We start from the raw sequence: 56,975 nt of genomic DNA, 5'->3' as shown, positions 1-56,975 counted from the left end.
GGACCTCGTTGGTTCTGCCCGAGGCGCGCTTGGTTGATATCCTGCCGGACACGCCGGGGGGCGGCATCGCGGCCCTGCCCGATTATGCGCAGCTTGTGCCCGGTGTTGTGCCGACGCGGTATCCGCCCCGTTTTGCCCATCGGCCTCTTGCGCCCGGAACCGGGCCGGAATTTGCCGGCGCCTCGAATGCTTGGGCCGCTGCGCCCGACCGGTCAGCCGCCCGGGGCACGTTGTTGGCAAACGACCCGCATCTGGGGTTCACCGCGCCGTCCATCTGGTATCTCGCCCGGTTGGAGCTTGCCAGTGGCGGCGTGATCGGTGCCTCGGTCCCCGGAACGCCGGTGATCCTTTTGGGCCGGTCCGAAAAGCTGGCATGGGGCCTGACCGCCTCGTACCTGGATGACGCCGATGTGCACATCGAACAGTTGAACCCCGACAATCCCGAAGAGTACCTGACCCCAGACGGCTATAAGAGTTTCGAGACGCGCCGCGTTATCATCAACGTCAAGGATGCCCAGCCGGTCACGATCACCCTGCGAAACACAGAGAACGGTCCGGTGATGCCCGGAACGCATCACGATCTGGCGGCCATCACCCCGCGCGGTCACGTGGCATCAATCAACTGGACGGCACTGTCTGACCAAGACACCACCACAACCGCCGCCATACGCCTGATGCAGGCCCAGTCCGTGGCCCAAGCGCGTGCCAACCTGCCCCTTTGGGTCGCCCCGGCGATCAACCTGACGCTGATCGATCAGGAAAGTATTGCGCTGCAACTGGTTGGCCATATGCCCCGCCGTTATGCCAACCACCAATCGCGCGGTCGAATGCCCAGCCAAGGGTGGGTCACGCAGAACCGGTGGCAGGGAATGCTGCCCTTTTCGGCCAACCCGAATTTCGTTGCGCCCGAGGGCGGCCTGGTAGGCAACACGAACAACAAGATTGTCGACCGCCCTTTTCCCCTTCATGTCAGCCATGAATGGGGGGACACGCAGCGTATCCAGCGCTGGCGCCGCCTGATGCAGGCCCGTCAGGTCCATACCCGCGAAAGCTTTATCGAGGCGCAGCTGGACAGTGTCAGCCCCACCGCCCGCGCCCTGCTGCCACTTGTGGCGCGCGATCTGTGGTTCACCGGGCAGGCCGCCCCCGATGGCTCGACCGAGCGGCGACGGCAACAGGCGCTAGAGCTGTTGGCCAACTGGAACGGCGAGATGAACGAGCATCTGCCCGAGCCGCTGATCTATGCCGCCTGGATGCGCCACCTGCAAGACCGGCTGATCCGCGACGATCTGGGCCCGCTGGCCGAGGCCTTCACCCATGTGAACCCGCTGTTTATCGAGCGTGTTTTTCGCGACACCGATGGCGCCTCGGCCTGGTGCGACGTTATACAATCCACCATCACCGAGACCTGCACGGATGTTGCCCGCATCGCGCTGGACGAAGCATTGATCTGGATCGCCGAGAACCACGGCGGCACACTGGAAAGCTTGCGCTGGGGGGATGCGCATGTGGCGCGCCACGATCACCCGGTGCTGGGCGACATTCCGGTGATCAAATGGCTGGTCAACATCCGCCAGTCAACCTCGGGCGGCGACAACACGCTGAACCGCGGCAAAACCGCGGGCGCGGGCGACGCGCCTTTTGCCAATGTGCATGGCGCGGGTTATCGCGGGGTTTATGATTTCGCCGACCCCGACAGCTCGGTCTTTGTCACTTCGACCGGGCAGTCGGGCCACCCGTTCTCGCGCCATTACGACGATCTGGGCGAGCTGTGGCGGCGCGGCGAATACATCCCCATGTCACTGGACCCCGACCTGGCGCGCGCGGGCGCAGTGGGGATCACGCAGCTTTCGCCCGGTGGCTAGCGCGGGGTCAGGTTCAGGTGGATGCCGTCGCGGGCCCGCACGGTCAGATGCGCCACCGGAACCGGTTTTTGGTTCGACTGGGCCGCCAATCGCCATTTCCGCGCGATCAGTGCCAGCAGAAGCGGTCCTTCGACCATGGCAAACCCCGCGCCGGTGCAGACCCGTGCACCGGCGGAAAACGGGATGAACGCGTCGCGCAGGCAGGCCTTGCCTTCGTCGGTCGCATAGCGGTCGGGGTCAAACCCGTCGGGGTTATCCCAATAGAGCTGATGCCGGTGCAGATGCCAGGGCGACAGGACAATCTGCGCGCCTTTGCGCAGGGTGCGGTTGCGGAACGCCTCGGGCCGCGTTGCCTCGCGCACCATCATCGGCACCGGCGGGTAAAGCCGCAGCGCCTCACGGAACACGTCGCGGGTAAAGCGCAGTTTGGACAGATCGGCGAAACCCGGCGCGTCGCCAAATTGCGCCGCTTCCTCGGCCACGCGGGCCTGCGCATCCGGGTGCGTGGCCAGCAGGTAAAGTGCCCAGGCCAGGGCCGAGGCCGAGGTCTCGTGACCCGCCAGAAAAAAGATCGCCACCTGGTCCACCATCTCGTCCACATCAAAGGTCTGCCCGGTTTCGGGGTCTTTGGTGGTCATGATCTTGGTGGCCAGATCGTCGGGCGCCGTGCCCGCACCGATCGCCTGCATGCGTTCGGCCGTCAGCCGGGTGATCAGCGCGCGAATGTCCCGCGCCGCCGCCTTGGTGCGGCGCGAATGGCCACGTGGCACCCAGCGGGGCAGCGGCAGAAAGGCGGCGATGTTCAGGATCGGCTGGCTGCGCTGATAATCACGAAACCTTTCAAACACCTGCCGGGCGATATCGTGGTCGATGGGGATCGAAAAAAGCGTGCGAAAGATCACGTCGGCGGCGGCATGGCTGGTCTGGGCCTCGATCTCGACCGGGCCTTCGCTCAGACGGTCCGCCGCCGCCTTCCCCGCCGCCAGCATTGCCGGGAACGTGTCGCGCAGCCGCCCGCCTTCAAACGCCGGGTCGATAATGCGCCGCTGGCGCTGCCATTCCGCCCCATTGGTCAAAAAAACCGAATTTCCCAACAAGGGCCGCAGCCCTTCGGCAATCCGGTTGGATTTCGGGAACTCAAGGGGCCGCGCCTTCAGCACCTCGGCCACCAGATCGGGCTGGTTCACCAGATACGACCGGAAAAACGGCGTGCGAAACTCGGCCATTTTTGCGCGGTAAAGCCGCGCCGGTTGCGCCGACAAGATGTCCTGACGAAAAAGCCGCACATAGCGCCACAGCGACACCTTGTCGGGCCTTGCGGCCGGTTTCGGCGGGGTGCTCATGCGGCGGTCGAGGTATAATGCGATTGCGGCGCCTCGATCCGGCTTTTGGACGGTTCGCGGCCCGCGAACCGCTCGCCCAGCGTATGCGGGCCGGCGGTGATGGCGAAATACTCATAATCGCCGGGCCGGTCAAAGGCGCAGAGATACTGAAAATGCAGCCGGAAGAACCGCCAACGCAGCTTCTTCCACGTCTCGGGTGCCAGCGTCTGCGTGAACGCGGCTGACAGCACCAGCGGCCAGCGTTTGCCCTCGGTCGCCACGCCGCTGACCGACACCGGATCACACAGCGCAAAGGCGCAGCCATCGCCGGGCGCGGTCACATCCACCCAGCTCAGCCGGTCGCTGACCGACAAGAACTGCAGGTCGCGGCGCAGCACATCAGCCTTGGGCAGGAAAGACATCATCGGCACCACCTGCCCCAAGGACAGGAAGGACAATGCCGGACCGTTGGCCGGCACCTCACCCGCGCGGATCAGATCCGCCAGAACCGACACCGCCAGATGCGCGCCCGAGGAATGGCCCACCACCAACACCTCGTCAATATCGCTGGCCATGGCGGCGGCGATGCGGGTGCGAAACTCGGCCATGCGCGCCTCCAGTTCGGGTGGGTTGGCGCCGTTATGGCGGGCCGAAAAGGCATAATCATGGGTCAGGTAATAGGCAAACAGATTGCCATCGAGTTTACGGAACCACCAAAGGCTGTAATAGCTGACCGCCAGCCCGGCCCAGCCGATCCCCGGCACCTCCGTCAGCGACAGGATTGCCCCGGCAAGACGCCCGATCAGCAAGGCCAACACCAGCTGCCCGATCAGCATCACGATGGGGTAAAGCGCGGCAATCACCGGCCCTTTGCGCAGCCGCGCCAGCCGGAAAAACGCGCCCGAGGCCAGATAGGTCCAGCACAGCCGGATCATCGCCAGGTAAGTGGCCAAAACACCGCTGCGCATGGAACTGCGCACGATGTCGGACCAGACCAGCACCTCGATCCGCGCCTGAACGTCGCCCCCCCCCATCGTTGCGGTGACGTCCCAGCCAAATGGCCCGCCGTCAGACTTGCGCGGCTTTTGCGCGATTTCGTAGCCCGATACCGCCGCCTGCGCCTTGCTTTCTTTACGATAAAGCTCGCGATAGCGACGCGGGGGAAACGGGTCATAGCCGGGAATATAGAATACCCGGCGTTTGCGCACTGTGGCCTTGGTTTCACTCATGATCTGCTCACTTTTTTTGTTACGTGGCAGGTTAGGCGAAAACTTCGGCGAAATTAAGGATTATCCAAGGGCGGCCAGTGCCGGGAAGGTTTCCAACAGCCAGAATGAGAATTGCGAGAACCCACCGGTCAGCATCAGCAACCCGATGGTCCACAACAGCAGCCCCATGATCCGCTCGATCTTTTCCATGTGGCGCTTCATCCACGCCATCACCCCGCCCATACGCTCGAAATACGCGGCGACCAGCAGGAACGGCAGACCCAGACCCAACGCATATACCGCCAGCAACATCGTGCCGCGCGCCACATTGGCCTCGGACGCGGCCAGCGACAGGATCGCGCCCAGCTGCGGGCCGATGCAAGGCGTCCAGCCAAAGGCAAAGGCCAGGCCCAGCACATAGGCCCCCACGGCCGAACCACCACGGTCGCCCGCATCCAGCCGCGCCTCGCGGTCCATGAAGGCAAAGCGGTAGATACCAAGAAAATGCAGGCCAAACACCATCACGATGACGCCCGCGATCGTGTTGAAATAGCCTTGGTTGGTCAGAAAGAACGCCCCGAAGGCCGAGGCGGTAAACCCAAGGAACAGGAATACCGTCGACAGTCCCAAAACGAAAAAAGTGGCCGGCAACAGTGTTTTACGGCGCGTATTTGCAGTGCCGTCGGCCATATCCGAAACCGAGATGCCGCTCATGTAAGCCAGATAAGGCGGCACAATGGGCAAAACGCAAGGCGACAGAAAACTGATTGCCCCTGCAACCAGCGCCACCAGCATCGCCGGAAGAAGCGCGGCGTCTATGATCTCGATTCCAAACATGCCTGTCCTCTTTGCCTGCCTCCTGCATACCGTGACAGGGCCCAAGGTACACCCGACATGTGGTCACATTCCCGTGGCAAAAATGAAATGATGACCGGAAAACCAAAGGCCCACCCCGCAACAGGGTGGGCCCCAAGGTCTGATATGAACCCTGATCAGCTTTGCAGCGACCACCAGCCGCGGCGCTTAACCTTCGGCTTTTCGGGTTCTTTGGGTTCTTCGGCCACCGGCTCGGGTTCAGGCTCGGGTGCAGCTTCTGCTACGGGTTCCGGCTCGGGCTCGGGTTCGGGGTCCGGTGCAGCGTCCACCGCGACGGACTCCTCCTCGGCGGCGGCTTCCTCGGGCGCAGGGTCTTCAACCGGCGTGTCCTCGGGCGCAACCTCTTCTACCGGAGCGTCCTCAACCGCAGCGTCACCCGCCGGTTCTTCGACGGCAACGTCCGGGGCTTTTTCTTCAGGCGCCGTGTCTTCGGCAACCGGTTCTGCAGGTGCGTCTTCCTTGGCCTCCGGTGTCGCCTCGGTCGTGGCTTCCGGCGCGGCTTCGGATGCTGCGTCAGTGTCTTCCGCCTTGCCCTCTTCAGCCTGTTCGCCATTGCCCCCGGTTGACCCGTTTTCGCCATTGCTGCCGGACTTTTTCCGGCGGCGGCGACGGCGGCGCTTTTTGGGTGCAGGCGCGTCTTCGTTTGTCTCGGCGGCAGGGGCCTCCTCCGCCTCTTCCACTACTTCGGGAAGATCGCTCATATCCAGCGACACCACCGGCGTCGACGGCTCGGGCACGTTGCGTGTGGCGGTCTTGAACCGTTCGATGGAGTAATCGGGGCTGACCAGGTGCGGATCGGCCTCGACCCGGACCGAAATGCCATAGCGCGCCTCGATCTGTGCCAGATGCTCGCGCTTTTGGTTGATCAGGTAGTTGGCCACAGCCACCGGCGCCTTCAGCAACACCTCTTTCGAGCGGCCGCGCACACCTTCCTCTTCCAGCTGGCGCAGGATGGTCAGCGACAGGTTGTCGTCGGACCGGATCAGCCCGGTGCCGTGGCAATGCGGGCACGGCTGGGTGGTTGCCTCGATCATGCCGGGGCGCAGACGCTGGCGCGACATTTCCATCAGGCCAAAGCCCGAGATGCGGCCCACCTGAATGCGGGCGCGGTCGGTCTTCAGCTTGTCTTTCATCCGCTTTTCAACGGCGGTGTTGTTGCGCTTCTCCTCCATGTCAATGAAGTCGATCACGATCAGACCGGCAAGGTCGCGCAGGCGCAATTGGCGGGCCACCTCGTCGGCGGCCTCCAGATTGGTTTTCAGCGCCGTTTCCTCGATCGAGCCTTCCTTGGTGGCGCGGCCCGAGTTCACGTCGATCGCCACCAGCGCCTCGGTCACGCCGATCACGATATAGCCGCCCGATTTCAGCTGCACCGTTGGGTTGAACATCTGACCCAGATAGCTTTCGACCTGATAACGCGCGAACAGGGGCAGCGGATCAGTATAGTGCTTCACGTTCTTGGCGTGGGACGGCATGATCATTTTCATGAAGTCCTTGGCCACGCGATATCCGGCTTCGCCTTCCACCAGAACCTCGTCGATATCGCGATTATACAGGTCGCGGATCGAGCGTTTGATCAGGTTGCCCTCTTCGTAAATCGGGGCGGGTGCGATGGATTTCAGCGTCAGCTCGCGCACCTGTTCCCACAGGCGCTGCAGGTATTCATAGTCGCGCTTGATCTCGGACTTGGTGCGTTTGGCGCCCGCGGTGCGGATGATCAGGCCGGCGCCTTGCGGCACCTCGATCTCGCCCGCGATTTCCTTCAGCTTCTTGCGATCCGTGGCGTTGGTGATTTTGCGGCTGATGCCGCCGCCGCGCGCGGTGTTGGGCATCAGAACGCAATAGCGGCCGGCCAGCGACAGATAGGTTGTCAGCGCCGCGCCCTTGTTGCCGCGTTCTTCCTTGACCACCTGCACCAGAAGGATCTGGCGCACCTTGATGACTTCCTGGATCTTATAGCGCTTGGGGCGCGGTTTGCGCGGCTGGCGAATTTCCTCGGTTACATCTTCATCCGCGACGGATTCGATATCCGAGTCCTTTTCGGACGCGTCCAGCGGGGTGTCATCCTCGCCGCTTTCCTCACCGTTGTCTTCTTCAACGGCATCGTCGTCATCCGAAGAGGTCTTGGCCTCTACCTCGGCAGGTTCTTCACCCTCTTGTGCAGCTTCCTCGACGGTGTCTTCGGCCGCCGGGGTCTCTACTGTGGGTTCTGCCGGGGCTTCCGTCACGTCCTCAGCGACGTCTTCAGTCACGTCTTCGGCGGGCGCTTCATGCACCTCTTCTGCGGTGTCCTCGGCATCCGGCGTCGCCTCAGCAGCTTCGGCTACGGGTTCCGGCGCATCTTCGCCATCCGCTTCGGCGGTTTCTTCTTCCGCTTCGGGTTCGTCCACGTCGCCCGAGGTAACCGCGTCTTCATCGCTTTCAATTGCGGCGGCAATGGTTTCCGGCGGCGTGTCGTCATCGGGCGTTTCATCGCCCAGATCAACCACATCCATGCTGCTGGGTGCCTCGACCGTTGCAGGTGCTTCCACGGCCTCTTCCGCCTTCACCTCTTCGGTCTGAACCTCTTCGGCCTTGGTTTCGTCGGCTTTCACCTCGTCGGTTTTGGCCTGTTCCGCTTTCGCAGCATCTGCCTTCGCCTTCGACGCATCGGTCTTGGATTTGGACCGCGAACGCGACCGTGACCGCGAGCGACGCGATTTGGTCGGTTTTTCGTCTTCTTCCGCCTGCGCCTTGGCATAGGCCAGTTCCTCAGCGATCAGCGCTTCGCGATCGGCAACGGGGATCTGGTAATAATCGGGATGAATCTCGGAAAACGCCAGAAAACCATGCCGGTTTCCGCCGTAATCCACAAAAGCCGCCTGCAGCGACGGCTCAACCCGTGTTACTTTTGCAAGGTAGATATTGCCAGCAAGCTGGCGTTTGTTGACGCTTTCGAAATCGAACTCATCAACCTTGTTTCCGTCGACGACCACAACGCGGCATTCCTCCGCGTGGGTGGCATCGATAAGCATTTTCTTAGCCATTTTAACTCTTTGCACCGTCGATCTGGCCGCTCCCTGTCAGGTGAGCGGCTGCGTGCGAGGTGTCTTGTTTGGGCTTGGGGTCGGGCGCATGCAACGGACCGGGCGGCGACATGCCTGCCTTCGGGTTGCCTGTTTTTGCGCACGCGTTCCATCGCGGTTTGTCTCCGACGCCTGAAGGCGTCCATTATTTGCGCCCACCTGTTCGCAGGTTGGGCAGAAAGGGTTCGTATCGAACCGTTCAATCTGTTGTCAGCGCCGTGCCGGGGCGTCTTTGCCCGCAACGGCACCGGAAACAGTGAATTCGTTTTGCAGAAATGTCATAACACTGACACATACCTGCCGGTTGACCTTACCGGCAGTTCGGGGGGGAATACAAACAGATTTTTCCGGGCGACCGCGTTCAGAGGTATTCAGACCGTGACAGCCCGTATTTCGCCATCTTCTCGTTAAGCGTGCGTCGAGGCAGGCAAAGCTCTTCCATAACGCTTGCGATCGACCCTTTGTGGCGGCGCATCGTGTTATCGATCAACATGCGCTCGAAGGCTTCGACATATTCCTTCAACGGTTTGCCGTCGGTGGTCACCACGGTCTGCGGCTGGTCCTGTTCGGCCATCAGCAACGCGGTGATCGAACCGCTGCCCCGCCGGTTCTGCAACGTTGCCCGCTCGGCCAAGTTGATCAGCTGGCGCACATTGCCCGGCCATGGGGCCTGCAACAGCTGCGCCGCCTCTTGCGCGGACACTTCGATGACATCGCCGCCATATTCCTCGGCAAACTGTTCGGCCATCCGCGAAAACAGTACCAGAACATCCTCGCCCCGGCTGCGCAGCGGTGGCAGCGTGATCTTCAGCCCGGCAAGGCGATAGAACAGGTCTGGGCGCAGCTTGTCCTCGCAGGTTTTGCCCGGTTCCTGCAGGTTCGACACCGCGACGATCCGCGTTTCGGGCGGGGTGCCCTGATCGTTGATAAAGGTCAAAAGGCGGGCCTGCACGGCCTCGGGCACGGCCTCGATATCTTCCAGACACAACGTGCCACCGCGCGCTTCCTCGACCAGAGGGATCGCCCCGCCCTCTTCCAACGGGCCAAACAGTTTGGTCATCAGCGCGTCTTCGTCATGGGCGGCACACGACACCTGCACAAACTTGCGCCCGGCCCGTGGGCCAACGGCGTGCAGTGCATGGGCCACCAACGTTTTGCCGGTGCCGGTCTCGCCGTCAACCAACACATGGCCATCGGCCTGGCCCAGATCCAGAATATCCTCACGCAGCCGCTCCATCACCGGGCTGGAGCCGATCAGCTTTTTCATCAGAACGGTGCCGTCGCTGAGTTCACGCCGCAGCGCGCGGTTGTCCAGCATCAGCTTGCGTGCCTGTATGGCGCGACGGGCCAGTTCGGTCATCCGGTCGGGGTTGAACGGCTTTTCAAGGAAATCATACGCCCCGATTCGCATCGCCTCGACCGCCATGGGGACGTCGCCGTGACCGGTGATCATGATCACGGGCAGGCCGCTGTCGATACTCATCAGGCGTTTCAGCAGGGCCATGCCATCCATGCCCGGCATCCGGATGTCCGACACGACAATACCGGGATAGTCCGGGCCGATGGATTTCAACGCGTCTTCGGCCGAGGCGAAGGTCTCCGTCTCAAACCCGCTCAGCGACAGCCACTGGCTGATCGACTGGCGCATGTCCTTTTCATCGTCGATGATCGCGATCCTGGTGCCCTGGGCCATGGGACTGCCTCCTGCTTATTCCGCCGCGGCCATGTCGTCGGACATGATCGGCAGTTGTACCTCGAACACGGCGCCACCTTCGTTGCCTTCATGGGCGGTCAACCGTCCCCCAAGGTCGTTCACGATCCCCGAGGAAATGGCAAGCCCCAGCCCCACACCGTCGCCCGGCGCCTTGGTGGTGTAAAACGGTTCGAACAGCGCATCGAGGTCTTCGATCCCGTGTCCATTGTCGCGCACCGTCAGCTTAGCTGTATCGCCAGCCGACAGGATCAGATCCACCTGCGCGTCCTCGGTCTGCTTGGTGGCGTCCAGCGCGTTGCGCAAGAGGTTCACGATGACCTGTTCCAGCCGGATACGATCCGCCATGACCATCACCGGTTCGGGCGGCAACGTGCGGGTGATCGTCACCTTGCGCTGCTTCAGCTGCGGCTCCATCATTGACAGCGAGGAACTGACGCAAGCCCTGTAATCCAAGGGCTCAAACGCCTCTTCCCCCTTGCGGGCATAACTTTTCAACTGCTTGGTAATCGCCCCCATCCGTTCGATCAGATCGTCGATCCGCAGGAACGAGGACAGCGCCTCGTCAGGGCGTCGCCGCTGCAACAACAAACGTGCCCCGGCCAGATAAGTTTTCATCGCCGCCAAGGGTTGGTTCAGCTCGTGACTGACTGCCGCCGACATCTCGCCCAGCACCGCCAGTTTCGAGCTTTGCGCCAGCGTCTGTTCGGCCACTTGCAGGTGCTGTTCGGCCTTTTCACGCTCGGCGATTTCCCGCTGTAGACGTGCATTCAATGCGCGAAGCTCCGCCGATTCGCGCTGAAAAAAGATCGACCGCGACCGGGCGCGGCGCGACACCGCGTAGAACCCGGCGGCCAGAAGCAGGGCAAATGCCATGATCTCAAGCGCCAGAACCGCGTTCACCCGTTCGCGCACCGAGTTGTACGAGGTGAACGACACCAACCGCCACCCCTGGAACGGAATGCGCGCCTCGTTGCGCATCACCGCCTCGCCCAGCGTAAACGCATCCGGCGGCAGCGCCGCCCAATCCGCGGTAGCCTTGATCGCCCGCCGGATCGCCGATGACGCAGACCGGGTTTCCAGCGCCTCGTCCACCGACAACCCGTGCCACCTCGGCTCGGTCGACAGCATGATGCGCCCCTCGCTGTCGGTGACCAACACCGCGTCCGAGATACCCGCCCAGCTGTCTTCGAACTTGGCCAGATCCACCGCCACCACGATCACGCCAACATTCTCGCGATCCGAAATCATGCGGCGCGAATAGGTAAAGTTGGTGGCACCTGTTTCAGCCTCGGTCACGCTGAAAACGGTATCCTTGGACCGAAGCGCATCGACAAACGGGGCAAATTGCCTGAGCTGCGCACCGATCTGCGACCGGTCCGTGGCCGCAACCACCCGACCGTCGCTGTCCAGCATCGTCAAGGAGGCCGCGCCGATCTCTTCCACCGATGAAATCAAACGCTGCGAGCTTTGCGAGAAATCGTTCGAATTCAGCGCGCCCAAAAGCGCCGGGTCACGCGACAAAAGCAGCGGCACAACCGACGCGCGCTGTAGCTCGGACAGGATGTTCCCGGAATACAGCGCCAACCGCACCTCGGCCCGGTTGCGCGTTGTGGCCGTGAACCGGTCCGTCAGCAGGGTATTGGTCACCCAAACCAGCGCCACCGCCATCAGCAGGAACGCAAAAAAGATCGACCGGGTCCGCCACGAGACCTTTTCAATGCGCGGCACTTTACGAGAGACCGAAGAACGCGAGGACATGCGCCGAATTTAGACCGCCCTGCCCCCGCCGACAAGCGCAGGCCGTCAAGCCAGCGCCATCGTGTCCGCCAACGCGCGGAAAAGCGCCACCCCGTCTGTCCCGCCGTGGGCAGGCTCCATCGCGCGCTCGGGATGCGGCATCATCCCCAGAACCCGGCGGTTGGCGCTGAGAATGCCGGCAATGTCTGCCAGCGCGCCGTTGGGGTTGTTGTCATAGGTAAAGGCGATGCGGTCTTCGCCCTGCAACTGTGCCAGACCTTCCGGGTCGATGGTATAGTTGCCGTCGTGATGCGCCACCGGCACAGTGATCTTGTCGCCCTGTGCGTATCCGCGGGTGAAATCGCTGTCGGCGGTCTGCACGGTCATGTCGACCGGCTTGCACACGAATTTCAGCCCCGCATTGCGCATTAGCGCGCCGGGCAGCAACCCGGTTTCGGTCAGCACCTGAAACCCGTTGCACACGCCCAGAACATAGCCGCCGCGTTCGGCATGCTGCACGATGGCCTTGGCAATCGGCGACTGGGCCGCAATGGCCCCGCAGCGCAGATAATCGCCAAACGAGAAACCACCGGGGATCGCCACAAGGTCCAGCCCCTCGGGCAGTTCGGTTTCCTTGTGCCACACGATCTGGGTTGAGTTGTCGCCACCCACGCTGCGCAGCGCAACGGCCATGTCCCGATCACAGTTCGAGCCCGGAAACTGGATCACCGCCGCCCGCATCAGGCGATCTCCACGCTGTAGCTTTCGATGACGGTGTTCGCCAACAGCTTTTCGCACATGTCCCGGATCGTCTCTTCTGACGTGCCATCGGCCAGGTCCAGGTCAATCACCTTGCCCTGCCGCACGCCGTTGACCCCGTCAAATCCCAACGTCCCCAACGCATGGCGCACCGCATCCCCTTGCGGATCCAAAACACCGTTTTTCAACATCACATGTACGCGGGCTTTCATCGTTTTCGGGTCCTTCAGTTGATCAACGTGGGTTTGGGGTGGCCGGTATTGGCGGGCATCACGCCCAGACGGCGCGCGACCTCGGTATAGGCATCCGTCAGATTACCCAGATCGCGGCGGAACACGTCTTTGTCCAGCTTCTCGCCGGTCTTGATATCCCACAGCCGGCAGCTGTCGGGGCTGATCTCGTCGGCGACCACAAGGCGCATGAAGTCCCCTTCATAAACCCGGCCCACTTCGATCTTGAAATCGATCAGCTTGATGCCGACGCCATACATCACGCCCGACATAAAGTCGTTGACCCGCAGCGCCAGCGGCACGATGTCATCCAGATCCTGCTGCGTGGCCCAGCCAAACGCGATGATGTATTCCTCGGGCACCAGCGGGTCGCCCAGGCTGTCTTCCTTATACGAGAACTCGACGACCGGACGCGGCAGCGGCGTGCCCTCTTCCAGGCCCAGACGTTTGGCCATCGACCCGGCGGCATAGTTGCGCACGATGATCTCCAGCGGGATGATCTCGACCGCGCGGACCAGCTGCTCGCGCATGTTCAGACGTTCCAGGAAATGCGTCGGAACACCGATCTGCGTCAGACCGGTCATGAAAAACTCGGACAGGCGGTTGTTCAGCACGCCTTTGCCTTCGATCACGTCCTTCTTCTCGGCATTGAAGGCGGTGGCGTCGTCTTTGAAATACTGCACGATGGTGCCCGGCTTGGGGCCTTCGTACAGGATTTTCGCCTTGCCTTCATAAATCTTCTTACGACGTGCCATGAGCTCTCCGATCTGCACGGGTGACGCGATGCGCGCCCCGGTGGATGCGCCGGTACATACGCGATGGGCGTGGGCAGAGCAAGGCGCAGCGAAATCAACGCCAAAACTGCCAAACTGCGGCACCTCTTCCCCTTTGCACCGGCGCTTGAATGGCATAGATATAAGAGGACAGAATACAACAAGGATGCGTCCCCGATGACCACTTTTGACGACCGCGAAAATGCGTTTGAAAACAAGTTCGCCCATGATGCCGAAATGCAGTTCAAGGCGCAGGCACGCGCCAACAAACTGCTGGGCCTTTGGGCGGCCGAGCTGCTGGGCAAATCGGGCGACGATGCCGAGGCCTATGCCACCGAAGTGGTGAAATCGGATTTCGAGGAAGCCGGGCACGAGGACGTGTTCCGCAAGGTTTCCGGCGATCTGGGCGACAAGGCGGACGAGGAAACGATCCGCAACAAGATGGCCGAGGTTCTGGCCGAAGCCAAAGACCAGCTGCTGAACGAAGGTTAACGCCGACGGTTCCCGCCCCGCCCGGCCATGTGCCGGGCCGGGCCAGACGGCCACATGCAGGCCGTTCATCATCATTATGACGAATTATCGTTTGATGTGCTCACGATATCGTGGCATCTGTCGCGCTCTGATTTTATGGGGTTTTCCCCTCCCGCGCGACGATAGGCCCCACAATGACCGATGTCCTGACTGAACTGCTGAAAACCAATGACTGGCTGATGGCCGACGGCGCCACGGGCACCAACCTGTTCAACATGGGCCTCAGCTCGGGCGACGCCCCTGAGCTGTGGAATGCCGACCAGCCCGAAAAGATCCGCAACCTGTATCGCGGCGCGGTGGATGCGGGCTCGGACCTATTTCTGACCAACAGCTTTGGCGCCAACGCCTCGCGTCTGGCGCTGCACGGCGCCGAGGACCGGGTGTTCGAACTGAACAAGCTGGCCGCCGAACTGGGCCGCGAAGTGGCTGACGCGTCGGGCCGCAAGATTGTTGTGGCTGGTTCGGTTGGACCCACCGGCGAGATCATGGAGCCGATGGGCCCCCTGACCTATACCCGCGCGGTCGAGATGTTCCACGAACAGGCCGAGGGCCTGAAGGCCGGCGGTGCTGACGTGCTGTGGGTGGAAACCATTTCCGCCCCCGAGGAATACCGCGCCGCCGCCGAAGCCGCGCATCTGGCCGGCATGCCCTGGTGCGGCACCATGAGCTTTGACACCGCCGGGCGCACCATGATGGGTGTAACCTCGGCCGCGATGTCGACGCTGGTTGACAAGCTGGATCACCTGCCCATTGCCTATGGCGCAAATTGCGGGGTTGGCGCCTCGGACCTGTTGCGCACCGTTCAGGGGTTCACCGCCGCCGGGTCCGAACGCCCGCTGATTGCCAAGGGCAATGCCGGCATTCCGAAATACCACGATGGCCATATCCATTACGATGGCACGCCCGAGCTGATGGCCGATTACGCCGTTCTGGCCCGCGACAGCGGCGCCACCATCATCGGTGGCTGCTGCGGCACCACGCCCGAGCATCTGCGCCACATGCGCGCCGCGCTCGAGGAAACGCCGCGTGGCGAACGCCCGTCGCTGGAGGTTATCGCCGAAAAGCTGGGCGCGTTTTCCAGCACCTCCGACGGCACCGGCGCCGACGAGGCCGCCAAACCGCAGCGCGCCCGTCGCCGTCGCCGCGCGAGCTGATCGCCGCAGGCCATGCCATGGGCAACTCAGAACAACGACAGCTGATCGCCGGGACGCGGGGGCACCTTGAACAGGTCCAGCCGCAGCGGCGGGCTGTCGTGATGCAGGTTCAGCGCCTTGGCGGCCCGGCTGAACCGCGCGGCGATGATCTCGGCATAATGCCCCTCGCCCCGCATGCGCTTGCCCCATTGCGCGTCATAGGTCTTGCCCCCGTGCATGTCGCGCACATGGCCCATCACGCGGGCCGCACGCCCCGGCGCGGTGCGCCGCAGCCAGTCCTGAAACAGCTCGCTGACCTCCAGCGGCAGCCGAAGCATGATCCACGTGGCGTTGCGCGCGCCGGCCTTGTGGCAGGCGGTCAGGATCGCCTCGATCTCGTGGTCGGTCAGCGCCGGGATGACCGGGGCCACCATGGCGCGCACCGGCACGCCGACACCCGCCAGCGCCTCGATCATCTGCAACCGCCGCTGCGGGGCCGCGGCGCGCGGCTCCATCGCGCGGCACAGTTTCCGGTCCAGCGTGGTGACCGAGATACCGACCTGAACCAGGTTCAGCTTGGCCAGCTCAGCCAACAAGTCCAAGTCGCGTTCGATCAGCGCGCCTTTGGTCACAATGCTGACCGGATGTCGAAACTCCAGCAGCACCTCCAGAATGCGGCGCATGATGCGGGCGTCTTTCTCGACCGGTTGATAGGGGTCGGTATTGGTGCCGATGGCAATCGGCGCGGGGCGATAGCCGGGCTTGGACAGCTCGCGCGCCAGAACCTCCGGCGCACTGGGACGCGCCACCAGACGTGTCTCAAAATCCAGCCCCGGCGAAAGGCCCAGATAGGCATGCGTCGGCCGGGCAAAGCAATAGATGCAGCCATGCTCGCAGCCACGATAAGGGTTGATCGACCGGTCAAATGGCAGGTCGGGCGAGCTGTTCCGCGTGATCACCTTGCGCGGCCGCTCGTGCCGGATCTGCGTGCGCAGCACCGGCGGCGGATCGTCATCGCCAACCCAGCCATCGTCGACGGGCACGGTCCTGTACGGCTCGAACCGGCCGGTCGCATTGTCCACCGCCGCGCGCCCGGGTGTCCGGTTGCGCGGCCTTACGGCGTTTTGCGGGGGAATCTCTGCTTGGCGCGACATAGAACAAATATAGAACATCGCAAGGCACCGTACCAGCCCGGTCACGCGCCCTGCCCCGGAAATTTCGCGCCCAACCTCTCTGGGCCCATGAAGGAGACACCCCATGTCTGACGAAGAAGACGATCTGATCCTGTCCGAACTGCCCGACGAAGAATTGGTGCCGCAGATGCATGATGATCTGTATGACGGCATGGACGAGGAAATCGTCGAAGGCGTGAATATCCTGCTTGCGCGCGGCTGGACGCCCTACAAGGTGCTGACCGAGGCGCTGGTGGATGGCATGACCATTGTGGGCAACGACTTCCGCGACGGCATCCTGTTTGTGCCCGAGGTTCTGCTGGCCGCCAAGGCGATGAAGGCCGGCATGGCGATCCTGAAACCTCTGCTGGCGGAAACCGGGGCGCCGCGCATGGGCCGCATGGTGATTGGCACCGTGAAGGGCGACATTCACGATATCGGCCAGAACCTTGTGACGATGATGATGGAAGGCGCCGGGTTCGAGGTTAAGAACATTGGCATCAACAACGATGCCGACGCCTATATCGACGCGCTGGCCGAGTTTGACGCCGATATCCTGGGCATGTCGGCGCTGCTGACCACCACGATGCCCTATATGAAAACCGTCATCGACACGCTGGTTGAGCAGGGCAAGCGCGACGATTACATTGTGATGATCGGTGGCGCGCCGCTGAACGAGGAATTTGGCACCGCCATCGGCGCCGATGCCTATTGCGATGACGCCGCCGTTGCGGTCGAGATGGCCAAAGAGCTGATCGCGCGCCGTCACAACCAGGCCACGGCCTGATCCAACGGAAAGGTCCGCGCATGCCGTTTGGCACTTGGACAAAACTGATCTTGCTGGTCCTGCTTGCAGGGCTGGCCACGGTTTTGGGGGTGCAAGCCCTGGCGCGCCTGTCGCTGGTGCAGCAGACGATGTTGGTGGACGGCGCCAAGGTGGTGATGGCGCTGGCGATTGTGGGGCTGTGCCTGGCGCGGCTGTTTGTCGTGATCTGGCGGCGATGAACACGCCCGACGACGCGCAGCTGACCGATCACGCAAACACGCTGACCGATGGCGGCAAGGTGCTGATGCTGGCTTGCGGGGCGCTGGCGCGCGAGATCCTTGCGCTGATCCGGCTGAATGGCTGGGACCACGTCACCCTGCATTGCCTGCCCGCCATCCTGCATGCCCGCCCCGAACGGATCGCCCCGGCGGTCGAGGCCGCGCTGGCCGAACGCGCCGCGGGGTTCGACAAGGTGCTGGTTGTGTATGCGGATTGCGGGACGGGGGGCGAGCTGCAGCGGCTGTGCGACCGGTTGGGCGTGCAGATGGTTCCGGGGCCGCATTGTTATGCGTTCTTTGACGGGTTGCAGGCTTTTGCCGACCGCGACGAGGTCACCGCGTTTTACCTGACCGATTTCCTGACCCGACAGTTTGACGCCTTTGTCTGGCAGACATTGGGGCTGGACCGGCATCCCGAGTTGTTGCCGGAATATTTCGGCAATTACGACCGGCTGGTGTACCTGGCGCAAACCGACGACGCAGCACTGCGCGACAAGGCCCGGGAATGCGCCGACCGGCTGGGCCTGCGGTTCGAGCATCGCTTCACCGGCTATGGCGATCTGGCCGGAGTGTTGGAAGGCGCCGCAAATTCAACCGGTTAACAGCGCCGGAGGCGCCCGGTTGATCGCCAGACCGCCCCAGAGGGCTGGCGATTTTGCCGACGTTGCCGCGAAATCCAGCGCAGGATGTACGTGGCAAGCATAAAGCGTTCCCAATCGGGCGTCAGATCGCCACCCCGCGGTCTTTTTCACCAAGACGGCAGGCACGGTTGCTGCCCCTAAAGCCCGCGAAACGCCTTTTCCTGCCGTGCGGTCCAGTGGACCTGCAGGGTGACGCCGTCTTCGCCCTGCACCTCGTCGCGAACCACGCCCTGATCATAAAGCCACGCCCGGCGGCGGCCATCGGCATAAGGCAGGTTCAGGGTGCTGTCGTGGCGGGCGTCGTCCAGCGCGGCGGTCACGGCCTCGATCCACGGGGTCAGGCCGGTGCCTTCATAGGCCGAAAGTGCAAAGATATCCTCGGCCCGCTCGGCGCGCTTTGACAGCGCTTCTCGCTGATCGTCGGGCAGAAGGTCGGTCTTGTTCCACACCTCGATCCGGGGCACGTTTTCGCGCACTCCCAGTTCGGTCAGGATGGTTTCCACATCGGCGGCCTGTTCCTCGGTCTCGTCGGCGGCGATGTCGCGCACGTGGCAGATCAGGTCGGCCTCCAGCACCTCTTCCAGCGTCGCGCGGAAGGCCGCGACCAGCTGCGTCGGCAGGTCCGAGATAAAGCCCACCGTGTCCGACAGGATCACCTTTTTGCCGGTCGGCAATTCCACCGCGCGCATGGTGGGGTCCAGCGTGGCAAAAAGCATGTCCTTGGCCAGAACCTCGGCCCCGGTCAGCCGGTTGAACAGTGTCGATTTGCCCGCGTTGGTATAGCCCACCAGCGCGACAATCGGGAACGGCACCTTCTTGCGCGCCGCCCGGTGCAGGTCGCGGGTTTTCACCACCTTGGCCAGTTGGCGGCGAATGCGGGTGATCGCCTCGTCAATGGCGCGGCGGTCCGCCTCGATCTGGGTCTCGCCGGGACCGCCGACAAAGCCCAAACCGCCCCGCTGGCGTTCCAGGTGGGTCCAGGCCCGCACCAGCCGCGTCCGCTGATAGCTGAGCGCGGCCAGTTCGACCTGCAACACACCTTCGCGCGTGCGGGCGCGGTCGGCGAAGATCTCGAGGATCAGCCCGGTCCGGTCCAGAAGTTTGACCTTCCATTCCTTCTCCAGATTGCGCTGCTGCACCGGCGTGACGGGCCCGTCTACCAGAACCAGATCCACCTCGTTCGCTTTGAACTTGGCGGCCAGCTCCTCGATCTTGCCGGATCCAAACAGCAACCCAGGACGCACCTTGGGCAGCGGCACCACCTCGGCGCCCGCGATCTCCAGATGTGGCAGTGCCGCAGCCAGTGACACAGCCTCGGCCAGCGCAGGCCCGGCGGCCCGGCGCGCGCGATCAGACGAAATGTCAGGATGCAGCACCCAGGCCCGGGTCGGGCGGGTACTATGCTCTTCCATTCGCTGGATTATTCCTCGCCATCATACAGGCTGATTGGTTGAGCCGGCATGATCGTTGAAATCGCATGCTTATAGACAAGCTGCGATTGTCCGTCACGGCGCAGCAATACGCAGAAGTTATCAAACCAGGTGATAACCCCCTGCAGCTTGACCCCGTTGATCAGGAAAATCGTTACCGGAACCTTTGTTTTACGGACGTGATTGAGAAATGCGTCCTGCAGGTTCTGTTTATCGGCAGCCATCGTTGTTCTTGCCTTTTTTGTTTGGCCCCGGATCAGGGCACCGTCGAATTGCGGATCAATTATGGTACGGGTATTAAAGAGTTACCAGCCCGAAATAAAAAAGTAGGACAATTCGCACGGCGATTGTGTCACGCACGCCAGAAGGACGGGTTCAGCAACGCGATAAAGGCCAAGGTTTCAACGCGACCAACAACCATCGCCGCCGCGGCGATTAATTTTGCGGCATCTCCCAGAGAGGCATAGCTGAGCGGCACTTCTCCAGCCACCAAGGCCACCGGCCCGGTGGTCGACAAGCTGGCGACCGCAAAGATTGTCGCACTCTCGAAATCCAGTCCCGTCAGCGCCAGGCCCAGCATCACCGCCGCGATCGACAGGGCGAACAGCATAAAGAACACCCAGGCCATAAAGGCCCCCTGCCGCCGGATATGGCGTTCCACCGCGCCCGAACCGCCAACCGAGGACGGGTGCACCAGTTTCTCCATCTCGCGCAGTCCGTGACGGTACAGCGCGTAGACCCGCAACAGTTTTACGCCCCCTGCCGTGGTCGCCACCCCGCCACCAAAGATCGACAACCCCAGCAGCACCAGCCCCGGCGTCTGCAGGCCAGACCAGTTGCGCGCCTCGGCCCAGCCTTCGGAAACAAACCCGGTTGTGGTCAGAAAAGACAGCACCGAAAAGACCGATCCCCATAATGCCTTGATCGCCGACAGGACATTCTGTTCTTCATCCACGTCATAGGCGCCCAGCCAATGGCGCAGGAACAAAAAGACCGGCAACGTGATCATGAAGATCACGGCCATCGTCACCTCCGGGTCGCGGCCGGGCTTCCACCAGCCGGTCACCTGCTGATCGTTGCGAAAACTCAGCCGCGTGATGCCAAAGATGAAAAACCCGAACACGGCCAGTTCGCCAAACCAGCCGATGGACGAACCCTCCAGCCCTCCCACCGGTGAAATACCGCTGGTGGCCAGCACGGACATCGCGTGACACGCTGCAACAAACGGATCCTCGCCCAGCGTCGACAGCAACGCCCACAAAGCGGCCGTGGCCCCGATATAGATCGGGGTCAGTTGCAGGGTCAGCCGCGACAGGCGTTGCCGGGGATCCGTCACGTTGACCGCACCACGCCAGCGTTGCGCCCCGCGCCCGATGGGCCCAGAGCGCGACACCTCGATCCCGCCAAGGTTCAGCGGCCCAAGAATCGCAAAGGCGGTAATCCACAAAAACAGCCCCCCCATCCAGCCCACCAATGCGCGCCACAAATGCAGCGACAGGGGCAAACGGTCCGGGTCATCAAACAGCGTCGCGCCGGTTGTCGTCAGCGATGAAACCATTTCGAAATAGGCATTCAGAAAGGTCGTATCGCGCAGCGCCTGATGAAACGGCAAGGCCAGCGCCAAAGGCATCAGCGCAAAAAATGCGGGCAGCGTCAGAAGGTGCGTGCGCACCACGTCCGGTGATCGCCGCGAAAAGGTCGCCAGCCCCAGCAAGGTGGTGAAAAGACCCAGCCCCATGGCCATGTACACAAAGGCCCGCGCGCTGAGCCAGTCACGCACGGCCCAGGCGTGAAAGGCAGGCAGCAACATTGCCGCCGTGCAGACCGCCAACAGGATCACGTAAAAAGGGACGTTCAGGACCCAGCGCATCAGCTTAGAAGAAATCGATCGAGACCTGCAGCAGCCGCTCGACCTCGGGCACATCGTCGGCCATGGCAAACAGCGCGATCTCGTCGCCTTCCTCGATCCGCGTACCGCCCGTGGGCCGCACATAAGTATCGCCCTTGGACAGCGCCCCAACCAGAACGCCTTCGGGGAAATCAATGTCGCGAATGCGTTGCCCGGCAATGGGTGACGTCGACAGCACCTGCGCCTCGATCACCTCGGCCTCGGCATCACCGATTGAATAGACGCCCCGCACCCGCCCGTGCCGAATGTGCCGCAGGATCGAACTGACGGTGGTGGCGCGCGGGTTGATATAGGCGTCGATGTTCAGCGGCTCCATCAGGTTCACCAGCGTTGGATCGTTCACCAAACAGATCGCCATCGGGCACCCCGCCTGTTTGGCCCGGACCGACACCAGCATATTGGTCTTGTCGTCGTCGGTAATGGCCAAAATCGCGTCGGCACGGTCAATTGCCGCCTCGCTCAGCAGCCCGATATCCAACCCGTCGCCGTTCAAAACGATGGTGCGCTCCAACCCATCGGCGGCGATCTCGGCCTTGACCCGGTCCTTCTCGATCACCTTGGCGCGGATGCGGTTTGCGCTGCGCTCCAATTCTTGCGCCACGCCCAGGCCAACATTGCCGGCCCCCACGATCACCACGCGCTCTTGTTTGTGGACGGTTTTGCCGAAAATCTCCAACGTGCGCTGCACATCTTCGGTATGGCAAAAGACGTAAATCTCGTCGCCGGCAAACAATTGATCCCCGGCAGCAGGCGAGAACAGGTTACCCCCGCGCCGCACGCCAACGACGATGGCCCGCAGGGTCGAAAACAGATCCGTCAACTGCCGCAGCGGCGTGTTCAGCACGGCACAGTCTTCCTCCAGCCGAATGCCCAAAAGCTGCGCCTTGTCGTCCAGAAAGCTTTCGGTGTCGAAGGTCGCGGGCGCCGCCAGACGCTGCAACGCGGCCTCGGCCACCTCGCGCTCGGGGCTGATCACCACGTCAATCGGCATGTGGTCGCGGCGGTAAAGGTCGGAATAAATCGCCGTCAGATAGCTTTGCGCCCGCAGCCGCGCGATCTTGCGCGGCACCGCAAACACCGAATGCGCCACCTGGCAGGTGACCATGTTGACCTCGTCCGAATAGGTCGCGGCAATCACCATATCGGCGTCCCGCGCCCCGGCACGGTCCAGAATGTCAGGATAGCTGGCAAACCCTGCCACGCCCTGCACATCCAGCGTTTCGGTTGCCCGGCGCACAAGGTCAGGATTGTGGTCAACAACGGTTACGTCATTGCGCTCGCTGGCCAGATGACGCGCAATCTGCCACCCAACCTGTCCGGCACCGCAAATGATGACTTTCATTCAAGCATTCCGTTCCCTGCTGCCGGGCCATGTTTTGCAGAAGCTTCCGCGCCGGTCAATCGGTCAACGCCTCGTCGTCCACATGGGCCACGCGCGCGCCGGTTTTGTTCGAGGTCACAACCCCCAGTGATTTCAGCTTGCGGTGCAGGGCCGACCGTTCCATCCCGACAAAGGTTGCCGTGCGGCTGATATTGCCGCCAAACCGGTTGATCTGCGTCAGAAGGTATTCCCGTTCGAACAGTTCGCGCGCCTCGCGCAGGGGCAACGTCGCAAGATTGCCCCCCATTTGCATGCGCCCCTCGGTCGATTTCTGATCGGCCGGGTTCGGCAATTCGGCCGCCTCGATCGGGCCATTGCCGTCACCCAGGATAAGCACCCGCTCGATCACGTTCTTCAGTTGTCGCACATTGCCGGGCCATTCCATCGTCTGCAGATGCGCCGCCGCGTCGTCGCCCACCGTGCGCAGGGGCAGCCCCTGCCCCTTGTTGAACTCGGCGATGAAATGCGCGCACAGCGCCGGAATATCCTCGCGCCGCTCGTCCAGCGACGGCACGCTGACGGGCACCACGTTCAGCCGGTGATACAGCTCTTCGCGGAACCGGCCCCCGGCAATCTCGGCCTCAAGATCGCGGTTGGTCGACGAGATCACGCGGATATCCACCCGCACCTTGCCGGTACCACCCACCCGCGAAAACTGCTGATCAACCAGCACCCGCAGGATCTTGGACTGCGTGCCCAGCGGCATGTCGGCCACCTCGTCAAAGAACAAAACCCCGCCATGCGCCTGTTCCAACAGCCCCGATTCCACCCCGCGGTCGGTGCTTTCGCGGCCAAACAGCACCTCTTCCATGCGTTCGGGTTCAATCGAGGCCGAGTTCACTGTCACAAACGGCGCGTTCGCCCGGCCTGACTGCGCGTGGATATAGCGCGCCGCGACCTCTTTTCCCGATCCCGCCGGGCCGGTCAGCATCACGCGGCCGTTCGATTTGGTCACCTTGTCCAGCTGCGATTTCAGCGCTTTGAACGCGGTTGAGTTGCCGATCATCTCGGACGAGGTTACATCCCTGCGTTTCAGCTCACTGTTTTCGCGGCGCAGGCGCGAGGCCTCCATCGCGCGGCGCACCACCACCATCAGCTGGTCGATATTGAACGGCTTCTCGATGAAGTCATACGCGCCCTGCTTGATGGCCGCGACGGCGATTTCAATGTTCCCGTGCCCTGAAATAATGACCACCGGAATGTCGGGGTTGTCGCGCTTGACCGCTGACAGGATATCGATGCCATCCATCCGGCTGTCCTTCAGCCAGATATCCAGGATCATCAACGAGGGCGGCTCTTTGTTGATCTCGGCCATGCAACTGTCCGAGTCCCCGGCCAGCCGCGTATTGTACCCCTCATCGCGAAGAATATCGCCGATCAGTTCCCGAATGTCGCGTTCGTCATCAATAATTAAAATGTCGTCCATGCCTGTTATCCTTATTCTGCGGCAGCTTCGGTCACAAATCGTCTGCGCGTCTGGGATTGGACCAATGGCAGCGTGATCTCTGCCATCGCCCCAAGATGTGCGTCTTCGTCAAACGAAGGCGCGTCTGAAAGAACCAGTGTACCGCCATGTTCTTCCACAATTTTCTTTACAATCGGCAGGCCCAGTCCGGTGCCCTTGTCCCGTGTGGTGACATAAGGTTCGAACAGTCGTGCGCGGTCTTCTGGCAGGCCGATTCCGTTGTCTGCAATGGTGATCAAGGCGGTATCGCCACTGCAATTCAATGTCACGCGAATTTCCGGTGAAAATGGCAGGCCGACGCTCTTTTCCGTCCGCGTTTCCGTGGCTTCGCCGGCGTTCTTGATAAGGTTCGTCAAGGCCTGGCTGATCATGGTTGCATCCACGTCGCAGGTCACGGCGCCGTCGGGAATATCTGCCCGAATGTCCACATCCGGTTGCCCCGCCTTCTGCAACGTCACCGCATCGCGCACTAGCGCCGCCAGATCGCACTCCTTGCGCTCGGGCTCGGGCATGCGGGCGAATTTTGAGAACTCATCAACAATGCGCCGCAAGTCATTGGTTTGCCTGATAATAACGTCGGTATACTGTTCCAGCGCCTCGGCCTCGTCCCCCACCAGGGGGCGGAACTTGCGTTTTACCCGCTCGGCCGACAACTGGATAGGTGTCAGCGGGTTCTTGATCTCATGCGCGATGCGCCGCGCCACGTCGCCCCATGCCGCCATCCGTTGGGCCGAAACCAGGTCGGTCACGTCATCGAACGCCACCACATAGCCTTCCAACCCGCCCGAGTTGCGCCGCCGGGTCGCCATCCGCACCAGCAGGCTTTCCTGTTTGCCCCTGCGGGTCAGCTTTACCTCGTCCTGCGTCATCTCGCGGTCGGTTTCGAACAGCTTGTCGAACAGCGCTTCGAACTCGGGCACGGCTGCACGAAGCGGCAATTTGTGGCTGGCGTCTTCGTCCAGATCCAGCAGCCGCTGCGCGGACCGGTTGGCAAATTCCAGCCGCCCATCCGCATCCAGCCCGATCACCCCGGCCGTCACCGATCCCAGCACCGAATCGAACAGCCGCCGCCGTTCCTCGGTCCGGCGGTTGGTCTCCAACAGCTCTTCTCGCTGGCCCTTCAACTGCCGCGTCATCTGGTTGAAAATCCGGCCCAGCATCGCGATTTCGTCGTCGCCGCGTTCTTCGACCACCCGCACATCCAGATCGCCCGCACCCACGCGCTGTGCCGCGCCCGCCAGCCGCCCCACGGGCCGCGACAGACGTTCCGCGAACCACAGGCCCAGCCAGACCGCAGCAAGGATCAGGATCAGCGCAAAACCGATGTAAAGAATGCCGTACTGGAACAGCAATTGCCCGCGTTCGCTTTCCAGCTGATTGTACAGCGCCGCTGTTTGCTTGGTTTCATCCAGCAACAGCAACAGGTTGCCCTCCACCTCGCGAGAGACCAGAAGGTAACGGTCGTTGAACCCGGTCAATTGCACCAGTGCACGGTATTCATTGTTGGTCCAGTCGGGGATCAGAACCGGGCTTTGGCTGCGGCTTGCCTCGATCTCTGCCTCTAGAGGCGCTTCATAGTCGAACAGGTAGGAACGATCGCCGCGTGCGCGGATTTCCGCCACACCATCAATCACATAGGCCTCTTTCAACCCGCGCTGCACCTGCTGCTGCAAGCTTCCCAGAGCCTGCCGAATCTCGCCATCGTTGAAAAAGGGCGATGTCGAACCCACCCGGTTCAGCGCCCGAGCCAGCGCCATCGAGTCGTCACGCAGGTCGGCTGTAACCTGTGCCTCATAGGTTTGTGCCGCCGACAGCGACGCCCCGACAACCGATCGCACCCGTTCCGAGAACCACCCCTCCAACGCGGTGTTCACCGTCAGCCCGGCAAAGACCGCCACAAGAACGGCTGGCAGCAACGCCACAAAGGCAAAGACCCCCGTCAGCCGCAGGTGCAGCCTGGAACCCGCAGACCGGCGGCGGCGTGCCGTCACCATGTTGGCCACGCGCTGTGCTACAAGGGCTGCAACCACAAGGATATAGACCATATCGGCCAACAGGATGAACCGCAGCGACGAGGAATCCGCCCCCTGGTCCAAAGGGCCCAGCATCAGCAACGTGCCGATGGCCAAAGCCGGTCCCAGCAACACCAGACCCAATGTCGCGGCGTTCTGAACCCGGCGTACCCGCCAAAGGCGCGCCGCTCGTTCTATCGTTGCAATACCGCCCCGGCCTTTCACGCCAAGCCTCGTGATGTTGTATCTCTGCTCACAGCTGCCGCATCATGCGGTGTGTCCCGCGGGACACGGCACAAAATGGCAACTGCGTGTTGCGATTTTACATCAACTTGCGGCGGCGTGTCACGCGGATATCCAGATCTGTGATTTTCTTGCGCAGCGTATTGCGGTTGATGCCCAGCAGATCGGCGCATTTCGCCTGGTTTCCGCCCGTCGCATCCAGCGCAATTTCAATCAGCGGCAGCTCTACTTCACGCAGAATACGCGAATAAAGACCCGGCGGTGGCAGAACCCCGCCATGCAGGTCGAAATAGCGGCGCAGATGTTTGCCCACCGATGCGGACAGCTTTTCATTGCCCCCCCCCACCAGCGGTTCGATCTCGGGCTGCGAGCCCAGGACCATTTCCACATCGGCCCGCCCGATCACCTCTTCGCTCGACGTCGCGATCAGCCGGCGCACGGTGTTTTCCAGCTGCCGCACGTTGCCCGGCCAGCTATAGGCGCGGATCAGGTCAATTGCCTCGTCCGACAGGCGGCGCGGCGGCAGGCCGTCACGCTCGGCCCGGGCAAGGAAATGCTCGGTCAGCAGCGGGATGTCATCGACCCGCTCGCGCAGGCTGGGCACGTTCACCGTAACCCCGCCAAGCCGGTAAAACAGGTCCTGCCGGAACTCGCCGGCCTCCATCTTGGCCATCAGGTTGCCCTGCGAGGTGGCCATGATCCGGGGCGAGGTGTCGGTGAACCCATCCAGCATCCGCACCACGCGGCCCTGCGCCTCGTCATCCAGATCGGCAACCTCGTCAAACAGGATCGACCCGCCGCGCGCCTTGGCGGCCAGCGCCGCGGGGCCATCGACCCCGTCCAGGTCCGAGGCCGAGGCCGTCACAAATGGCAGCGTCCGGCGGTCGCTGAAATCATGCACGGCGCGGGCGATCAGTGATTTGCCGGTGCCGCTTTCGCCGGTGATCAGCACCGACAGATCGGTGTTCATCACCCGGGCCACAAGGCGATACAGCGCCTGCATCTGCGGGGTGCGCCCCACCAGTGGCAGGTCGTCCGAACTGCCCGGCACTTCTTCGGCGGGCCGAGCCGCCGGCGCCCGGCGTTTGGTTTCCAGCGCCCGCGCGGCGCGTTTCATCAGGTCCGGCAGGTCAAACGGTTTGGGCAGGTAATCATAGGCTTCGGCCTCGGCGGCCTGAATGGCCGTCATGATCGTGTTCTGCGCCGAGATCACGATCACCGGCAGGCCGGGGCGTTCTTCGGTGATGCGCGGCAGCGCCTCCAGCCCGTTGCCGTCGGGCATAACCACGTCCGAGATCACAAGGTCGCCCTTGCCCTCTTCGACCCAGCGCATCAGCGTCATCAGCGAGCTGGTCGCATGCACCTTGCAACCCGCGCGCGTCAGCGCCTGGGTCAATACGGTTCGGATCGTGCGGTCGTCATCGGCCACAAGGATCGTGCCATCCATCAGCAGGTTCCTTTCAGATGTGGTGGGTCAAAATTCATGTCAGTCCCCCTTGTCGTTGGGAGCTACCGGCAGCGACAGGCGAAACACCGTGTTGCCGGGCGAACTGTCCACGGCGATCAACCCGCCATGGTCGGAAATAATCTTGGACACCAACGCCAAACCCAGCCCGGTGCCGTTCTCGCGGCCCGAAACAAAGGGGTTGAACACTTCGCTGGCGATATCTGCGGGAATGCCGGGGCCATTGTCGATGATCTCGACCTGCAGGGGCACCGGTTCGCCGGTCCCGTTGTCACCCACCCGGCGCAGCGTGCGGTCATAGAAGGTGCGCAGCCGGATCGTGTCGCCCACGCCAGAGCTTTCCATCGCCTGCGCGGCGTTCTTCAGCAGGTTCAGGAACACCTGCAACAACTGGTCACCATCGGCCAGCGTTGGGGGCAGCGACGGGTCATAAGCCTCTTCAATCCGCAGGTTCGACGCGAACCCCACCGTGGCCGAACGACGGGCGCGATCCAACAGATCGTGGATGTTCAGCGCGCGGCGTTCCGGCGGACGCAGGTTGCCAAACTGCTCAACCTGTTCCAGCAGCTTCACGATGCGGCGGCTTTCGGCCACGATCAGATCGGTCAGCTCAAGGTCGTCATCGCTGAGGTTCATCGATAACAGCTGCGCCGCCCCGGTGATCCCCGCCAGAGGGTTCTTGATTTCATGCGCCAGCATCTCGGCCATGCCAATTGCGGATTTTGCCGAGGATTTCGACGATTGCGCCCGGCCCAGCCTGTCCGCAATCTCGCGTGGGGAAATCAGCAGAAGGATCGAGTGCTCGTCCTCGATCAGTGGCGCAACCTGAATGTTGCACTGTACCGCCGCGCGCCCCGCCGCCAGCACGTCGACATCGTTGATCACAATCTCCAGCCCGTCTGCGCGCACGCGCCCCACCGCGTCGGGCAGGTTGGCATTGATCGTCAGCTTGTCCCACAGTTTCGCACCGGCAAGACTGCGCAGGGACTTGTTCATGAACAGCTCGGCCGCCGGGTTGATCTCTGAAATGCGGTTATCCGCCCCAAGGATAAAGGCCGGCAACGGCAGCGCAGACCAGATCGTGTCGGTGTCGCGACTCATGCGGCCACCTGTTCCGCGCTAAAAGACAGCGCATCAGGCAGCAAGCGCATCGTCTGTTCGGGCTTCGCGGTCAGCACCCGTTTGCGCAGGCCGGTCGGTGTACCCGCGTCATCCATGTACCATCCCAAATGCTTGCGCGCGACGCGCCCTCCCAGGTCGGCCCCATAAAAGGACAGCATCGCGTCGTAGTGACTGCAAACCATGTCGATCAGATCGTGCCCCAACGGCTTTTCGGGCGCTTGCGCGCCACTCAGCGCCGCGTCGACCTGCGACAGTAGCCAGGGCCGCCCTTGCGCACCGCGCCCGATCATCACGCCATCCGCGCCCGACGCGTTCAGCGCCCGGCGAGCCGTGTTTGCGTCTACGATATCCCCGTTGGCAATCACCGGGATCGTCACGGTCTCGCGCACCGCTCGGATCGCTGCCCAATCCGCGGACCCTTTGTAAAACTGACACCGCGTGCGGCCGTGAATGGTGATCATCGCGATCCCGGCTGCCTCGGCCCGTCGGGCCAGTTCGGGCGCGTTCAGCAGATCGTCATCCCACCCCAAACGCGTCTTCAGCGTGACCGGGATCTTTACCGCACCCACCACCGCCTCGATAAGCGTCAGCGCGTGGTCGAGGTCTTTCAACAGGGCGGAACCGGAATAGCCGTTCACCACCTTCTTGGCGGGGCAGCCCATATTGATATCGATGATCCGCGCGCCGTTGGCTTCGACCATGCGGGCGGCCTCGGCCATCCAATGCGCCTCGCGCCCGGCCAACTGGACCGACGTGTCAGCCACACCGAATCCCAGCTCGGCCCGCTCGCGCACACCGGGCTTTGCCTGCACCATCTCCTGGCTGGCGACCATTTCCGATACCACCAACCCCGCGCCGAACCCCGCCACAAGATTGCGGAACGGCAAATCCGTGATTCCCGCCAGCGGAGCCAGCAGCACGGGTGATGCCAGTTCGATGTTTGCCACTATAATGGCCAAGTGATTATTCCTTGTGCAGTTAGTCTCAGGCATTAATGAGCCATTGAACAGAATGCAATTCCATGTCGCAATGCGTCACAACGCAAACACGGTTTGCACAGTTTTTAGGCAATTCGCCACCGCAAATTGCGAATGTTGCCCCTGTGATCGGCAAAGCATACACCAAGGCAACACAATTTGGAGAGCACCATGACCATCAGCGCCATCATCGTGGCAGCCGGGCGCGGAGCGCGGGCTGGCGGCGATGTCCCCAAGCAGTTTCAGAGGCTTGGCGACCGCCCGGTTTTGGCGCAGACCGTCGCGCGGTTTGCCAGTCATCCGGGCATTGCGCGGATCATCGTGGTGCATAACGTCAATGACATGGCGCTGATCGAACAGGCACTCGGCCCGGATATTGCGCAGGTCACGCTTGTTGAAGGCGGGGCAACCCGCGACGCGTCGGTCCGCGCCGGGCTGGCCGCCCTGCCCGACACGCAGGAGGCCCGGGTTCTGATCCACGACGCGGCGCGCCCGCTGGTGACTGCCAAGGTGATCGATGGCGTGATTGCCGCCCTCGAAAATGGTCCCGCCGCCGCGCCCGCCCTGCCCGTTACCGACGCCCTGTGGCAAGGCGAACAGGGGCGCGTTACCGGGTTGACCGATCGCAACGGTCTGTTTCGCGCACAGACACCGCAAGGGTTTCACCTGTCTGCCATTCGCGCCGCCCATGACACCCATGGCGGCGGCACAGCCGACGACGTTGCCGCCGCTCTGGCGGCCGGGCTTGACGTGACGATCACCGAGGGCGATGAGGACAATATCAAACTGACCCACCCCGGCGATTTCGCCCGGGCGCGACGCATTCTGAAAGGGCAATCCGTGGATATTCGCACCGGCAATGGTTTTGACGTGCACCGCTTTGGGGAAGGCAGCTCGGTCCATCTCTGCGGTGTCGAGATTGACCACAGCCACGGCCTGGTTGGCCATTCCGATGCCGATGTGGGCATGCACGCCCTGACTGACGCCATTTATGGCGCCCTGGCGCTGGGCGATATTGGTCAGCATTTCCCGCCCTCGGATCCTCAATGGAAAGGGGCCGCCAGCCACATCTTTCTGGAACACGCGATGGCGCAGGCCCGCGACCGCGGATTTACCGTCACCCATGCCGATGTCACGCTGATCTGCGAAACCCCCAAGATTGGCCCCCATTCAGACGCCATGCGCGCGGCCCTGGCGCGGATCATGGGCGTCGACATGTCCCGTATCAGCGTCAAGGCCACCACGTCCGAGCAACTGGGCTTTACCGGGCGCAAGGAAGGCATTGCCGCATTGGCCACCGCAACATTGGTGGCGTCATGACCAAACTGATCGCCACGTTCTTCTATACCGGCCTCTTGCGCCCGGCATCGGGCACCTGGGGGTCATTGGCTGCCTGTCCTGCCCTGTTGCTGCTGCACCTTGCGGGTGGGTTCGAACTGGTGGTGGTTGCAACCTTCACGGTGTTCCTGCTGGGCTGGTGGGCCACAATCCGCGAAACCGAAGGCCGCGACGACCATGACCCGTCCGAGATCGTGATTGACGAGGTTGCGGGCATGTGGATCTCGTTGTGGCCGGTGTCGCTGGGTGCGCAGATGGCGGGCGCAGACGTGACCGCCCTGTGGCCCGGATGGGTCGTAGCCTTCTTTGCCTTTCGCCTGTTTGATATCTGGAAACCCGGCCCCGTTGGCTGGGCCGATCGACGCAATGACCCGCTGGGCGTGATGCTGGACGATGTTATTGCCGGGATCATGGCCGCCATTGTGGTGGCCGCTGCGGCGGGGATTGCCCATGCCTGACGCCGCCAAGGTTCTGGACGCCGCCCGCGCCGCGGGGCGGCGCATAGCCACCGCCGAAAGCTGTACCGGCGGGTTGATCGCAGGGGCATTGACCGAGGTGCCCGGCAGCTCGGACGTGGTCGAGGGCGGGTTCGTCACCTATTCCAACGTTGCCAAGCAGTCGATGCTGGGTGTCTCGGCCGAGACATTGCAAACGCACGGGGCAGTATCCGAAGAAGTCGCGCGCGAAATGGCCGAGGGCGCTCTGGCGCGCACCGAGGCGAATTTGACGGTTTCGGTCACAGGCATCGCCGGGCCCGGCGGGTCCGAGTACAAGCCCGAGGGCCGGGTGTGTTTCGGCCTTGCGGCAGATGGCGCAACACCGCATACCGAGACCGTCGAATTTGGCGCGCGGGGCCGCTCGAACGTGCGCCAAGCGACGGTTCGGCACGCCTTGGCGATGCTCTTGCGGCACTTGGACGCGCTCTAGATTAAGCACAATTTTTGATCATATTGCGCGATGTGAGCTTATATTTTAATCAGTTATTACTCTGCTTGCTTTTTTGGCGCTACTGCGCGCGATTGAGACTTTATTTGGCGAAGAATCTTCGCTCTCTGCCCGCAAAACAATCAAATCTGGAAGGGAACGATTATGAACGGGGCAGATACGGCCTGGATCATCGTGGCTACGGCGCTGGTGTTGTTTATGACACTGCCGGGGCTGGCACTGTTTTACGGCGGGCTGGTACGCGCGCGCAACGTGCTGAGCGTCTTTATGCATTGCTATGCCATCGCCTGCTTGATGAGCGTACTGTGGCTGGTCGCCGGCTATTCCATCGCCTTTGGCGAGGCCAGCCCGTTCTGGGGCGGCTTTGACAAGGTGCTGCTGAACGGCGTGACCACCGACAGCCTGTGGGGCACCCTGCCCGAGGTGCTGTTCTTTGCCTTCCAGATGACCTTTGCCATCATCACTCCGGCGCTGATCGTGGGGGCTTATGTGGAACGCGTGACCTTTGGCTTTGTGCTGCTGTTCTCATCGCTGTGGATGCTGATCTGCTATGCGCCGGTGGTGCACTGGATCTGGGGCGGCGGTTTTATGGCGGGCGAAAACTGGATCGGTGGCAGCGCGGTCAGCGACTTTGCCGGCGGCATCGTGGTGCACGAAACCGCAGGCATCGCGGCCCTGATCATCGCGGTGTTCCTTGGCCCGCGCAAAGACACCTCGAAACCGCCGCACAATCCCGGCTATGTCATGATCGGCGCGGCGATGCTGTGGGTGGGCTGGTTCGGCTTTAACGGCGGCTCGCAACTGGCGGCCGATGGCGGCGCGGCGCTGGCCCTGACCGTCACCCATATCTCGGCCGCCACGGCGTCGCTGACATGGGCCCTGTGGGAGCGGATCAAGTACGGCAAAGCCTCGCTTGTGGGTCTGGTCACCGGCACCATCGCCGGTCTGGCCTCGATCACCCCGGCCTCGGGCTTTGTGGGACCGGTCGAGGCTCTGGCCATCGGCGCGGTGGCCGGCATCCTGTGCCAGGAGGCCGTGAATGTGGTCCGCAACATGCTGAAGATCGACGATACGCTGGACGTCTTCGCCGTGCACGGCGTCGGCGGCATCTTCGGCACGATCATGATCGCCGTCTTCGGCGCCGGGGCCTGGGGCGCGCAGATCTTCGGCCTGCTGATCGTGGGTGTCTTCACCATCGTGGTGACGGTGATCCTGGTCTTCGTCTGCAAGGCGCTGGTTGGCCTGCGCGTGGATGAAGAGGCTGAAACCACCGGCCTGGACCTCTCGGCCCATGGCGAGCGTGCCTACGACCACGTCAGCTAAACGCCCATCAGGGGTTGCAGCGCGTCCGCGGTCACCTGCGGGCGCGCTGTTACGTTCCAGGCCTCGGGTTCCAAATCGCCCAGCAACGCCCGCCCCTTGCGGCGCAGTTTCTCGGTGCGCAGCGACAGCGGCATAGGCGCCGCCAGATCGTGGAACAGCGCCTTGCCATCCACCACCACGCGGGCCTGCATCTCGGACAAGGTGTCGTCGGTGATGACCGCAACCCGGCGCCGCAACGCCATCAGCCTGGGATCATTGGCGCAGGCATCGGTGAAACTGCCGATATCGCCGGTATCCATCCCGCTCAGCGCCATGGCCGCCGTGTGGCGATAGCTGAACTTGGCCTGCAGCCCGGTGGCCGGTTCGGCAATGTTGCACACCGGCATCCAGCGTGAATGGGTGGTCACCTGCACCGCCTCGGGCGTGCCCTCGGTGCCCGACAATGCCTCCAGCATCGCGTGCAACCCGTGGCAGCACGCGTGCAGCTTGTGGCTGACATCGACCATCCGCCAGTCCGCGCCCAGCGTATTCAGCGCCCCCGCGTCCCCATCGCCGTGATGGGTCGCCCACAGCCCGTTTGGCCCCGCCAGCGAGCCAGGATTGGCGATGAACCCGCGCGCCGCCAGATCGGTGGCCACCACCCCGCATTCCGCCGCCAGCCCCGCGTTCAGCGGTTTGGCCATCGTGCCAAAGGTTGAAATCAGCCCCGCCGCCTTGGTCGCCGCAATGCCCAGAGCATGGCCCGTCTGTTCCGCGGTCAACCCGCGCGCCCGCGCAGCACCCAGCGTTGCGCCGATGGCGCCGGCAATCGCGGTGGGATGGAACCCCACCTTGTACGGCCCCCGGCCCAGCCACATCCCCACCGCAACCGAGGCCTCGGCCCCGATCAGCGCATCGCCGACCACATCGTCGCTGCCCACCGCCAGAACCGCCGGGATCACCGCCACCGATGGGTGGCCGATATGGGCGAAATGGGTGTCGTCATAATCCAACGCGTGCGAGGTGGCCCCGTTCACCAGGGCTGCCGCGCGGGCTGGCACCCGACCGCCGCCCAGCATCATCGCCAACTCTGCCCCGCCTTCGGCCAGCGCCTGTTCGCGGGTGATCCTGGCCAGCGGCTCGGGCCGGCCCGCCAGCCCGCAGGCCAACCAATCGTAAAGCGACAATTGCATCACCGCGCGGGCCTCGGCGCCGGGCCGGGCGGTTAAAGTGAAATCAATCAGTTTCTGGGCGATGGGGTCCATGGTCATTCCGCGATTAGGGCCGGTTTCCTTTCGCGATGCAAGAGGCGGAAAAGTTTAAACTCCGGATCGGAAACCGGGCCGAAACTTGCAAAACAACGTTAAACTTTGCCACCGCCATAAAGCGCCGCGGCCCGGGTTTCAAAGGCCTTAACGACCCGTTGCATCGCCTCGTGAAACACCACTCCGATCACGCCGGCCAGCACGCGGTTCCGGAATTCAAAGTCCACGCTGAACGCCACCTCGCAGCCCCCATCGGGCATATCGCGGAATTTCCAGGTCGAGGTCAGGTGTTTGAACGGCCCGTCGATATACTCCGTGTCGATCTGCCTGGCGGTGGGGTTCAGGGTGACGCGGCTGCCAAAGCGTTCGCGGAACACCTTGAAACTAATGACCAAATCCGCCTCCAGAACCTCGCCCTCGGGGGTTGGTTTACGCGATCGGATGCGCGCCGCCGCGGTCCAGGGCAGAAATTGCGGATACGCCGCCACATCGGCCACAAGCTCATACATCTGTGCGGCAGAATACGGCAGGGTCTTTGTTTCGGAATGGCTCGGCATGGGCGCGTTAAACTGTTATCGGTTGAGGGTAAATCGTCCATAACCCGCCTGAAAACAAGGGGTCCCCATGCCGCACCAATCCTATGTGATCGACGAGATGATTTCCGCCAAGACCATCGCCGCCCGGGTCGAGGCGCTGGCGGCCGAGATCACCGATTGCTTTCGCGACACCGACAAGCTGATCGTGGTGGGGCTGTTGCGCGGCTCGTTCGTGTTCATCGCCGATCTGGTGCGCGAGCTGGACCTGCCGGTCGAGGTCGATTTCCTCGAGGCCTCCAGCTATGGCGACGGTATGGAAAGCAGCCGGGAAGTGCGCATTCTCAAGGACTTACGCAGTCAGATCGAAGGGCGCGACGTGCTGGTTGTTGAAGATATCGTCGATACGGGGTTCACCCTCAGCCACGTGCGCCACCTGCTCAGCGGGCGCAATCCGGCACGCCTGAAGATCTGTGCGCTGCTGGACAAACCCAGCCGCCGCGAGGTCGACATCCGCGCCGATTGGACCGGCTTTGAAATCCCCGACGAGTTCGTGGTGGGCTATGGCATCGACTTTGCCCAACGCAATCGCAACCTGGGTTACATTGGCAAGGTGCGTTTCACCGAAGACTGAGTTATGCGCACCCACGCGCCAAATCTGTTCGTTTTTGCACGGAAGGAAAAGTGGGCTGAAACGTTAAACTCTCGGGGAAACCATTTAGAACCGGAGGATTCCATGTTCACCAAACCCAAATTGATTGCTGCAATTGCCTCAGCCACCATCGCCGCCGGCACCGCTTTTGCGGGCGGCCACAACGCCTCGCCCGAACAGCAAGCCGCGAAAGCACGGCAGGCACAGATGAACCTTTACGGCTATAACCTGGGCGTTTTGGGCGCCATGGCCAAGGGCGAAGCAGAGTTCAACGCAGACATCGCCAAAGGCAGCGCAGCCAACCTGGTGGCGCTGGCCTCGATGAACCAGGCAACCTATTGGCCGGCCGGTTCGGACAATGCGTCGATCGAAGGCACCCGTGCTTTGCCCGCCATCTGGGAGAAGTCGGACGAAGTCTTTGGTTACGCCAACGCCCTGATCGAAGCCGCCACCGCTTTGGAAGCGGCATCGGGTGATCTGGACGGCGTGCGCGCTGCACTGGGTGGTGTGGGCAAAGCTTGTGGCGATTGCCACAAAGCCTTCCGCGCACCGCGCTAAGCCGTTACAAAGGCGCGCATAATTTTGCGCGCCTTTTCCTTTTTTTGATAGATTTCGAGGGCTGAGATGGGCCGTATCCTGCGCATTTTAATCGGGCTGGGCATTGTGGGCGCGGCGGCATTTTGGGTTATGACCGCCCCGGAAAGCCTGAGCGAGGACAGCATCAGCGGGCTGGAACCAAACGTCACAAACGGCGAAACCGTATTCTATGCGGCTGGCTGCGCGTCCTGCCATGCGGCACCAAATGCCACCGGTGAGGACAAGCTGGTGCTTGCAGGCGGTCAGAAATTCCCCAGCCCCTTCGGCACGTTCGTCGCCCCGAATATCTCGCCCTCCGAGGCCGGGATTGGCGGCTGGTCGACGATCGATCTGGTGAATGCCGTCAAGCTTGGTGTTTCCCCCGATGGCGCGCACTACTTTTCCGCCTTCCCCTATACGTCCTATGGCCGGGCCGAGCTGAAAGACCTGGTGGACTTGAAAGCCTTCCTAGACACGTTGCCTGCTGACTCAACCCCCAATCAGCCGCATGACGTAAGCTTTCCGTTCAACATCCGGCGCAGCCTGGGGGGTTGGAAACTGTTGTTCGGAGGCACCGGGTGGGTAATGGCCGACGACGCCCTGTCGCCCGAGCTGGAACGTGGCCGGTACCTGGTCGAGGCCTTGGGTCATTGCGGCGAGTGTCACACGCCCCGCAACGCCTTGGGCGGGCTGGACCGCGCCCGCTGGATGGGCGGCGCCCCCGATCCCAGCGGCAAGGGACGTGTTCCCAACATCACGTCAGCTGCTTTGACATGGTCACCCGAAGATGTCGCCTATTACCTGGAAAGCGGGTTTACGCCTGAATTTGACAGTGCCGGCGGACATATGGCCCATGTAATCGAGAACACCGCCAAACTGAGCCCGGAAGACCGCGCCGCAATTGCCGCGTATCTTCAGGCCATACCGGCTGTTTCCAAAGCGGCGGAGTGACGGGGAAAATCCCCACTAATACATCATAGCTGTTACATTTGCGCCGGTAGTATCTTAAGTCTCGGATAACACGAGCGGGAGCGCGACGCAGATGAAGCGACTGATACCGATTGTAGCCGTGGCCCTGTTGGCCATTGCCGTGGTTTTTGGCAGCGGGATCATTCCGCAGCAAAACGGGTTGCGCGGCAACCTGCACATTGTTTCGGGTTCAGAAAACAAGGCCCTGGAACCGATCATTGCCGAATGGGGCAACGAGAACGGTGTCGATGTCAAAGTCACTTACAAGGGGTCCGTGGATATCTCGCGTATCCTGGGCGAAGGTGCCGAGGGCGAATTTGATGCCGTCTGGCCAGCAAATTCGCTGTGGATCGAACTGGGTGACACCCAGAAAGTGGTAAAGCACCGCGAGTCGATTTTGCGCTCGCCCGTTGTGTTGGGCCTGCGGCGACCGATTGCGGAGCGGCTGGGCTGGGTCGGGCGCGACGACATCACCGTGCAGATGATCCAAGAAGCCGCAAGCGCCGATAAGTTCCGCCTGTCGATGACCTCGGCCACGCAATCAAACTCGGGCGCTTCGGCCTATTTCGGCTTTCTCTATGCGCTGGGGGACAACCCCGACGTTCTGACGCTGGACGATCTGGGCGATGAGGCACTGCAGGACAAGGTGCGCGATCTGCTGGCGCAGGTGGACCGGTCGTCGGGCTCGTCGGGCTGGCTGAAGGACAGCCTGGTCGCCAATCCGCGGGCCTTTGACGCGATGTTCAACTACGAGGCGCTGGTGATCGAGGCCAACCAGGCGCTGGTCGCATCGGGCCAGGACCCGCTTTACGTGATCTACCCGGCCAATGGTCTGTCGGTGGCCGACAGCCCGCTGGGCTATGTGAACAAGGGCAACGCCGAAACCGAAGAGGCCTTTTTGAATCTGCAGGCGCATCTGCTGAGCGATCCGGTGCAGGATCAGCTGGTGGCGCTGGGCCGGCGCGCCGGTCTGATCGGCTTGGCGGCCGACAATGCCGACACGGCGGTCTGGAACCCCGAGTGGGGTGTCGACCTGAACCGCGCCATCGCCCCGATCCCCACCCCCGACGCCGCAGTGATCGGCGAGGCACTGCGGCTGTATCAGTCTGAGCTGCGCAAACCGTCGCTGACGGTTTGGGTGCTGGACGTGTCCGGCTCGATGGAAGGGGAACCGCTGGACCAGTTGAAAGCCGCGATGGGGCTGCTGCTGGATGCCGAGGCCGCGGCGGTGAACCTGCTGCAACCCTCGTCGCGCGATATCAATATCCTGCTGGCCTTCAACCACGAACACCTGCCGCCCGAAACCTATAAAGGTGCCGAACCTGCCGCCCTGCGACAGGCGCTGAACACGGTGCAGGGCTTGCAGGCCGGCGGCGGCACCGACCTTTATGCCGCGCTGTGGTACGCGCTGGAGGCGTTGGAGCCGTACCATGCCGACGGCACGCTGTTTGATTATCTGCCCGCCATCGTGGCGATGACCGACGGTGCCTCGGACACGATCAACCGCGACCTTCTGCTGCGCACGTTGGAAACCAACGGGTTCGGCTCGGACGTGCCGATCCACGCGATTGCCTTTGGGGCCGCCGACGAGACACAGCTGAAAGAGCTGAACGAGGCCACGATCGGCAGACAGTTTTCCGCCGGGTCGGATCTGGCCGGGGCGCTGCGTAAGGCCAAGGGGTATAACTGATGAAACTGCCTGACGGGCCCAGACAAATCCTGGCCGGTGTGCTGGCGGCGGTTGTCTTTCTGGCTCTTTATTTTGGCATCTCGCTGGTCTGGTGGGCGGCGCTTGGCCTGGGCATTATCGTGTACTTCGCACTGCTTCTGGTTGTTGGACGGCGGACCCCGGCAGATGAGGTGATGCTGAGCAGCCGCGTGTCAGCCGCCGATGTCAAATCCGCAGGGACAGCGTTACAGGACGCCGCCAACCGATTGGCCGGCGTCGCAGAAACCGCCCCACAGACGGACAGGGCCGCATTGGTAGAGATGGCGGATCACCTGCGTTCGATCCGCGAAAACGTTCTGGCTGACCCGCAGGATTTCCGCTCGGCCCGCCGGTTTGTGAACAACTACCTGCCCGTCGTCGTGCAAACGGTCGAGGCCTATGGCGCCCTCGCCCGCCGTGCGGGTCCCAAACATGGCGACAGGCTGCAAGCGCTAGGCACACAGATCCGCAGCTTTGGCCCGGTCATCGAAGAGATCGACCGCGCTTGCCTTGAAAATGATTTCGCGGCGCTTGAAGTTCAGGTGGCCGCCCTTGCGACGCAAATGGACCGTGGATAGATGAACCGTTCGATTATTGGCCTGATCATTCTGCTTGTTGTTGCCGGACTGGCTGCCGGCATATCGTTTCTGGACCTCTCCAGCCTGACACGACAGGTCGAACGGCGCGACCCGGTTGAGGTGTCGATCTTTTACGGCGGCGAAAAATCGGCGCTGCTGAAAAACCCGCAAGTCGCCGAAATCATCGAGAACCGCTACAAAATCACGCTGAACGCCTCGAAGGCCGGGTCGGTCGAGATGGTGACAACGCTGGACAGCACCGGGCGGCACTGCCTGTGGCCGTCGAACATGGTTGCGGTGGAACTGGCGCGTCTTTCCGGCAAACCAGTCAAAAGCGACGAAACCATTTTCAACTCGCCCATCGTGTTTTACGCGTGGTCCGACGTGGCCGATGCGCTGACCAGCGCCGGGGTTGTGGCCAAACGCAATGACGGGTTCCTGACGGCGGATGTGCAGGCGCTGGGCAAGCTGATCGAAGACGGCGCGCGGTGGAAAGAAGACCTGGGCCTGAACATTTACGGGCCGTTCAAAGTGTTCTCGACCCACCCGGCCAAGTCGAACTCGGGCAATATCTGGTCGGGTCTTTTGGCCACGGTTCTGAACGGCGGCGACGTACCCACCGAAGAAAGCCTGCCGACTCTGCTGCCCCGGATCGAAGATTACTTTGCCGCGATGGGCCATATGGAAGCCAGTTCTGGCGACATTTTCGAAAACTTCTTGAAACAGGGTATGGGCGCGCGGCCGATCATCGTGGGCTATGAAAACCAGCTGGTCGAGTTTTTGAACGAAAACGCCAATTTCGCCGACCTGATCAAGTCGAAAATCCGCGTGATCTATCCGGAGCCGACCGTTTTTGCGTCGCACCCGCTGATCTCGCTCAGCCCGGTCTGTGATCGCCTGAAAGAAGCGTTGATCGACCCCGACCTTCAGGCGATCGCCTGGGCCCAGCACGGGTTCCGCACCGGGTTGATCGGGGTAGAGAACGACCCGTCCGAGATCAAGGCAGCCGCCCTGCCCGACACCGTTTCCCTGGTGGTGCCCATGCCGGCCGCTGGCGTGATGCAGCGGGTTATTGCCGCCGTAAGATAAAACTTGCTGCAATGCGGCAATGTGACTCTTCCTGTCCGGCGAACCGTGCTTAGATAAAGCTCTAATCATCGAGCAAATAATCTGAGCGACGGGGTCCGCAATGCGTTTCGTAGCCACCAGCATTTTTCTTTTCACCGCGGCTTTGCCCGTGTCAGCCGAGGTTACCGGCGAGGTTCGACTTGGCGTGACACAAGCCGGCGACATTTCCGGCGCGGCTTTCTTTGCCGACGGCACTTGGGCCTACGAATTCGGGGCGTTCGGCGTGTCGTTGGGATCTTACGGTGTGTGGACCGGTAAGGATCACCCACATGAAACCTATGCCGCTCTGACCTATGACCTGGGCCCCGGAAAACTGGCCCTGGGCGTGCCGCGCCCGGCATATGACCTGTTTGCGGTTTCGGCCATTGATCACGTTTTACCCGCGCTTGGTCTGGCCAATGTTGCGCAAACCCGCAGCCACGCAACAGCGGTGGCCACTGCAGGCGGCGGTGTTCCCTTGGGCGCCAGCTTTGCCAGCGACCAATTTGCCGCGTCCGTTGTGCATATTGACACCACAAACGCGACGGTTGTCAGCGTCGGCGGACGTTTCGGTAATGTCCCACTATTTGAGGGGGCATTGGAATTGGTTGAACAGTCCGGCGACAGCCATGCAAACGCCAAACTGGGTGTGGTTCACAGGATCGACGCGATGACATTGCACGCAACGCTGTTTCACAGTGATGTTGCCGGTCAGGCGATTGAACTCGGAACCAGCTTTCCGGTCGGCAATAACGTGCAACTGGACCTGTTCGCACAGGTTCCGGACGAAGGCTTTGACAATGCCACCGTAGGTGCCGCCGCAAAGTTTCCGTTGGGCGTCTACAGTTTCTTGAATACAGCCGTGGCGCGCGACACGAACGGCGAAGGAGCTTACGCGGCATCCATCGGGTGGCGGTTCTGAGGTCTATTTGCCAGCCAGTTTGCGTGCACGCGCGTCGCGAAGGCGGGCGAAATCGTCGCCGGCGTGATAGCTGGACCGGGTCAGCGGCGTGGCCGAAACCATCAGGAAGCCTTTGTTATACGCGGCTTTTTCGTAACCGGCGAATTCTTCGGGCGTGACGAAACGGTCCACCGCGTGGTGCTTGGGCGTGGGCTGCAGATACTGACCGATGGTCAGGAAATCGATATCGGCGGCGCGCATGTCTTCCATCACCTGCACCACGGCTTGCTTGTCCTCGCCCAAGCCAACCATGATGCCCGACTTGGTAAAGATCGACGGGTCGATCTCTTTCACACGTTGCAACAGCCGCAGCGAGTGGAAGTATCGCGCGCCGGGCCGCACCTCGGGGTACAGCCCCGGCACGGTTTCCAGGTTGTGATTGAACACATCCGGTTTGGCCGCCACCACAACCTCCAGCGCTTCGGGCGCACAGCGGATGAAATCGGGGGTCAGGATCTCGATTGTGGTTTTGGGAGAGCGTTTGCGGATTGCGCGGATCGTCATGGCGAAATGCTCGGCGCCTCCATCTTCGACATCGTCGCGGTCGACCGAGGTTACAACAACGTGGTTCAGGCCCAGCTTGGCCACCGCGTCGGCCACCCGGCCCGGCTCGAACACGTCCAGATCCTCGGGCGGTTTGCCGGTGGCGATGTTGCAGAAGGTACAGGCGCGGGTGCAGACCTCGCCCATGATCATCATCGTGGCGTGGCCCTGCGACCAGCATTCGCCCACATTGGGGCATCCGGCCTCTTCGCAGACGGTCACCAGCTTGTGCTCGCGCATGATGTTGCGAGTGTCTGTGTAACCCTTGCCGGTGGGCGCCTTGACGCGGATCCAGTTGGGTTTGCGCGGCTGCGGATTGTCTGGCTTGTGCGCCTTTTCGGGGTGGCGCTGCTCGGGGATCTTCAGGTCACGCATGTCTATCTCCTCATTGCACAGTATTTACGCCTCTTTTGGAACTTGTCCAAGGGCTTGCCACACATGTTTGCCATGCAAACAGAGCAACCCTGCCCCCTTCGGTTTGGCCTTTGTCCGGCGAAATTGCGCTTTTGTGACCGGGCCCTGTCACAAAACCGGTGGCGGCGACCACTCCTTGTAGATGAGCAATCCGGGAGGTCCTCATGACAAATGACTATGACGTAGTGGTGGTAGGAGCAGGTTACGGCGGCGTCATGGCCGCGCTGCGATTGGCGGGCAAAGGGCGCAAGCACAGGTTCAGGGTGGCGCTGATCAATCCACGAAAACACTTTGTGGAACGGTTGCGTCTGCACGAAACAGTTCGGCCCGATACCGACACGCAACTGCGCAGCTTTTGCCTGCAAACATTGTGCGGCAAGCAGGGCATTTCCTTTTATCCCGGGCAGGTCACGCGCATCGACCGTGAGGCCCTTGCGATCACGGTGGATCAAGGCGATATCGGGTCCTGCACCCTCAACTATCAACGGTTGGTGCTGGCCACCGGTTCCAGCGCCGCCGCGCCAGATCTGCGTGGCGCAAACCATCACTGCTATGTCATGGACAGCAACGCCGAGCGCGGACCGGCAGCATTGCAGCGCGCCATAGGTAACCTTTCCGCGCCACGCATCAACATCGTGGGTGGCGGTACAACCGGGATCGAACTTGCCGCCGAGTTGGCGCAGCACCCCGGGGCTGACGTTCATCTGGTAACAACCGAAAAGGTTGGCAAGGCACTGCACCCACGGGTCGGCGACCATGTTCGCCGCACTTTGTTGCGCAAGGGTGTGCGCCTGCACGAACACACCCCGGTAAAGGAGGTATTTGGTGAACAGATCGAAACCGACCGCGGCACCCTGCCCCATGACATCGTAATCGCCGCAAGCGGCTTTAGCACTTTCAATCAATGGCCGGGGTTGGACTTGAACCGCGCGTCCAACGGGCGCATATGCACGGACCCTTTCCTGCGTGCCCCGCAAGACAAACGAATTTTCGTGGTTGGCGACGCCGCGTTGCCCGATCTGCAAAAAACGCAAGGCAGCGCGCCCGCACGGATGTCGGTGTTTTTTGCACTGGCCAGCGGCGCCCATGCAGCCGATGTTATTCTGGACGAAAGGGCCGGCCGGGTACCACGTAGATTTGCCTATTGGACCTACGGTCAGGCCGTGGGTTTGGGGGATGAAGCAATCGGATATGGCACAATGCGCTTTGATCAGGCTTACCGGCCATTCTTTGTGGGCAAGACAGGCGCCGCAATGCGGAGGTTCTTTATCTCGGTGCTGTATCAACTGATCATGCTGCAGGCGCGTTGGCCCAGCCTTCCGTTTTTCCTTGGGCGGCCTTTGCGGGGGGCCGGGCGTCTCTGGCAGCCTGCGGCGCAAACCTTGGGAAAGGAAAAGACGGAGGCGAAACTTGGCGCGGATTGAAGAGCACTGGCATACAGCCTTCGCCGTCGCCTACCGGATTCTCGGGTTGCCGTGGCAGGCCGAGGATGTGGCGCAGGACACGATGGAAGCCATGCTTTCCCGGCCCCATCCCGATATTCGCAATCTGGGTGCGTATGTTGGGGGCACTGCGGCGAAACTGGCGCTTAATCGGCTGCGGTCGGACACACGCCTGGCAAAGCGTCACGCGAGATTTGGTTTGCCCGCCGCTCTTGACGAAAACCATGTTACAACAACCGACGCACGGATTGATCTGGGCTATGCGGTGACGGCAATGGGATTGCGGCTGAGCCCGCTTATGCGCGCCGTTTTTGTTCTGCGCAGCGGGTTTGACATGCCCTATAGTCAAATCTCCAATAGTCTCAACTGCACCGAAGCCGCGGCAAGACAGGCCTTTTCCCGGGCATGCCGGAAAATGGTCGAGACCCCATTGCCACCAACACAGCCAGCCGCCAGCACCGAGGAACTGGCCCGTTTCGTTGCGTTGGTCACGGCTGGCGACGCCGACGCATTGGCACAAAGTCTGGCCGAGGAAATAGCCCTGCACAGCGACGGCGGCGCGCAAGCCCCGGCCTTTGGGAAAACCATCACCGGACGCAGCCGGATCGCCGGGTTTCTTGTGGTCTCGCCCCCTTTGTTGGGCTCCGGTTTGCAGGTCGGATTTACCACGGGTCTGTCGGGGCCTTTGCTGCATCTGCGAGGAAAAGATAACCTGTCAAAGCTGATCGTTTCCGCGCAAGTGTCAAACGGACGTCTGACCCGTAATTTCGCGCTGTCCAACCCGGAAAAACTGGACCCCAAACAGCAACAAAAGGCCGCATTCTAACCAAGATGCCCAACGGCAAGGCACGCCCGGACAATTCGCGAGGCAACGATCACATCATCGACCGCGGACCATTGAAGGGCAGCTCGGAATCACCTAAGTGGTTCTGCGATGCAGAAAGCGTGATTTCGCGCAACAGGAGTACCCATATGCAACCCGGCTATCGTCTTCCCGAAGTGACATTCCACACCCGCGTGCGCGACGACGCGATCGAGGGTCCGAACCCGTTCAAATGGGAAGACAAGACCACCGCCGACTACTTCGCCGGCAAGCGTGTTGTGCTGTTCTCGTTGCCCGGTGCGTTCACCCCCACCTGTTCAACCTATCAGCTGCCCGGTTTCGAAAAAGGTTTTGCCGATTTCGCCGCCGAAGGCATCGATGCGATTTACTGCATGTCGGTGAATGACAGCTTTGTCATGAACAAATGGGCCGAGGCGCAGGCGCTGGAAAACGTTGCCGTGATCCCCGATGGCTCGGGCGAGTTCACCCGCCGCGTTGGCATGCTGGTGCGCAAGGACAACCTGGGCTTTGGCCTGCGGTCGTGGCGCTATGCGGCCATCGTCAATGACGGCGTGATCGAAGCTTGGTTCGAAGAGCCGGGCCTGTCGGACAACCACGGTGATGATCCCTACGGTGAAAGCTCGCCCGAAACCGTGCTTGCATGGCTGAAAGAGGCCAAAACCGCAGCGGCCTAAGCGCCTTTAAAACCTGTCACGGGTCTGCTGCAAGAGCTGATCCGTGGCGGTTTGCAAAAGCGCGGCGAGGTCCCCAACCCAAGGATCATCTGCCGTACGATGACGACAGACCAGGGCGATTCCGCGCCCCGGTTCCTCTCCCGAAAAGCGTCGCAGCGCGAGTTTCGGGTTGCCGGCTACCTCGCGCGGGATGGCGAGTTCCGGTAACAGTGTGACCCCAAACCCCTCGGCCACCAAACCGCACAACGTGCCCAGTGACGAGGCCGCCATGTCTACACGTGTTTGTGGTCGGCGCATGGCACAGACATCCAGTGCCTGATCCGCAAGGCAATGTCCGTCATCCAGCAAAAGCAAGCGGTTCGGATCCAGATCGCGGGGTTTTACCGCCTCGCCCACACGCGCGACGGCGTCGGCGGTTCCGGCAAGCAGGAACCGATCATCGGCAATGGGCAACGAGGTCATCGCATCCCCCGGCACGGGCGTGGCAAGGATCGCAGTATCAAGATGCCCTTCCTCCAACGCGCGGACCAGGCGTTCCGTTGTGGCCTCGTGCACTCGTAAATCCAGTGTGACATTGCGAGCGCGCAGCAATGGCAACGCAACGGGCAACAGGTAGGGCGCAATTGTGGGGATCACCCCCAGCGTTAACCGGCCGGACAATCCCTGCGCCCGCCGCGCCTGGGTTTCCAACGCGCGCATGTCAGCCAGCACCGTTTCGGCGTGACGCAGCAGGTCATGCCCTGCAGGCGTCAGCACAGCCCGGCGCGGCTGACGCTCCACAAGCCGGGTGCCAAGTTCAACCTCTAACTCTTTGATCTGCGTAGATAACGCGGGTTGAGACACGTGGCATTCCGCCGCCGCCCGGCCAAAATGTCCTGTCCGGGCAAGAGCGGTGAAATACGTCAATTGGCGCAGGGTGATGTTCATAACCCTTGGTTATCACACTACCCGATTACGGAAAACCTAACCTATCAACCCGCCACCCGGGCCATAGGTTTCCTGATAATGCCGGTTCAGGCGTTGCAGCGCGATACGCAGGACAATCTTTCCAGACCGCGCCGACCACCCCATACGCTTCTCCGCGGTTTCCATGCCTTCAAGATAGCAGCAGCAGCGCAGGACGACATCACCCAGACCCGGGCCCAGATCACGCAATGCTGCGGCAACCCTGTCGCGCGCGGCGCGCGGGCCGTCTGCCCCCCCGCCGGAACCAAAACCACCCATGTTACCCCCGGTCAGGAAACCGTCCCAGTTTTGGGTTACACGTGCGCCCATCTGCGCCAGCTCAAAATCCTCGCGCAGCCGCTCGCCGGCCCGCACAAGATCGGGCGACAGGAACGGTTGCCCGCTTTTGTCCTTGCGTCGCGCAAGCACGGCAAGCGGCGATTCCGCCAAATTCACGCGTACCTTTTCACCCGGTCCGTCGGCCTGAGGCACCACACGCTCCCCCCAATCGCGGTTCTGCGCGGCAAAGGGGGCCTGCGCCTCGGCAAACCCTGCCTGTGCCTTTGGATCGTCGGCCAACAAGCGCTTGAGCGCTGCCCGACCGGCCGAAGTAATTTGATATGTTGCAATTCGCCCCGCGCTTTTGCGTTCGATCCAGTCTTTCAACGCAAAGGCCTCGGCCACACCGCGCGAGACAACGGCAATTCGTGTGGCGTCGCCGTCGGCGTTCTCTTTCAGTACAACCGCTTTCTCGAGATCGGCGGCGATGGCCAAAAATGCCCCCGCTTCGCAAAGGCGCCGAAGAATGCGGCGGGCCTCCTTATCGATTTGGGCGTCATCCGGAGCGGTGAATTCGCGAATTGGGGCGGTCATGTTGTTGGTTTCCTTACGTTCTGGGGTGCACAGAAAGCTCTGACCAAGTCCCAACAACGCCGCATCGACCAGCGGGTCGTCGCGCCGTTGCTCCAGCTTTCGAATGCTGCGCATGACTGTGGATGGGTGACGGGCCGAGCGCCGCGCGATCTCGCGAATGGACTGCCCACCCACCGTGTGGGTGAGGTAACAGACCACGGCATCCGGGACCCAAACCGGGAAAACCGGAATTTGCGCTGGATGCTGCTGCGTGTCGCTATTCACACTTGCCCCCTGGTCGTGACGAGCGGCATCTGTCTGTCATTCTGACGAGTTCGAAATACACGCTAAGGTTGTTTTTCTTACCACAAGGTTAACAAACAGGCCGATTTCGATAATTGTTCCAAAGATATAAACACTCTTGAAACCATCGCTCGGTGGAACTGTGCAAAACGCAACACCCGCTTAAGTTGTGCTTGTCTCTTTCGGACACACATCAGGAGACCCACCATGACCGACCCGATCCAGCTGCTGAATGCCCTGCGCCGCCCACGTCTTTTGATCCGCGCCGCACGATTTGGGTTGGCAGACTATCGCCGTGACCGAGACCTGACCCGGTTGCTCGGACAAGGGGCAGTGCCTGCACCCGCGCAATCTCTGGACGTTCTGTTGGAACAGGAAGAGGCATTGGAACAAACCCGCAGATCAGGTGACGCTGGGTATTCGATTGCACGTCATGTCGAGGTGCTGATCGCCCTGATCGCGGAATCGCGCCTGATCCCCCGTGGCCCCGACGGCGCAATGGGTTAACCCGACAACACCCAAACACGTCACCGGGCCTTGCAACGCACGGCCCGGCGGCCTATCAGCGGGGCATGAACAGCACCTCTCATGACCGCCTTTTGATCATCGATTTCGGCAGCCAGGTCACGCAGCTGATTGCGCGCCGCCTGCGCGAGCTGAGCGTCTATTGCGAAATCCACCCCTATCAGAATGTCACCATGGACTTTGTGCGCGATTTTGCGCCCAAGGCAGTGATCTTTTCAGGTGGCCCCGACAGTGTGACCCGCGACGGCAGCCCGCGTGCCCCGCAGGACATCTTTGACTACGGCGTGCCGATCCTGGGCATTTGCTATGGCCAGCAGGTGATGATGCAGCAACTGGGCGGCAAGGTTGAAGGCGGCAAGATTTCGGGCGGTGGCGGTACCGCCGAATTTGGCCGCGCCTTTGTTACGCCCGAAGGCACCCTGCCCCTGCTGAACGGTTGGTTTACCGAAGGTGACGAGCAGGTCTGGATGAGCCATGGCGACCATGTCAGCCAGATTGCACCTGGGTTCGAGGTTTTTGGAACCTCGCCCAACGCGCCCTACGCCATCACCGCCGATCGCGCCCGCAATTTCTATGCGGTGCAGTTTCACCCCGAAGTGCACCATACCCCCAACGGCGCAAAGCTGTACGAAAATTTCGTTCGGTTGGCCGGGTTCAGCGGAGACTGGACCATGGGGGCGTACCGCGAACAGATGATCGAACAAATCCGCGCGCAAGTGGGCGACAAGAAGGTGATCTGTGGCCTGTCGGGCGGCGTCGACAGCTCGGTCGCGGCGATCCTGATCCACGAAGCCATCGGCGATCAGTTGACATGCGTTTTTGTGGATCACGGCCTGCTGCGCAAAGACGAGGCGACCGAGGTCGTCAGTATGTTCCGCGACAACTACAATATTCAGCTGATCCACGCGGATGAATCCGAGCTGTTCCTGGGAGAGTTGGACGGCCAGTCTGACCCTGAAACCAAGCGCAAGATCATCGGCAAGCTGTTCATTGACGTGTTCCAGAAACATGCCGACACCATTGATGGCGCTGAATTCCTGGCCCAGGGCACGCTTTACCCGGATGTAATCGAAAGCGTGTCGTTCAGCGGCGGGCCGTCGGTCACCATCAAGTCGCACCACAACGTAGGTGGCTTGCCCGAGAAGATGGGACTGAAACTGGTGGAACCGCTGCGCGAGCTGTTCAAGGACGAGGTGCGCGCGTTGGGCCGTGAACTGGGCTTGCCGACCAGTTTCATTGGCCGCCACCCCTTCCCGGGGCCGGGCCTTGCCATCCGGTGCCCCGGCGAGATCACGCGGGCCAAGCTGGACATCCTGCGCGAAGCTGACGCCGTTTATATCGACCAGATCCGCAAACACGGCCTTTATGACGAGATTTGGCAAGCCTACGTCGCCATCCTGCCCGTGCGTACCGTGGGCGTGATGGGCGATGGGCGCACCTATGACTATGCCTGCGCCCTGCGTGCGGTGACATCGGTCGACGGCATGACCGCAGACTATTACCCTTTCACGCATGAGTTTCTTGGCGAAACCGCCACCCGAATCATCAACGAGGTTCAGGGCATTAACCGCGTAACCTATGACATTACCTCAAAACCGCCCGGCACCATCGAGTGGGAGTGATTTCTGCGCAAGCATTTTGTGCAGATCATGATTTCTAACTTCTTTGTTATCCCTGTGATTTGTTCGTTACGCACCCAGTGCTACGCAAAGGCTGGGGTACATTGTCAAAGAGGTTCGGATGGTCGTCCGGGTATATAAGTGCTCGCAATGCGGGCACCGCATGCGGTTGTTTGGGACGCATTGCGGAAAATGTTATGCCGACAAGCCGCTGCGGAAGTCCGGCTGGCTGCTGACCATTGTGGTCTCGGCGGCGGTGCTTGGCCTTTTGGCGGTTGTATCCGGGGGATGAGGCGCTAGGTTCGGTTGACATCGCTGCACCTGTGGGAGGGGGCCGTGACAAAACCGGAAACACCATCTTCGAATATTCTGGTAGCGGCGGCTTGGATGGTCGGAGTCATTTCGTCCTTTTCCGCGATGGCGATTGCCGGTCGCAGCGCGCGCACAGAACTGGATACGTTCGAGGTCATGTTGTACCGGTCATTGATCGGGGTCGTGATCGTGTTGCTGGTGGCCGCATCAACGCGTCAGACGTCGCAAATACGTCCCAACCGGCTTGGCCTCCATTTCCTTCGCAATCTCAGTCACTTCATTGGTCAGAACCTGTGGTTTTTTGCCCTGCCCCTTATACCGTTGGCCAAATTGATCGCTCTTGAGTTTTCTACACCGGTTTGGGTTCTGTTCCTTGCGGCATTGTTCCTGGGAGAGGTGCTGACCAGGCAACGTATTCTGGTTGCCGTCATCGGGTTTGTGGGGGTTCTGGTAGTCGCAAATCCCGAGGTTGGCAGCCTCGACGCCGGCACCATTGCGGCCGCTCTGGCGGCCCTGGGTTTTGCCGGCTCTGCGGTGATGACCAAGCGGTTGACCCGAACCGAGCCGATCCTGTCCATCATGTTCTGGCTGACCGTCTTTCAGGCCGGAATGGGAGCGTTGATGGTTTTGTATGACGGCCAAATCACGTTGCCTTCGCCGGCGCTATGGGGGCCGGTGGCATTGGTGGGCCTGACCGGCCTGTCGGCGCATTTCTGTTTGACCAAAGCCCTGAGCCTTGCCCCATCGGTGGTCGTTATGCCCATGGACTTTCTGCGCCTGCCGACAATGACGATTTTGGGTGTGTTGTTGTATCAGGAATCCCTGGAGGTTTCCGTAGTCATTGGTGCGGCTCTGATCCTTGGCGCCAACGCAATAAACTTGCGCAAAAGCTAGCACACTCGTGCAACAGTTTTGCCCTAACGTAACAACCGGATGACGTTTGGTCAGCCATTGACCCAATAAATCGTGTATACTTAGCCTAGCTGCCAATAAGAACCAAAAGAACAAAAGCTAGGGAAGAGAATATGAAAACAGTTCTGGGAGGAGCCAGCCTTGCTGCGCTGGCAGCCACGTCAGCCCATGCGGGTGGCGTCGAGCGAACCGGTTTCACAAGTGGTCTGTTGTTCGAAGAAGGGACGCGCGTGGAACTGACCTATGCACAGGTTAACCCAACTGTCAGCGGTGCGCAGGGTACGTTGCCGGGTTTTCTGGGCGTCATTTTTCCACAAGGGGCCAGTTCCGGTGATGTTGCAGACGACTATTCCACCGTCACGTTGGGCTTCAAAACCGCTCTGAATGATCGTCTGGATGCGGCGATCATTCTAGATCAACCCATCGGCGCAGATGTGTCTTATCTGCAGCCAAGCTATCTATATGGCTTTGGCGCCGGATCCACGGCTTCGCTGAAATCGAATGCCGTTACCGCTTTGCTGAGGTATCAGATCAATGACGCGTTCAGCGTTTATGGCGGCGTTCGAAATGAACGTGTGAAAGGTGTGGTGAGCCTGTTCAGCTTTATCGGTACACCGGACTACGATTTGTCAACGCAAACCGCATCTGATTGGGGCTATGTTGTTGGTTTTGCATGGGAAAAACCCGAGATCGCGGCCCGCGTGGCTCTGAGCTATGTCTCGGCCATCACCCACACGTTGGAAACCAACGAACGGCAAGGTGCCGCCACTGGCAACACGCCATTTGACACAACCGTCCCGCAGTCGCTGCAAGTTGAATTCCAAACAGGTGTTGCCGAAAACACCCTGCTGTTTGGCTCGGTCAAATGGACGGATTGGTCGGCATTCGACATCACGCCGGTGCTTTATGACGCAAATATCGGTGGATCACTCGTCAGCTACGACAATGACACGTACACCTACACGCTGGGCCTGGGTCGCCGGTTCAACGAAAACTGGTCCGGTGCCGTGACACTGGGATACGAAAAGCAACAAGGTGGCTTTGCTGGCAACCTCGGCCCCACTGACGGCTTCTTCAGCGTTGGTCTGGGCGGCACCTACACCCGCGGCAACATGGAGATCAGCGGCGGTGCGCGGTACATCTGGATCGGAGACGCCGAAACCGAAAGCCCGATTATCCCAGGCGCTACGCAAGGTAACTTTACCGGCAATTCGGGCACCGCGTTTGGCCTGAAAATCGCTTACAATTTTTGAACCCTACCTCGCTCGGGCCAATGTCCGGGCGAGGACAAACCGTTTGACCATACAAGAACCTCTGGCTACCACGAGGACAACAGGCAGACGGGACAGACGCATGATCTATCAAACAGCAGACGAATGGCGCAACGCAGCGCAAAAGCGCGTGTTGCTGTTTGGTATGTCTGGACTGGGGAAAACCCATGTTTCCAATATGTTGCGGGGTTCAGGTGACTGGTTCCACTACTCGATCGACTATCGGATCGGCACCCGCTATATGGGCGAACACATCGCGGACAACTTCAAGCGTGAAGCGATGAAAGTACCGCTTTTGCGGGAACTTCTTCTGTCCGACAGCGTATTCATCCAATCGAACATCACGTTCAACAACCTCGCGCCGCTGTCAACCTACCTGGGCAAACCGGGCGATCCGGCAAAGGGTGGCTTGCCCTTTGCGGAATACCAGCGTCGACAGGAACAGCACCGTGCGGCAGAGGTTTCGGCATTGCTGGATACCACGCATTTCATTGAACGTGCGGCCTCGCTGTACGACTATGACAATTTCGTCTGCGACACCGGCGGTTCGATCTGCGAGGTGGTGGACCCCACAGATCCTGACGATCCCGTGATGACGGCATTGTCAGGGGCGGCCCTGATGGTGTGGATCGAAGGCTCGGACGCGCATACCGATGCGTTGGTGGAGCGTTTCGACAAAGCACCCAAACCAATGTATTATCAACCACAGTTTCTTCTTGACGCTTGGGGCGAATATCTGAGCAAAAACAAAGTGTCAGAGGGCGAAGTTGATCCAGACGACTTTGTCCGCTGGACCTATGCGCGTGCACTTGCGCATCGCCAGCCACGCTATCGCAAGATGGCCGACAACTGGGGCGTAACCGTCTGTGCCAGCCAGGTTGCCAAGCTGCGCGCACCGAGAGACTTTACCGATCTGATTGCCACGGCCCTTGAGGCACGCGGCTAATCGGATTATCTCACGGTTTCCCTATTTCATCAGGATCGGTCTTATGCCCATCAAACTGCCTTCATCCCTGCCCGCCTTCGACGTGCTGACGCGCGAAGGTGTGATGGTAATGGGCGAAGGGCGCGCGGCCCGACAGGATATCCGGCCGCTGCGGTTGGCTTTGCTGAACCTGATGCCCAAGAAGATTCAGACCGAGACACAGTTTGCCCGCTTGATCGGCGCCACGCCGCTTCAGATTGAGCTGTCGTTGCTGCGCATGTCGGAACACGAGACCAAGAACACCGCCGCCGAACACATGGCCGCGTTTTATCGGCCGTTTTCCGAGGTTCAGGCGTCGGGCGAAAAGTTCGACGGCCTGATCATCACGGGTGCCCCGATCGAGCATCTGCCCTTTGCCGACGTCACCTATTGGGACGAACTGCGCCAGATCATGGACTGGACACAGACCCATGTGCATTCCACTTTTGGCGTGTGTTGGGGCGGCATGGCCCTGATCAACCATTTCCACGGCATCAAGAAACACGATCTGGACGCAAAGGCATTTGGGTGTTTCAGACATCGGTGTCTGGATGCCTCGTCGCCCTATTTGCGCGGCTTCTCAGACGATTGTGTGATCCCGGTCAGCCGCTGGACGGAAATCCGTCAGGACGAGGTTGACGCCGTACCCGGCCTGCACACCCTTTTGGGCAGCGACGAGGTGGGCCCCTGCCTGATCGAGGACAAGGCGCATCGGGCGCTCTATATCTTTAACCATTTCGAATATGACAGTGACACGCTGAAACAGGAATACGACCGCGACGTGGACGCCGGTACTGCGATCAACGTGCCGATAAACTATTACCCGGACAATGATCCGTCCCAACCGCCGTTGAACCGCTGGCGCGGCCATGCGCATCTACTCTACGGCAACTGGATCAACGAGATCTATCAGACCACCGAATATGACCTGGCCAAGATTGGCACTTAGCATTGCCCTTCTGGCTGCCGTCCTGGTTGGGGTGACGCAGTGGCGCGCGCAATCGCGAGAGGCCGCTGCCGAGGCTGCCTATCCACCCATCGGCAAGATCTATCAGGTAGATGGCGTTGATATGCATGTGGTCGTGGCCGGTGACGGCCCAGATCTGGTTCTGATCCATGGATCAATGGGTTCCGTCCGTGATTTCACTTTTGGCCTGATGCCCGAATTGGCCAAATCCTATCGTGTCTTTGCGGTCGACCGTCCCGGTTTGGGATACAGCGGCGTGGCCCCAAATGGGCAGACCTTGGCGGTGCAATCACGCCTGATTGCGCAAGCCGCAGCGGCGGCCGGGGCACGCAACCCACTGGTTCTGGGCCAATCCTACGGTGGAGCCGTTGCGCTGAACTGGGCGGTCTCTCAACCTGAACCTCTATCCGGTCTCGTGCTTGTCTCGGCACCGTCGCACCCATGGGATACCGGGCTTGGGCGGTTCTATACCGTTACGTCACACCCTTTGGGACAGGCCATTGTGGTACCGCTTATCACCGGTTTTGTCAGACCCGGCACGGTTGCTGATGCCGTTGAGAACGCGTTCAAGCCGCAGCTTGCGCCTGAGGGTTATGCAGAGCATTTTGGCCCGCAAATGAGCCTGCGTCGGTCCTCTTTGCGGGCCAATGCCCGCCAGCGTGCTGCCTTGTTGTCCGAAGTTGTGGCGATGGGGCCAAGCTATCCAAGCATCAACCTGCCGGTGGAAATCATTCATGGGCTGGCCGATACTGTCGTCAGCCCCGACATTCACGCCCGCGCCATGGCCGAGGAAATCCCCGGTGCGGTATTTACCGCCCTGCCCGGCATTGGCCACATGCCGCACCATACCGCAATCCCTGACACGATCGATGCGGTTCACCGCGCCGCCACCCGCGCCGGATTGCGCAATGCCCTGTAATCGCGATAGTTATAGGCGAATGGGCAAGGAGGCATCATGAGCAAACCGTTCGACGGCGCCATCAGCAGGTTTTTCGAAGACGAGGCACCCAAAGAGGTGCGCAAGGCGATCGAGAAAGCGGACAAGCACGACATTTTGTCAGAAAGCTATCCGTATGATCGGGCGATGGATCGCGACGAATACGAGGATGCGATCGAAAAGCTTCAGATTGAGCTGGTTAAGCTTCAGTCAGATGTCCACGCCACCGGCAAACGTATTGTTATCGTATTCGAAGGCCGAGACGCCGCTGGCAAAGGTGGCACCATCAAACGGTTCCGCGAGAACCTGAACCCGCGCATTGCCCGGGTTGTGGCGCTGAGCAAACCCAGCGACCGCGAGATGGGGCAATGGTATTTCCAGCGCTATATTGATCATCTGCCGACCGATGGGGAAATCGTGCTGTTCGACCGATCCTGGTATAACCGCGGCGTGGTTGAGCATGTGTTTGGTTTCTGCACCGAGGATCAGCGGCGACATTTCTTCCGTCAGGTCTCGGACTTCGAAAAGATGCTGGTCGATGACGGCGTGCACCTGTTCAAGCTGTGGCTGAATGTCGGCCGGGCCGAGCAGCTGCGCCGGTTCCTCAAACGCGAGGGCGACCCGCTGAAACAATGGAAGCTGAGCCCGATCGACGTGAAGGGCCTGGCGAAGTGGGATGACTACACGTCGGCCATCGGAGAGACACTGTCGATCAGCCATACCGAACACGCGCCCTGGACGATCATCCGGTCCGACGACAAGAAACGCGCGCGGCTGGCGGGCATCCGCACCGTGCTTTCGGCCCTGGACTATGCGGGGAAGGATACCAAGGCGGTGGGCGCACCCGACGAGCAGATCTGCGGGGGGCCCGGCATCTGGGATGGCTAAGCGCGGCTATCATCACGGCAATCTGAAGGCGGCGCTTGTTGAAAGCGCGCTGAAGCTGATTGAGAAGAAGGGACCTCAGGGGTTCACCCTGTCCGAGGCGGCCAAGGCTGCGGGCGTGACCCCGGCCGCCGTCTATCGCCATTTCGAAGGCCGCGAAGACCTGATCGCCGAAGCCGCACGCGAAGGATACGAAATCTTCGCCGACCTGATGGAATTCGCCTATGACAGCGGCGCGCCCTCGGCTTTGGCCCGGTTCGAGGCGACGGGCCGCGCCTATCTGGCCTTTGCGCGCAAATATCCCGGCCACTATATGGCGATGTTCGAAAGCGGCGTGTCGATCACGTCGAACCCCGAGCTGACCATCGTCGCCAAACGCGCCACCGAGATCCTTGAAAAGGCCGCGGCCGAGCTGTCAGAACATATTCCACCAGAAAAACGCCCCCCCGCCGCGATGTTCTCGGCCCATATCTGGGCTTTGAGCCACGGGGTGGTGGAGCTTTATGCCCGCGGAGAACCCGGTGCGCGCACACCGTTCCCGCCCGACGAATTGCTGGA

At 61.6% G+C, this 56,975-nt stretch carries 53 protein-coding genes (2 of these 53 cut by a window edge); 29 read left to right on the top strand and 24 right to left on the bottom strand.

Going from position 1 to position 56,975, the window contains the following annotated elements:
* Positions 1-1,865, top strand: partial view of a penicillin acylase family protein gene (locus ACMU_RS05875; protein WP_035257132.1) — the 3' portion only. Its footprint begins 598 nt before the window's first position; the window shows 1,865 of its 2,463 coding nt (coding positions 599-2,463); the start codon falls outside the window, past its left edge; it ends in the stop codon at positions 1,863-1,865.
* Here ACMU_RS05875 and ACMU_RS05870 read toward each other — a convergent pair.
* The 9 genes from ACMU_RS05870 to purC all read right to left on the bottom strand — a co-directional run bounded on the left by ACMU_RS05870 (position 1,862) and on the right by purC (position 13,531).
* Positions 1,862-3,208 (bottom strand): cytochrome P450, encoded by a 1,347-nt coding sequence (locus tag ACMU_RS05870; protein ID WP_035257130.1) that lies wholly within the window; start codon positions 3,206-3,208, stop codon positions 1,862-1,864. The genes ACMU_RS05875 and ACMU_RS05870 overlap by 4 nt on opposite strands.
* Positions 3,205-4,416, bottom strand: a complete 1,212-nt coding sequence (locus ACMU_RS05865; protein WP_035257129.1) for a hypothetical protein — start codon at positions 4,414-4,416, stop codon at positions 3,205-3,207. The genes ACMU_RS05870 and ACMU_RS05865 overlap by 4 nt, the downstream gene beginning before the upstream one ends.
* A gap of 60 nt (positions 4,417-4,476) precedes the next feature.
* Positions 4,477-5,232, bottom strand: a complete 756-nt coding sequence (locus ACMU_RS05860; protein WP_035257127.1) for a cytochrome c biogenesis CcdA family protein — start codon at positions 5,230-5,232, stop codon at positions 4,477-4,479.
* 155 nt (positions 5,233-5,387) lie between these two features.
* Positions 5,388-8,297 (bottom strand): ribonuclease E/G, encoded by a 2,910-nt coding sequence (locus tag ACMU_RS05855; protein WP_035257125.1) that lies wholly within the window; start codon positions 8,295-8,297, stop codon positions 5,388-5,390.
* Positions 8,298-8,697: 400 nt separating this feature from the next.
* On the bottom strand, positions 8,698-10,029 hold the full coding sequence (locus ACMU_RS05850; RefSeq protein WP_035257123.1) for a sigma-54-dependent transcriptional regulator: 1,332 nt from the start codon (positions 10,027-10,029) through the stop codon (positions 8,698-8,700).
* Between the two features lie 15 nt (positions 10,030-10,044).
* Positions 10,045-11,808, bottom strand: coding sequence for a sensor histidine kinase (locus ACMU_RS05845; RefSeq protein WP_035257121.1), 1,764 nt, complete (start codon positions 11,806-11,808; stop codon positions 10,045-10,047).
* 45 nt (positions 11,809-11,853) lie between these two features.
* On the bottom strand, positions 11,854-12,528 hold the full coding sequence (gene purQ, locus ACMU_RS05840) for a phosphoribosylformylglycinamidine synthase subunit PurQ (protein WP_035257120.1): 675 nt from the start codon (positions 12,526-12,528) through the stop codon (positions 11,854-11,856).
* Positions 12,528-12,758 carry a phosphoribosylformylglycinamidine synthase subunit PurS gene (purS, locus tag ACMU_RS05835; RefSeq protein WP_035257118.1) on the bottom strand — a complete coding sequence of 77 codons (231 nt, stop codon included), beginning with the start codon at positions 12,756-12,758 and terminating at the stop codon, positions 12,528-12,530. Before purS ends, purQ begins: the two co-directional genes overlap by 1 nt.
* Before the next feature lie 14 nt (positions 12,759-12,772).
* The gene (gene purC / locus ACMU_RS05830) at positions 12,773-13,531 is read right to left on the bottom strand and encodes a phosphoribosylaminoimidazolesuccinocarboxamide synthase (protein WP_035257603.1); all 759 of its coding nucleotides are present in this window, start codon (positions 13,529-13,531) and stop codon (positions 12,773-12,775) included.
* Positions 13,532-13,726: 195 nt separating this feature from the next.
* On the opposite strand from purC, the gene ACMU_RS05825 reads away from it, so the two are divergent.
* Both ACMU_RS05825 and bmt read left to right on the top strand, forming a co-directional pair.
* Entirely contained in the window at positions 13,727-14,041 is a 315-nt protein-coding gene (locus tag ACMU_RS05825; protein WP_035257116.1) for a DUF1476 domain-containing protein, read from the top strand.
* A 173-nt stretch (positions 14,042-14,214) separates the two neighbouring features.
* Complete coding sequence (gene bmt / locus ACMU_RS05820) at positions 14,215-15,234, top strand: betaine--homocysteine S-methyltransferase (RefSeq protein WP_035257114.1); 1,020 nt, start codon at positions 14,215-14,217, stop codon at positions 15,232-15,234.
* A gap of 26 nt (positions 15,235-15,260) precedes the next feature.
* On the opposite strand, the gene ACMU_RS05815 is transcribed toward bmt, so the two are convergent.
* Positions 15,261-16,367 (bottom strand): PA0069 family radical SAM protein, encoded by a 1,107-nt coding sequence (locus ACMU_RS05815; RefSeq protein WP_051588014.1) that lies wholly within the window; start codon positions 16,365-16,367, stop codon positions 15,261-15,263.
* A gap of 103 nt (positions 16,368-16,470) precedes the next feature.
* Between ACMU_RS05815 and ACMU_RS05810 the strand changes: the two genes are divergently transcribed.
* The 3 genes from ACMU_RS05810 to ACMU_RS05800 are packed head-to-tail and all read left to right on the top strand — an operon-like array spanning position 16,471 to position 18,031.
* A complete protein-coding gene (locus ACMU_RS05810) occupies positions 16,471-17,172 on the top strand; it encodes a corrinoid protein (protein ID WP_035257111.1) in 702 nt (233 codons plus the stop codon).
* Positions 17,173-17,192: 20 nt separating this feature from the next.
* A complete protein-coding gene (locus tag ACMU_RS05805; protein ID WP_035257109.1) occupies positions 17,193-17,390 on the top strand; it encodes a hypothetical protein in 198 nt (65 codons plus the stop codon).
* Positions 17,387-18,031, top strand: coding sequence for a DUF1638 domain-containing protein (locus ACMU_RS05800; protein WP_051588011.1), 645 nt, complete (start codon positions 17,387-17,389; stop codon positions 18,029-18,031). The genes ACMU_RS05805 and ACMU_RS05800 overlap by 4 nt, the downstream gene beginning before the upstream one ends.
* A 176-nt stretch (positions 18,032-18,207) precedes the next feature.
* On the opposite strand, the gene hflX is transcribed toward ACMU_RS05800, so the two are convergent.
* The 9 genes from hflX to dusB form a co-directional block, all read right to left on the bottom strand.
* Positions 18,208-19,482, bottom strand: coding sequence for a GTPase HflX (hflX, locus tag ACMU_RS05795; protein WP_035257098.1), 1,275 nt, complete (start codon positions 19,480-19,482; stop codon positions 18,208-18,210).
* A gap of 8 nt (positions 19,483-19,490) precedes the next feature.
* The gene (gene hfq, locus ACMU_RS05790) at positions 19,491-19,724 is read right to left on the bottom strand and encodes an RNA chaperone Hfq (RefSeq protein ID WP_035257097.1); all 234 of its coding nucleotides are present in this window, start codon (positions 19,722-19,724) and stop codon (positions 19,491-19,493) included.
* Between the two features lie 128 nt (positions 19,725-19,852).
* Positions 19,853-21,370, bottom strand: coding sequence for a TrkH family potassium uptake protein (locus ACMU_RS05785; RefSeq protein ID WP_035257095.1), 1,518 nt, complete (start codon positions 21,368-21,370; stop codon positions 19,853-19,855).
* 4 nt (positions 21,371-21,374) lie between these two features.
* On the bottom strand, positions 21,375-22,751 hold the full coding sequence (gene trkA, locus ACMU_RS05780) for a Trk system potassium transporter TrkA (RefSeq protein ID WP_035257093.1): 1,377 nt from the start codon (positions 22,749-22,751) through the stop codon (positions 21,375-21,377).
* Between the two features lie 55 nt (positions 22,752-22,806).
* A complete protein-coding gene (gene ntrX, locus ACMU_RS05775; RefSeq protein ID WP_035257090.1) occupies positions 22,807-24,216 on the bottom strand; it encodes a nitrogen assimilation response regulator NtrX in 1,410 nt (469 codons plus the stop codon).
* A gap of 11 nt (positions 24,217-24,227) precedes the next feature.
* A complete protein-coding gene (locus ACMU_RS05770; protein ID WP_152544523.1) occupies positions 24,228-26,492 on the bottom strand; it encodes a sensor histidine kinase NtrY-like in 2,265 nt (754 codons plus the stop codon).
* Positions 26,493-26,589: 97 nt separating this feature from the next.
* Positions 26,590-27,957 (bottom strand): sigma-54-dependent Fis family transcriptional regulator, encoded by a 1,368-nt coding sequence (locus tag ACMU_RS05765; RefSeq protein ID WP_035257087.1) that lies wholly within the window; start codon positions 27,955-27,957, stop codon positions 26,590-26,592.
* Positions 27,958-27,996: 39 nt separating this feature from the next.
* Complete coding sequence (locus tag ACMU_RS05760; RefSeq protein ID WP_035257084.1) at positions 27,997-29,076, bottom strand: two-component system sensor histidine kinase NtrB; 1,080 nt, start codon at positions 29,074-29,076, stop codon at positions 27,997-27,999.
* Complete coding sequence (gene dusB / locus ACMU_RS05755; RefSeq protein WP_051588008.1) at positions 29,073-30,089, bottom strand: tRNA dihydrouridine synthase DusB; 1,017 nt, start codon at positions 30,087-30,089, stop codon at positions 29,073-29,075. Before dusB ends, ACMU_RS05760 begins: the two co-directional genes overlap by 4 nt.
* Before the next feature lie 156 nt (positions 30,090-30,245).
* On the opposite strand from dusB, the gene ACMU_RS05750 reads away from it, so the two are divergent.
* The 4 genes from ACMU_RS05750 to ACMU_RS05735 all read left to right on the top strand — a co-directional run bounded on the left by ACMU_RS05750 (position 30,246) and on the right by ACMU_RS05735 (position 33,680).
* A complete protein-coding gene (locus tag ACMU_RS05750; protein ID WP_035257078.1) occupies positions 30,246-31,394 on the top strand; it encodes a bifunctional 2-C-methyl-D-erythritol 4-phosphate cytidylyltransferase/2-C-methyl-D-erythritol 2,4-cyclodiphosphate synthase in 1,149 nt (382 codons plus the stop codon).
* Positions 31,391-31,870, top strand: coding sequence for a phosphatidylglycerophosphatase A family protein (locus ACMU_RS05745; protein WP_035257076.1), 480 nt, complete (start codon positions 31,391-31,393; stop codon positions 31,868-31,870). The genes ACMU_RS05750 and ACMU_RS05745 overlap by 4 nt, the downstream gene beginning before the upstream one ends.
* Complete coding sequence (locus ACMU_RS05740; protein WP_035257073.1) at positions 31,863-32,339, top strand: CinA family protein; 477 nt, start codon at positions 31,863-31,865, stop codon at positions 32,337-32,339. Before ACMU_RS05745 ends, ACMU_RS05740 begins: the two co-directional genes overlap by 8 nt.
* Positions 32,340-32,501: 162 nt before the next feature.
* Positions 32,502-33,680: an ammonium transporter gene (locus tag ACMU_RS05735; protein WP_035257071.1), complete on the top strand. Its 1,179-nt coding sequence runs from the start codon at positions 32,502-32,504 to the stop codon at positions 33,678-33,680.
* Here ACMU_RS05735 and ACMU_RS05730 read toward each other — a convergent pair.
* Both ACMU_RS05730 and ACMU_RS05725 read right to left on the bottom strand, forming a co-directional pair.
* Positions 33,677-34,930: an MmgE/PrpD family protein gene (locus ACMU_RS05730; protein WP_328286653.1), complete on the bottom strand. Its 1,254-nt coding sequence runs from the start codon at positions 34,928-34,930 to the stop codon at positions 33,677-33,679. The two genes, ACMU_RS05735 and ACMU_RS05730, sit on opposite strands and share 4 nt — an antisense overlap.
* Positions 34,931-35,022: 92 nt before the next feature.
* Positions 35,023-35,481 (bottom strand): type II toxin-antitoxin system RatA family toxin, encoded by a 459-nt coding sequence (locus ACMU_RS05725; RefSeq protein ID WP_035257069.1) that lies wholly within the window; start codon positions 35,479-35,481, stop codon positions 35,023-35,025.
* Between the two features lie 67 nt (positions 35,482-35,548).
* Between ACMU_RS05725 and hpt the strand changes: the two genes are divergently transcribed.
* The 7 genes from hpt (at position 35,549) to ACMU_RS05690 (ending at position 41,969) form a co-directional block, all read left to right on the top strand.
* Positions 35,549-36,091 (top strand): hypoxanthine phosphoribosyltransferase, encoded by a 543-nt coding sequence (hpt, locus tag ACMU_RS05720; RefSeq protein ID WP_035257066.1) that lies wholly within the window; start codon positions 35,549-35,551, stop codon positions 36,089-36,091.
* Between the two features lie 102 nt (positions 36,092-36,193).
* Positions 36,194-36,667 carry a c-type cytochrome gene (locus tag ACMU_RS05715; RefSeq protein ID WP_035257063.1) on the top strand — a complete coding sequence of 158 codons (474 nt, stop codon included), beginning with the start codon at positions 36,194-36,196 and terminating at the stop codon, positions 36,665-36,667.
* 66 nt (positions 36,668-36,733) lie between these two features.
* Positions 36,734-37,636, top strand: coding sequence for a c-type cytochrome (locus ACMU_RS05710; protein ID WP_035257060.1), 903 nt, complete (start codon positions 36,734-36,736; stop codon positions 37,634-37,636).
* Between the two features lie 91 nt (positions 37,637-37,727).
* Positions 37,728-39,344, top strand: coding sequence for a vWA domain-containing protein (locus ACMU_RS05705; protein WP_035257057.1), 1,617 nt, complete (start codon positions 37,728-37,730; stop codon positions 39,342-39,344).
* Positions 39,344-39,940 carry a 5-bromo-4-chloroindolyl phosphate hydrolysis family protein gene (locus ACMU_RS05700; RefSeq protein ID WP_035257056.1) on the top strand — a complete coding sequence of 199 codons (597 nt, stop codon included), beginning with the start codon at positions 39,344-39,346 and terminating at the stop codon, positions 39,938-39,940. The genes ACMU_RS05705 and ACMU_RS05700 overlap by 1 nt, the downstream gene beginning before the upstream one ends.
* Positions 39,941-41,029 carry a hypothetical protein gene (locus ACMU_RS05695; protein ID WP_051588005.1) on the top strand — a complete coding sequence of 363 codons (1,089 nt, stop codon included), beginning with the start codon at positions 39,941-39,943 and terminating at the stop codon, positions 41,027-41,029.
* 100 nt (positions 41,030-41,129) lie between these two features.
* Entirely contained in the window at positions 41,130-41,969 is an 840-nt protein-coding gene (locus ACMU_RS05690; RefSeq protein ID WP_035257053.1) for a hypothetical protein, read from the top strand.
* A 3-nt stretch (positions 41,970-41,972) separates the two neighbouring features.
* On the opposite strand, the gene lipA is transcribed toward ACMU_RS05690, so the two are convergent.
* Positions 41,973-42,926: a lipoyl synthase gene (gene lipA, locus ACMU_RS05685; protein WP_035257052.1), complete on the bottom strand. Its 954-nt coding sequence runs from the start codon at positions 42,924-42,926 to the stop codon at positions 41,973-41,975.
* A gap of 203 nt (positions 42,927-43,129) precedes the next feature.
* Here lipA and ACMU_RS05680 point away from each other — a divergent pair, with 203 nt between their 5' ends.
* The 3 genes from ACMU_RS05680 to ACMU_RS05670 all read left to right on the top strand — a co-directional run bounded on the left by ACMU_RS05680 (position 43,130) and on the right by ACMU_RS05670 (position 45,925).
* Entirely contained in the window at positions 43,130-44,389 is a 1,260-nt protein-coding gene (locus ACMU_RS05680) for an NAD(P)/FAD-dependent oxidoreductase (protein ID WP_081805402.1), read from the top strand.
* Positions 44,376-45,233, top strand: coding sequence for a sigma factor-like helix-turn-helix DNA-binding protein (locus tag ACMU_RS05675; RefSeq protein WP_035257046.1), 858 nt, complete (start codon positions 44,376-44,378; stop codon positions 45,231-45,233). Before ACMU_RS05680 ends, ACMU_RS05675 begins: the two co-directional genes overlap by 14 nt.
* 146 nt (positions 45,234-45,379) lie before the next feature.
* On the top strand, positions 45,380-45,925 hold the full coding sequence (locus ACMU_RS05670) for a peroxiredoxin (protein ID WP_035257594.1): 546 nt from the start codon (positions 45,380-45,382) through the stop codon (positions 45,923-45,925).
* A gap of 6 nt (positions 45,926-45,931) precedes the next feature.
* On the opposite strand, the gene ACMU_RS05665 is transcribed toward ACMU_RS05670, so the two are convergent.
* Together ACMU_RS05665 and ACMU_RS05660 are read right to left on the bottom strand one after the other, a co-directional pair.
* Positions 45,932-46,852: a LysR substrate-binding domain-containing protein gene (locus ACMU_RS05665; protein WP_035257044.1), complete on the bottom strand. Its 921-nt coding sequence runs from the start codon at positions 46,850-46,852 to the stop codon at positions 45,932-45,934.
* Positions 46,853-46,888: 36 nt separating this feature from the next.
* Positions 46,889-48,007: a DUF6456 domain-containing protein gene (locus tag ACMU_RS05660; protein WP_236626203.1), complete on the bottom strand. Its 1,119-nt coding sequence runs from the start codon at positions 48,005-48,007 to the stop codon at positions 46,889-46,891.
* A gap of 225 nt (positions 48,008-48,232) precedes the next feature.
* Here ACMU_RS05660 and ACMU_RS05655 point away from each other — a divergent pair, with 225 nt between their 5' ends.
* The 9 genes from ACMU_RS05655 to ACMU_RS05615 all read left to right on the top strand — a co-directional run.
* Positions 48,233-48,532 (top strand): DUF6477 family protein, encoded by a 300-nt coding sequence (locus ACMU_RS05655; RefSeq protein WP_035257041.1) that lies wholly within the window; start codon positions 48,233-48,235, stop codon positions 48,530-48,532.
* Between the two features lie 65 nt (positions 48,533-48,597).
* Positions 48,598-50,172 (top strand): glutamine-hydrolyzing GMP synthase, encoded by a 1,575-nt coding sequence (gene guaA, locus ACMU_RS05650; protein ID WP_035257038.1) that lies wholly within the window; start codon positions 48,598-48,600, stop codon positions 50,170-50,172.
* Positions 50,173-50,505: 333 nt separating this feature from the next.
* Positions 50,506-51,375 (top strand): DMT family transporter, encoded by an 870-nt coding sequence (locus ACMU_RS05645; RefSeq protein ID WP_328286652.1) that lies wholly within the window; start codon positions 50,506-50,508, stop codon positions 51,373-51,375.
* A gap of 131 nt (positions 51,376-51,506) precedes the next feature.
* Positions 51,507-52,646, top strand: a complete 1,140-nt coding sequence (locus ACMU_RS05640) for an outer membrane protein transport protein (RefSeq protein WP_035257036.1) — start codon at positions 51,507-51,509, stop codon at positions 52,644-52,646.
* Positions 52,647-52,746: 100 nt separating this feature from the next.
* Complete coding sequence (locus ACMU_RS05635) at positions 52,747-53,610, top strand: hypothetical protein (RefSeq protein WP_035257034.1); 864 nt, start codon at positions 52,747-52,749, stop codon at positions 53,608-53,610.
* Positions 53,611-53,653: 43 nt separating this feature from the next.
* Positions 53,654-54,577 carry a homoserine O-acetyltransferase MetA gene (metA, locus tag ACMU_RS05630; protein WP_035257032.1) on the top strand — a complete coding sequence of 308 codons (924 nt, stop codon included), beginning with the start codon at positions 53,654-53,656 and terminating at the stop codon, positions 54,575-54,577.
* Positions 54,567-55,514 carry an alpha/beta fold hydrolase gene (locus ACMU_RS05625; protein WP_035257029.1) on the top strand — a complete coding sequence of 316 codons (948 nt, stop codon included), beginning with the start codon at positions 54,567-54,569 and terminating at the stop codon, positions 55,512-55,514. Before metA ends, ACMU_RS05625 begins: the two co-directional genes overlap by 11 nt.
* Positions 55,515-55,550: 36 nt before the next feature.
* Complete coding sequence (ppk2, locus tag ACMU_RS05620) at positions 55,551-56,420, top strand: polyphosphate kinase 2 (RefSeq protein WP_035257027.1); 870 nt, start codon at positions 55,551-55,553, stop codon at positions 56,418-56,420.
* On the top strand, positions 56,413-56,975 hold the 5' portion of the coding sequence (locus ACMU_RS05615; protein ID WP_035257025.1) for a TetR/AcrR family transcriptional regulator. The gene runs 58 nt beyond the window's last position; only the first 563 of its 621 coding nucleotides appear in the window; it begins with the start codon at positions 56,413-56,415; the stop codon falls past the right edge of the window. The genes ppk2 and ACMU_RS05615 overlap by 8 nt, the downstream gene beginning before the upstream one ends.

Source organism: Actibacterium mucosum KCTC 23349 (assembly GCF_000647975.1).
Taxonomy (GTDB): domain Bacteria; phylum Pseudomonadota; class Alphaproteobacteria; order Rhodobacterales; family Rhodobacteraceae; genus Actibacterium; species Actibacterium mucosum.
Note: the sequence above shows the minus strand (reverse complement) of the source record. Positions and strands in the feature narration are given on the sequence as shown.

Excerpts from the sequence above, each read along its gene's own strand:
- ACMU_RS05815 (WP_051588014.1), bottom strand. The coding sequence starts at position 16,367 with ATGTCGCGCCAAGCAGAGATTCCCCCGCAAAACGCCGTAAGGCCGCGC.
- ACMU_RS05745 (WP_035257076.1), top strand. The coding sequence starts at position 31,391 with ATGACCAAACTGATCGCCACGTTCTTCTATACCGGCCTCTTGCGCCCG.
- ACMU_RS05725 (WP_035257069.1), bottom strand. The coding sequence starts at position 35,481 with ATGCCGAGCCATTCCGAAACAAAGACCCTGCCGTATTCTGCCGCACAG.
- lipA (WP_035257052.1), bottom strand. The coding sequence starts at position 42,926 with ATGCGTGACCTGAAGATCCCCGAGCAGCGCCACCCCGAAAAGGCGCAC.
- guaA (WP_035257038.1), top strand. The coding sequence starts at position 48,598 with ATGAACAGCACCTCTCATGACCGCCTTTTGATCATCGATTTCGGCAGC.
- dusB (WP_051588008.1), bottom strand. The coding sequence starts at position 30,089 with ATGCCTGAGACTAACTGCACAAGGAATAATCACTTGGCCATTATAGTG.
- ACMU_RS05750 (WP_035257078.1), top strand. The coding sequence starts at position 30,246 with ATGACCATCAGCGCCATCATCGTGGCAGCCGGGCGCGGAGCGCGGGCT.
- ACMU_RS05865 (WP_035257129.1), bottom strand. The coding sequence starts at position 4,416 with ATGAGTGAAACCAAGGCCACAGTGCGCAAACGCCGGGTATTCTATATT.
- ACMU_RS05855 (WP_035257125.1), bottom strand. The coding sequence starts at position 8,297 with ATGGCTAAGAAAATGCTTATCGATGCCACCCACGCGGAGGAATGCCGC.
- ACMU_RS05730 (WP_328286653.1), bottom strand. The coding sequence starts at position 34,930 with ATGACCATGGACCCCATCGCCCAGAAACTGATTGATTTCACTTTAACC.
- ACMU_RS05845 (WP_035257121.1), bottom strand. The coding sequence starts at position 11,808 with ATGTCCTCGCGTTCTTCGGTCTCTCGTAAAGTGCCGCGCATTGAAAAG.
- ACMU_RS05710 (WP_035257060.1), top strand. The coding sequence starts at position 36,734 with ATGGGCCGTATCCTGCGCATTTTAATCGGGCTGGGCATTGTGGGCGCG.
- hflX (WP_035257098.1), bottom strand. The coding sequence starts at position 19,482 with ATGGAAGAGCATAGTACCCGCCCGACCCGGGCCTGGGTGCTGCATCCT.
- ACMU_RS05705 (WP_035257057.1), top strand. The coding sequence starts at position 37,728 with ATGAAGCGACTGATACCGATTGTAGCCGTGGCCCTGTTGGCCATTGCC.
- ACMU_RS05700 (WP_035257056.1), top strand. The coding sequence starts at position 39,344 with ATGAAACTGCCTGACGGGCCCAGACAAATCCTGGCCGGTGTGCTGGCG.
- ACMU_RS05665 (WP_035257044.1), bottom strand. The coding sequence starts at position 46,852 with ATGAACATCACCCTGCGCCAATTGACGTATTTCACCGCTCTTGCCCGG.
- ACMU_RS05870 (WP_035257130.1), bottom strand. The coding sequence starts at position 3,208 with ATGAGCACCCCGCCGAAACCGGCCGCAAGGCCCGACAAGGTGTCGCTG.
- ACMU_RS05715 (WP_035257063.1), top strand. The coding sequence starts at position 36,194 with ATGTTCACCAAACCCAAATTGATTGCTGCAATTGCCTCAGCCACCATC.
- hfq (WP_035257097.1), bottom strand. The coding sequence starts at position 19,724 with ATGGCTGCCGATAAACAGAACCTGCAGGACGCATTTCTCAATCACGTC.
- ACMU_RS05850 (WP_035257123.1), bottom strand. The coding sequence starts at position 10,029 with ATGGCCCAGGGCACCAGGATCGCGATCATCGACGATGAAAAGGACATG.
- purQ (WP_035257120.1), bottom strand. The coding sequence starts at position 12,528 with ATGCGGGCGGCGGTGATCCAGTTTCCGGGCTCGAACTGTGATCGGGAC.
- ACMU_RS05810 (WP_035257111.1), top strand. The coding sequence starts at position 16,471 with ATGTCTGACGAAGAAGACGATCTGATCCTGTCCGAACTGCCCGACGAA.
- ppk2 (WP_035257027.1), top strand. The coding sequence starts at position 55,551 with ATGAGCAAACCGTTCGACGGCGCCATCAGCAGGTTTTTCGAAGACGAG.
- ACMU_RS05860 (WP_035257127.1), bottom strand. The coding sequence starts at position 5,232 with ATGTTTGGAATCGAGATCATAGACGCCGCGCTTCTTCCGGCGATGCTG.
- ACMU_RS05785 (WP_035257095.1), bottom strand. The coding sequence starts at position 21,370 with ATGCGCTGGGTCCTGAACGTCCCTTTTTACGTGATCCTGTTGGCGGTC.
- ACMU_RS05680 (WP_081805402.1), top strand. The coding sequence starts at position 43,130 with ATGACAAATGACTATGACGTAGTGGTGGTAGGAGCAGGTTACGGCGGC.
- metA (WP_035257032.1), top strand. The coding sequence starts at position 53,654 with ATGCCCATCAAACTGCCTTCATCCCTGCCCGCCTTCGACGTGCTGACG.
- ACMU_RS05635 (WP_035257034.1), top strand. The coding sequence starts at position 52,747 with ATGATCTATCAAACAGCAGACGAATGGCGCAACGCAGCGCAAAAGCGC.
- ACMU_RS05805 (WP_035257109.1), top strand. The coding sequence starts at position 17,193 with ATGCCGTTTGGCACTTGGACAAAACTGATCTTGCTGGTCCTGCTTGCA.
- ACMU_RS05760 (WP_035257084.1), bottom strand. The coding sequence starts at position 29,076 with ATGAGTCGCGACACCGACACGATCTGGTCTGCGCTGCCGTTGCCGGCC.
- bmt (WP_035257114.1), top strand. The coding sequence starts at position 14,215 with ATGACCGATGTCCTGACTGAACTGCTGAAAACCAATGACTGGCTGATG.
- ACMU_RS05640 (WP_035257036.1), top strand. The coding sequence starts at position 51,507 with ATGAAAACAGTTCTGGGAGGAGCCAGCCTTGCTGCGCTGGCAGCCACG.
- ACMU_RS05765 (WP_035257087.1), bottom strand. The coding sequence starts at position 27,957 with ATGGATGGCACGATCCTTGTGGCCGATGACGACCGCACGATCCGAACC.
- ntrX (WP_035257090.1), bottom strand. The coding sequence starts at position 24,216 with ATGGACGACATTTTAATTATTGATGACGAACGCGACATTCGGGAACTG.
- ACMU_RS05690 (WP_035257053.1), top strand. The coding sequence starts at position 41,130 with ATGCGTTTCGTAGCCACCAGCATTTTTCTTTTCACCGCGGCTTTGCCC.
- ACMU_RS05740 (WP_035257073.1), top strand. The coding sequence starts at position 31,863 with ATGCCTGACGCCGCCAAGGTTCTGGACGCCGCCCGCGCCGCGGGGCGG.
- purS (WP_035257118.1), bottom strand. The coding sequence starts at position 12,758 with ATGAAAGCCCGCGTACATGTGATGTTGAAAAACGGTGTTTTGGATCCG.
- ACMU_RS05655 (WP_035257041.1), top strand. The coding sequence starts at position 48,233 with ATGACCGACCCGATCCAGCTGCTGAATGCCCTGCGCCGCCCACGTCTT.
- ACMU_RS05825 (WP_035257116.1), top strand. The coding sequence starts at position 13,727 with ATGACCACTTTTGACGACCGCGAAAATGCGTTTGAAAACAAGTTCGCC.
- purC (WP_035257603.1), bottom strand. The coding sequence starts at position 13,531 with ATGGCACGTCGTAAGAAGATTTATGAAGGCAAGGCGAAAATCCTGTAC.
- ACMU_RS05695 (WP_051588005.1), top strand. The coding sequence starts at position 39,941 with ATGAACCGTTCGATTATTGGCCTGATCATTCTGCTTGTTGTTGCCGGA.
- trkA (WP_035257093.1), bottom strand. The coding sequence starts at position 22,751 with ATGAAAGTCATCATTTGCGGTGCCGGACAGGTTGGGTGGCAGATTGCG.
- ACMU_RS05735 (WP_035257071.1), top strand. The coding sequence starts at position 32,502 with ATGAACGGGGCAGATACGGCCTGGATCATCGTGGCTACGGCGCTGGTG.
- ACMU_RS05800 (WP_051588011.1), top strand. The coding sequence starts at position 17,387 with ATGAACACGCCCGACGACGCGCAGCTGACCGATCACGCAAACACGCTG.
- hpt (WP_035257066.1), top strand. The coding sequence starts at position 35,549 with ATGCCGCACCAATCCTATGTGATCGACGAGATGATTTCCGCCAAGACC.
- ACMU_RS05670 (WP_035257594.1), top strand. The coding sequence starts at position 45,380 with ATGCAACCCGGCTATCGTCTTCCCGAAGTGACATTCCACACCCGCGTG.